The sequence below is a fragment of the Paenibacillus sp. MZ04-78.2 genome, from assembly GCF_024213375.1.
Classification (GTDB): Bacteria; Bacillota; Bacilli; order Paenibacillales; family NBRC-103111; genus Paenibacillus_G.
The window spans coordinates 115,343-170,577 of sequence record NZ_JANAVJ010000005.1; the positions used below are offsets into that span (position 1 = coordinate 115,343).

Below are 55,235 nucleotides of genomic sequence, written 5' to 3' on the forward strand. Positions count from 1 at the left end.
TCAAAAGCCGGGATGACCTGCAGCGGCTCTCGATGGCCGCCATTCTGGACGGCATGCTCCCGTGGCCGCAGCGCCAGCAGCTCGACGACTTCGTGCCGACGCACGTTGCGGTGCCGAGCGGCTCGCGGATTCCGGTCGATTACAGCGATCCGGCGTCGCCGGTGCTGGCCGTAAGGCTCCAGGAGCTGTTCGGCCTGCGGGAGACGCCGCGCATCGGGGGCGGCAAGGTGCCGCTGCTGCTGCATCTGCTTTCCCCGGCGCATCGGCCGGTACAGGTTACGCGCGATTTGGCAAGCTTTTGGCAGGACGCCTATTTTGAAGTGAAGAAGGATTTGAAGGGCCGCTACCCGAAGCACGTATGGCCGGATGATCCGCTCACGGCTTTGCCGACGAACCGCGCCAAGCCGCGCGTATAACTCGCTTTAAGAAGGACAAAACAAAAGAGGCGGTGCCATGTCCGCCCCATCCGGCTATCCTGCCGGGCGGGAGGGAGACATGGGCCGCCTCTTTCGCCGATTTATTTCCAATTCCGATACCCTTGGGACTGGCCGATTCTCACAAGAATCCAGCCGAAATAGATGACTGCTGCGGCCAATACCAGGCTGATGAACTTCGGCAGCCAAAAGATAATAAGTGCCGCGCCCGCCAGCATAACTAAGCCGCTGCACACGCGCTTGAGCGTCGTGTCCGATGTTCTCCACAGCCAGTATCCGAAGGCGATCATCGCTAGAGCAAAAATATACCCGAATAATCCGGTGATGCCGCCCCAGCCGATCAATCCGATGAGACCGATCCCCATCAGGACGAAGCCGCCTATCGTCTGTATGTTCCATTTCAACTTCATCGTTGTCACCTGACTTTCGTTCATTTAGATCTTGTCTCTATTGTATTACGAATTGCATGTCCGATAAAACCGTCCTAAGGCGGTACGGAAGCTGGACTTTAGTCGGGGAGAACGGGCGGACGGGAGCAACCCGGCTTTTGCCACAGATTCGACATGAAATGACACGCGGAACCGGGAAAATGGCGGCTTGGACAGGCGGGCGGCGAGCTTTTTTCATGGGGCTGGGTTATAATGGAGGAAAAAATGCAGCGGAAGAGGACGAAATGACGACGAATCAAGCGATACAAGAAGAAGCGGCGACGTTTGTAACGTCGTGCTATGAAGAGTTGGGCAAAAGCGGGGAGGAAACACGTCGGCGGCTCGCGGACGTTCGGGAAGAGCTCTCCCGGCGCGGAACTTACGAGCTTACCTACGAGGAGCTTGCGCATGGCGCGAGAATGGCTTGGCGAAACAGCAACCGCTGCATCGGCAGGCTGTTTTGGCCGTCGCTAAACGTGTTTGACGAGCGAGGGCTGGAGCGGGAAGATGACATTGCGGAAGCGGTATTCCGCCATATCATCTATGGGACCAACGGCGGCATGATCAGGCCGTCGATCACGGTGTTTGCCGCAGAAACGGACGAGCGGAGTATTCGCATCTGGAACCATCAGTTGATCCGCTATGCCGGATATGAAACCGGGAACGGAATCGTCGGCGATCCGGCCTCCGTCCGGTTCACGAAAGTTTGCATGAACCTAGGCTGGAGGGGCGCGGGCACGCCGTTCGACGTGCTGCCGCTCGTCGTCCAAGTGAACGGGCGGAAGCCACGTTGGTATCCGATTCCCGACAATTTGGTGCTGGAGGTGCCTATTCAACACCCGGAATATGATTCGTTCGCCGGGCTGGGACTTCAATGGTACGCCGTTCCGTTTATTTCCGACATGCTGTTGGACATTGGCGGCATCCGGTATACGGCGGCGCCGTTCAACGGCTGGTACATGGGAACGGAGATCGGCGCGCGCAATTTGGCCGATCCGGACCGTTACCATATGCTGCCGAAGGTGGCCGAGCTGCTGAAGCTGGACACGTCGACCAACGTATCCCTTTGGAAGGACAGAGCGCTGGTCGAGCTGAATGCGGCGGTTCTTCATTCCTTTAAGGCGGCAGGGGTCAGTATCATAGATCATCATACGGCGGCGGAGCAGTTCCGGCGGTTCGAGCAGCAGGAAGAGCGGAGCGGCCGCCCGCTAACCGGGGATTGGACGTGGCTGATTCCTCCGGTTTCGCCAGCGGCGACGCATATTTTCCATCGGTCCTACGACGATCGCATCGTCAAGCCGAATTATTTCCGCCAAACTTGCCCGTACGACATCATGGACGCCGACGAAGCCGGGGCTCATGCAGACCCGTCGGCTGACTCGCTGACCAGAGGCTGAGGAGCGGTCAGATGTCCATTTTTTATAGACCGCGGCTTTTCTTATTGTCCGGAATGGCGACGGCGCCGAATTTTATGGAAACGTTCGGAGAGCAGTTGTGCCGCACGTTGGAGGCAAGGGGATTCCAGCCCGAGTATCGGCTGCTGTTCCCTTATGGCGACTGGAGCCGGAGAACTGCGGCTCAGATGCTGGAAATTTACCGGGATCTGCGGTTGAGACCGCAGGCGGCCGCGCGCTCGATCGGAGGCCGCAGGGCGGTAGAAGTGATCCGCAGCGTCTGCGGGAACGGCTTCCCCGTCCTGATCGGGCACAGCGGAGGGGGAGTGGCAGGCGTGCAGGCGGCCGAGCTGCTGCGCCCGGCGCTTTCCCTGCCGGATATGCTGACGGTGCAGATCGGCTCGCCGAAATGTCCGGTAAGCCCCGCAGGCCGAGAACGGGCGCTTTACATACGCGGCACCGGCGCGAAGGGCGGCGATCCGATTGCCCGGCTTGGTTCGTGGGGCGGCTGGGTAACGGAAGGCTCCAGGCTTCGTCACCGGTTCCGGTACGACCGCTTCAAGCATGCGCCGGCGTATCGGATTAACCTGGCGCTGACGGGCGGGCATCCGGATTATTTTCGCGGCCACGAGCCGTTCGTGAATCCGGACGGACGAACCAATCTGCAAATCGTCGCCGATTATACGACGAATTGGCTGCTGGAACGATGGGATTCGGAAAATGAGGCTTGACATTTATTTTAAATATGTCATAATGACATTATTGGAAGGGTAGAGTTGCCAGTCTACATCAATACAGACGTATGGAAAGGGAAGGTGCCCTTATGAAAGCTCTCGTTGTGATCGATTATACGGTCGATTTCGTTACCGGCAAACTGCCCTGCGGGCAGCCGGCGATTGATTTGGAGCAAAGAATCGCCGAATTGACGGAACGGTTTGTCGAAGGGGGCGATCTGGTCGTTATGGCCGTCGACCTTCACGAGGAAAATGACGCGTATCATCCGGAACACAAGCTGTTTCCGCCGCATAACATCCGCGGTACGGAAGGCCGCAAGCTGTACGGTCAGCTTCACGACGTCTATTCGGCGCGCCAGGACGGCATTTATTGGATGGACAAAACGAGATACAGCGCCTTCTGCGGGACGGACCTGGAGCTGCGGCTGCGGGCCCGCGGCATCGACGAGGTGCACCTGATCGGCGTCTGTACGGACATTTGCGTACTGCATACCGCCGTGGATGCCTATAATAAGGGGTATAAAATCGTTGTTCATGAGGACGCGGTCGCGAGCTTCAATCCGGCCGGACACGAATGGGCACTGACTCATTTTCGGAACGTGCTGGGCGCCGAAGTCGTCCGCGCTGCGGATAAGAACGTCTAATGAAGCGAGAGGGGAACTACCACGATGAGCTGCGACAATTTAACGCTTCATACGGATAAATATCAAATCAACATGATGTACGCCCACTGGTTCAACGGCTCGATGGACCGCAAGGCGGTGTTCGAGGCTTACTTCCGCAAGCTGCCATTCGGTAACGGATATGCCGTGTTTGCCGGCCTGCAGCGCATCGTCGAGTATATTCAGCACCTGCGATTCGACGAAGCGTCGATCCGCTACTTGGCGGAGCAGGAGGAGAATTACGACCCGGCCTTTCTGGAGAAGCTGCGCCAGTTCCGGTTTACCGGTTCGTTATGGTCGGTGGAGGAAGGATCGCTGGTGTTTCCGAACGAGCCGCTGATCCGGGTCGAAGCGAGCGTCTTCGAAGCGCAACTGCTGGAGACGGCGATCTTGAACTTCATGAACTACCAGACGCTGGTCGCGACCAAGGCGTCGCGCATCCGGCAGGTCGCACCGGACGATGTGCTGATGGAATTTGGCACGCGGCGGGCCCAAGAGGCGGATGCGGCCGTATGGGGAGCACGAGCGACTTATATCGCCGGCTTCGACGCCACGTCGAACATGAGAGCGGGCATGATGTTCGGCATTCCGACGAAGGGTACGCACGCGCACGCTTGGGTGCAGGGCCACGATTCGGAGGAAGAGGCGTTCCGGAAATTCTCGGCCGCGCTGCCTGACCAGGTCACGCTGCTGGTCGACACGTACGATACGATCAAAAGCGGCGTGCCGCATGCGATCGAAACGGCCAAATGGCTGCAAAGTCAGGGCAAACGGATGAGGGCGATCCGGCTCGACAGCGGAGACTTGGCTTATTTGTCGAAAACGGCGCGCGCGATGCTGGACGAAGCAGGGCTGCAGGATGTCCAAATCGTCGCATCGAACGATTTGGACGAGAACATTATTTTCAACCTGAAGGCCCAAGGGGCGAGAATCGACAGCTGGGGAGTCGGCACGAAGCTGATTACGGCGGCCGACCAGCCCGCGCTGGGCGGTGTGTACAAGCTGGTCGCCCGCGAGCGGGAGGACGGTTTCATACCGGTCATCAAAATTTCGGGCAACCCGGAAAAAGTGACGACGCCGGGGATTAAGGACGTCTACCGCATCGTCAATCGCGAGACCAACAAGGCGATGGCGGACTATATCGCCCTGACGGACGAAGACGATGTACAGCAAGGCAAGCCGCTGAAGCTGTTCGACCCGGTGCACACTTATATTTCGAAAACGGTGGAGCAATACGAAGCGCAGCCGATGCTTCGGCCGATTTTTGTAAATGGCAAGCAGGTGTACGAGTTGCCTGCGCTGGAGACGATTCGCAAGCATCACCGGAAGCAGCTGACCTTATTCTGGCCGGAATATTTGCGCAAGCTGAATCCGGAAGTGTATCCTGTTAACCTGAGCCCTGAAGCTTGGTACCAGAAGATGTCGCTGATTCGGATTCGCAAGCATAAAGAATAGGACGGCGTACGCGCCGCTTTCTTATCGGAGCCTGAAATGTCGGGCTCCTTTTTGCATGCTTGCCCCTCACGTTCTCAGCAGCCGCCGGCGAGTTGGATGTATGCCTTCGTACGTCAGCTGACTCTATTCCCCGCACTTTGCTCTGATGCTGTTTTCATACATATAGATACACTTAAAAAACACATTGATCATGTAACATAGTTTTGATACAGTTTGTTGCATGGAAAGACGTCCAATTCGAGTCACATTCGCCCAAAAGACCATTCAGGAGGTGAAGAAACGAAATGAACATCACCGTCGAACAAATGCTGTCCATCTATCCGTTGTCCGAAGGAAAGCTTGTTGCCGGACAAAGCGGCGCGTCGCGCCTCGTCAAATCGGTTAAAGTCATGGATACGCCGGATATTGCTGATTGTATCAGGGAAGGGGAGATGGTATTCACGACCGCTTATTTGATGAAAGACGTCCCGTATGATGCTATTTCTCTGCTTCGCAGGCTAAACCAATGCCGCTCGGCCGGACTCGGAATTAAGACTGGCCGCTTGTGGGACAAAGTGCCCGAGCCGATCCTCGAAGAAGCCAATCGCCTCGATTTCCCTCTGATCGAATTGCCTTACGAATGTTTTTTTTCCGACCAGATGAACGAACTGCTTCATATTGAAATGCAATATCATACGCAAATTCTTCACAGCGTGCTCGACAAACAAAAGAGATTGATGCAATTCGCGCTTAGGCCGGATCGAATCGATCATTTTTTTCAGAAGCTTCTGGGTATTTTAGGATATCCGATCGCCGTTGCCGGTTCCCGCGGTCAAGTCATATTCAATGCGACTTCTTTCGGAGCTTCGCAGTTGCTGCACGGCTGGACGTGGGAGAAAGAAGCACAGTGGGCGTTTGTGGAAGAGAGCCGATGTTTTCGCGTTCCCCTGAAAGAGCATGACGAGTGTATCGGCTATATGGTCATTTTTCCGGAGAATTCCCACCGGGTTGAAGTGGAGGAAGAGTTGTTTCTGCAAACCGCCGAGATCATTTCGTATCATATGGGAGCAATCCTCAATGAATATCGAAACCATGCCGCACAAAACGATCTGGGGTTGCTGCTGAGCCGGTATTTGCGGGGGAGTGGTACGATCGAAGCGCTGACAGAAGAAGCGGCCCGGCGGGGGATTCCGCTGTTGCAAGGCGCGTATCGCGGTCTGCTCTCCATAATATCTCCGGATACGGGACATAGGGAGAAGGATACGCTGCTGCGGAATATCCGCGAGGAGATGCAGTATCACCCGGAGCTCAAGGAGATGGCCGTAATTCATTTTTCCATTCAGGAGGGCTTGTTTTCCGTCTTTCTGGTCGATGCTCCGGGGGCCGACGGGAAGCTGAACGACTTGCTGCGCACCTGTCTGCGCGGGGTGCTGCAGGAGGACGGCGGCACTCCGCTTCGGATCTGTATCAGCAATAAGAAGAACAGGCCAGACCAACTGCGGGATGCTTACAATGAATGCTTGGAGACGTCCCGGCTGGCTGACCGGCTCGACATTCGGGAAGCCGTGGTGCAGTTCGGGGCGGTCGAGCTCGCGTATTTGTTCCAGTATGTCCCCAGGGAGCATATGCAGACATACGTCAACGAGGTGCTGGAAATGCTCTTGAAGAAGGACCCGGAATATTCACAGGAAATGCTGCGTACGCTGGAAACGTTTATGGAGAACGACGGGCAAGTGAATGAGACGGCCAAGCAGCTGCTGATTCACCGCAACACAGTGGCTTACCGGCTGGAGAAGGTCGGCGAGCTGCTGGAGGTCGATTACAAAAAAGTTAACGATCTGCTTCGCTTGAAGCTGGCATTTACTTTTAGACAAATGCTTAAACCGATGTAAAACGTCTCGCCATTTCGTTGAAAGGGGGCTGCTGTAGAGCAGGTACGGGCTTCGAGGGTGTGAAGGATTTACTTGACATATTTTAGCGGGAAGGCTTACAATTTTATCAAGCGCCGCTTGCGGGGCAAGGACGCAGAAGACATCTTTACTGAGAAAGGCAAACCTGTTGAAAAGCGGGGACGCAAAGCTCCGGGTCTAAGGCATAAGTCATGCGATGACGGCCGAGCCGCCAAAGAGGGATGCAGCTTAAACGTACGCTATTTCCGTTTAAGATTGCGGGGCTATTTGTTATGCACTGCAAGAATAAGTGGAGAAATGTACGTATTTTCCCGGTTAAGGAAGAAGATAGGCATGCAAACGGTTTCCCCTCCTTGGAATTGCAGTATAATACAGTAAATTTTATATACTCTTTCCACTAAAAGTACCGGAGGCGTATCATGCGAGTTCATGAAATTGTTATTTCCGATGATCTGCGGCCCGAATATTTGCAGCAAATCGTTCAGTATGCGAACCAATACCGTTCTGACATCAAGATCCGTTTCGAGGCGGAGTGTATGCAGCTCGATGCCAAGAGCATCCTCGGGATGATGCTCATTCCGATCCGGCGCGGGACGAAATTGACAATCCAGACGAAAGGCGCTGACGAAGAGGAAGCGATCGAGATGATGAGCCATATGCTGGAGAACAAGGAGCGTCAAGTATGATCTTGGGAATGGAGGAAGCGGCCGAAGGTTTTGTATGAATTCCAATATAGTTGACGCATCCCCGTCTGTCCCGGCGGGGATTTCTTGCGTACGGGGACCCTTTGTCGTTCACATCCAGTTTATATTTTTGTTGTATTGTAAGTCCTGGTTGAAGGAAGTTGAACATCAGAAAGGCGGTTGACGAAGCAGATGAGTAGAATCATGGTTGTCGATGACGATCCGCATATCCGCGAGCTGGTTAAAGTATGCTTGCGTCAGGAAGGCTTTACGGTGCAAGAAGCTGCCCATGGGCAGGAAGCGCTCGACAAGCTGGAATCGTTCAAGGCGGATTTGGTCATTCTCGATATTATGATGCCGCATATGGACGGTTGGGAACTGTGCCGTCAGCTTCGGCAGCTTTCCGATGTGCCGCTGCTCATGCTGACGGCGATCAGTGAGACGAAGCAGAAGGTCAAGGGCTTCGAGCTCGGCACGGACGATTATCTCGTGAAACCGTTCGAACCGGCAGAGCTGATCGTCCGCGTGAAGGCGCTGCTGAAGCGGTACCGGATCGCTTCGTCGCAGACGCTGCAGGTCGGCGAACTGACGATGAACCGTCTCACGTATGAGCTTTCCGTAGGGCAGGGAGATATCACGCTTCCGCTCAAGGAATTCGAGCTGCTGTTCAAGCTGGCCAGTTACCCCGGTAAAACGTTCTCGCGCGATCAGTTGATCGAAGACATCTGGGGCTACGACTATGACGGAGGCGAGCGGACCGTCGATGTTCATGTGAACCGCCTTCGCGAACGGTTTCCCGAGGAACGGCACTCGTTCAGGATCAGCACGATCCGGGGGCTCGGCTACCGGTTGGAGTTGCGGACATAGAGAGAGGCTTGCGGAGAACGAATTCGATTTAAAAGTAGCCGAAGCCCTCTGCCGCAGGGATTTCCCGCATGGCGTATATCATATCGAGCAATTGTTCGAGCTGGGCGATATGCGCGATTGGCTGGCGAAGGAAGCGACTGTCGAGATGCGTTTGGACGGAAAAGGAACACTATCCAGAGACCAACCGCTGTGATAAAATTACCTATTATCAGAACGGCTACGGAATTTGGATACCAGAGTGGAAGGACAGGTTGGCATTGAACAGAACGTTAGTCATCAGCGATATTCACGGGAGCTACGAGAGCTTCGACGCACTGCTGCGCGCTGTGGAGTATAACGCCGGTCAGGACCGGCTTATTCTGCTTGGAGATTATGTGGATCGCGGGTCAAGAAGCAAGGACGTTGTCGAACGGGTGATGACTATGGTTCGAGAGAACGGCGTCATCGCGCTGCGGGGGAATCACGATCAACGTTTTGTCGATGTCGTAACAGGCCCGTGCGATGAGAATGAGGAAATGAAATTTTTAAAATACGGCGGCGTGGAGACGCTTTCCAGCTATTATGCCCCTTATGAATCGAACGAAGGGAGCGAACGGGAACGTACCGAAGTCGCCAAAGAATGGGTTCGGTCGGAGTATGGCCATCATTTGGCTTTTTTAGGCAGCCTGCCTTTGTTTTACGAGGACGAGCGGTTCATTTATGTCCATGCGGGCTTGAACCCGGCGTATCCCAACTGGAAGGAACAGCCTGCCCGGGATATGATCTGGATACGCGAACCGTTTTACGCCCATCCGACTGTGGTCGAGAAAACCGTCATTTTCGGGCATACGAGAACCTCGAGCCTGCACGATTCTCCCAGCGTATGGTTCGGAGGCGACAAAATCGGCATCGACGGCGGTTGCGTCTACGGACAGCAGCTGAACTGTCTGGTCATTGACGAAAATGGAGGCTTCACAACGTATTCCGTGGAAGGGACGAATTGGGAGAGATGAACGAGCCTTATGCTCTGGAATCGATGAACACCGGCGACGGCGCGCATCTGCTCGCTTTGGCCCGCAGCGTCGGCTGGAACTTTTCTGCGGCGCAGCCTGATTTGTATTTGCGTACGGGTCCGGTAGTCGGGCACCGGGACGGCGAAAAATGGATTTCGTGCGCGGGATTTTATGCGTTCGGCCAAGAGTTGGCCTCCATCGGCCATCTTATCGTCGATGCGGCACATCAAGGCCAAGGGCTGGGAAAACGTCTGATGCTCCATTGTTTGTCTGAAGCGGAAAAAACGGGCACGGCCGTTACGCTCGTTTCGACAAAGTCCGGGTTTCCGCTGTATACTTCGCTCGGTTTTCGAACGGTTGAATATATCCACCGGTTTCAGTACGAATTTCCTTTGGAAAGCCCGCGGCAGGAACGGACCTCGGGCGACGTGGATATGGTACCGTTGAGTGAAGCCGTGCTGGCTGAGGCGGTCGAGCTGGATCGGACAGCCGCAGGCGTCCGGCGAGAGCGCGTGCTTCATTCGATCGCTCATCATAAAATCAGCGGATGGGCGGTTTGCGATTCATTCGGCGCAATCCAAGGCTATGGATTCGCTTGGGCGAAGGATGACATCTTGGTCGTGGGTCCTCTCGTTTCGGCAGACGCGGACATGGCTCTCCGGCTGCTGAAGGCGCTTATAGCGGGATGGCGGGGGCGGATTCAGCTTGATGTTCCCAGCGTTCAAGCTTCATTTCGAGAGCGGCTTCGCGAGCTGGATTTTCGCGAGGTTTCCGTTTCGCCGCAAATGCTGCTTGGGACTTCGTCTTTGCCCGGACGGCGCGAGTTGCTGTTCGCGCTTGCCGACCCTGCTTTTGGGTAATGCACGGGCGGCCGCTTTCCGATGAGGACGAGTCCATTTAACCGGCGTTCAAAATCATAGTTGACAAATGGAATACTCTATACAGTATAAAAGCATCAAATGAACGAATCGCGCCAGGTTGCTGACCGTACGGACGGAAGCCCTTGTTTCATTCTGCGCAAGCAGAACGAAGAAAGGGCTTTTCCATTGTACGCTGAACTCGGCCGTTATCTTTTTCCGGGTACGCGGGCTGATCTGCAGCTTTTTATAGTTTTTGCTGAGCAAGGCGTAATTCCGTGTCAGGTCAAGTACTCGAGCAATGGAAGCTTAGTTGACGAAAGCGCTTGCGACACGAAACTTTCAAGTCCAAATACCTATGCGAGTCAGATTTAAACTGGTATACTGAATTGTGAGAATAGTATAACTTTTCAAACATGAGGGGAGTTGAACAGATGAAAGTTCTACCGAAAACGAACGATCTCGGCTTCTTTGAAATTCGGCTCGAATCCATCGGCGGTCTGGGAGCCAACCTGGCGGGAAAAATGCTTGCGGAGGCTGGCGTCGTGGGAAGCGGGTTCAACGGCGTGAGCTTTTCTTCTTACGGTTCGGAGAAAAAAGGCTCGCCGGTTAAAGCGCATATCCGTTTTTGCGACATAAATACGAATATTCGCGATACGACTCCAGTGGAACGTCCGCATGTCGTAGGCATTTTTCATGAAAACTTGTCGAAAACGGTCAACGTGATCAGCGGCATTTACGAGGACAGCCTGGTTCTGGTCAATTCGGCAAAAAGTCCGGAAGCCCTGAAAGAGAAAATGAAGCTGATCGGCGGTACTATCGCGGTGGTCGATGCAACCGGCATTGCGCTGGAGGAGAAAAACCGCGTCAACATGGCGATGCTGGGCAGTTTGTTCCGGCTGTGCGATTTTCTCGATTTCGAACACATGAAGAGTATTATCCGCAAATCGCTGGAGAAAAAATACCCCGGCGCGGTCGAGCCTGCCCTGCGCACGTTCCAGCGCGGCTATGACGAGGTGCAGTTCCAGACGTTCGCGCTGCCGGAGGGTGTAGAGATGCCGCTGCCGAAGCGGTGGGATATTCCGATGTACGGTTACGAAACCCAGCCGATCGGCGGGATGGTGGCGAATCCGGGAAACAGCATGTTGAAGGATCTCAGCATATCGCGAAGCGGAATGATGCCGCATTTTGACGACGAAAAATGCATTCACTGCGCGGCCTGTGATACCGCCTGTCCCGACTTTTGCTTCGTGTGGGACGAACAGCCGGACAAGAAAGGACGTCCGCAAATGTTCCTCCAAGGTATTGATTACCAGTACTGCAAAGGCTGTCTGAAATGCGTCGTCGCCTGTCCGACCGAGGCGCTATCCTCGAACCGCGAAACGGAAGGCTACGCGGAAGAGCATCGCGTGCCGCATCGTTTTAGCTTGGCCCAGTAAAACAAATACCTGTTAGCAGGGAGAGGTGAACCAAACTAATGGCTATTGAGATTAACAAAGAGGTCAGCGAGGGTACGGTCGAGCAGCGGATGGTTTACGAATCCGGAAACGAGATGGCGGCTTATGCAGCTCACCAGATTAATTACCATATTATGGGATATTTCCCGATTTCGCCGTCGACGGAGGTCGCGCAGTTCCTCGATCTGATGAAGGCGAACGGCCAGCATGACATCAAGCTGATTCCGGCGGACGGCGAGCACGGCTCGGCAGGGATTTGCTACGGCGCTTCCACCGCGGGCGGACGCGTGTTCAACGCGACCAGCGCGAACGGTTACTTGTATATGCTGGAGCAGATGCCGGTACAATCCGGGACGCGGTTCCCGATGGTCTTGAATCTCGTCTGCCGCTCGGTATCCGGACCTCTGAACATCCATGGCGACCATTCGGACCTGTACTACGCGCTCAATACGGGCTGGCCGATCCTGATGTGCCGCGATCCGCAAGCCGTCTACGATATGAATATTTTGGCCATCAAGCTGGCCGAAGATCCGGAGGTTCGCCTGCCGGTCATCGTCGCTTCCGACGGTTACTTCACTTCTCACCAAAAACGCCGCGTGCAAACGTTCGCCCACAAATCGGACGTGCATGCCTTTGTCGGTGAACAGCCGAAGCAGTTCCCGCACGTGCTTGACCGTAACAATCCGATTACGGTAGGACCTTACATGAACGAGCCGGATTACATTAACAACTGCTATCAGCAGTCCGTTGCGATGTACAATGCCGGGGAAGTATTCGACCGCATCCGTCAAGAATACCGGGTGTTGACGGGCCGCGACTATCCGATTCTCGACCTGTACCGGATGGAAGACGCCGAAGTGGCGGTATTCCTGATGAACTCGGCGTCCGAGATCATTAAAGATGTCGTCGACCAGCTGCGGGCCAAAGGCATCAAAGCCGGGTCGATCGCGCCGAATATGATTCGCCCGTTCCCTCAGAAGCAGATCGCCGAAGCGCTCAAAAACGTCAAAGCCGTCACGATCGGCGACCGCGCGGATTCGTACGGAGCTTACGGCGGAAACATGACGATGGAAATCAAAGCGGCGCTGTTCACGGAAGGAAACCGCGATACGATGGTCATCAGCCGGATTTACGGGCTGGGCGGCAAAGATTTTTACGCCGAGGACGGTCATCACCTGTTCGAATTGGCGATCGAAGCGGCCCAAAAAGGCCGGGTCGACGTCCCGTTCGATTATTACGGACATACGCCGGGCGATCCGGACAAGAAGCCACAGCGTGTCATCGAACCGATGAAATACGAGGATTTGAAGACCGGATTGATTACGGTCAACAAAGACGAGACGACGGGCCAATTGAAGGTGAAGGTTCCGCCGATCCGCCAGCTGACCAAGAAGCCGAAGCGCCTTGCGCCAGGGCACGGGGCCTGTCCGGGCTGCGGTATTTTCTCCGGTCTGGAGCTGTTCTTCAAAGGGATCGAAGGAGATATCGTGGCGCTGTTCCATACCGGCTGCGCGATGGTCGTAACGACGGGATATCCGTATTCTTCGCATAAAGCGACCTACATTCACAACTTGTTCCAAAGCGGCGCGGCAACGCTTTCCGGCGTCGTGGAAATGTTCTGGGAGCGCAAACGCCGCGGCGAGCTGGAGCATCTGAATCTGCCGGACGACTTTACGTTCGTCATGATCACCGGCGACGGCGGGATGGATATCGGGATGGGCCCGGCCATCGGTGCAGCGCTGCGCAATCATAAAATGATCATTCTCGAATACGATAACGAGGGCTACATGAATACCGGCGCGCAGCTGTCCTATTCGACGCCGCTCGGCCACCGGACCTCCACATCCAACGTCGGAAAGCATCAGGGCGGCAAGCTGTTCCATCATAAGGACACGCCGCAGATTATGGCCGCGACGAACATTCCTTACGTGTTCACCGGGTCCGAAGCGAACCCGCAGGATTTGCTGAAAAAAGCCGCCAAGGCGCAGTATTATGCACAGAACGAAGGGCTGGTCTACGGCAAAATCCTCATTACCTGTCCGCTCAACTGGCTGTCCGAGGAACAAATCGGGCAATCGTTGATCGATCAAGCGGTCAACTCCTGTTTCTTCCCGCTGTATGAAGTGGAGAACGGCGTAACGACGATCACGTTCAATCCGGAGGAGAAGAACAAGCGGATTCCGGTCGGCGATTGGCTGAAAAATATGGGCAAGACGAAGCACCTGACGAAGCCCGAATACGCGGAGGCGCTGCAATCGTTCGAGAACGAAGTCGAACGCCGCTGGAGCCGTCTCAAGGCTAAGCACGAAAATCCTTACTTGTAAAAAGGTAAGGCTGGCACAAACCTCAGGCGCAAACTCGTACTGTTGAGCTTGCGCCTTTTTATTTTCAGAACCGATTCGGAGGAGTTTCGATGCCTTATGTACTGAGACATGCCGATTCCGGTGAAATCGCCGCATGTATTCAAAAAAACGTATACGATTTCGATTATTTCGGCGTCAAACAGTGGGAGGACGAAGGGCAGGCCGAGGCGGATAAGCATTCTTTTCTGGAGAGCATCAGCGTTGATAACCCCCAGAATTGGCATATTTATCTGATCCAAGAGGAGCGTGTCAAGCTCTGCAACGTGAAGCTGAAGAACGATCCGTCGCGTCGGGTGCGCCTGAGCGGCGACGGCCAGATCACCGTTCATTCCGCCTCCGAACGACTATAAAACGGGGAATGGTAATTTTGATGAAAACAAACCCTTTTGCCGATTTCGAAGCGGCGGGCACTGAGCAGGAGCTGGCCGCCTTTCGGGAATCGATTCGAAGCCAGGGCTTTACCGCCTTCCGGCTGCTGCTCGAAGGCTTCCGGGATCGCCTCAAGCAATGCTCAGACGGGGATATTCCAGCCGTGAATAAGCTGCTGGAGCAGGCCCGGCGGTTGTTTCCCGAGCCCGAGACATTCAGTCCATCCTGGGTCAACATATGGGACGAATTCGAGCGGATTGCCGCCTACAAGCAAACGGTGCTGGAGACCATTCCGGCCGAAGAACGAGAAGGGGAGTGGCAGGTGCTGCTCGATAATCCGTACACGAACTCCGATCTCGTATGCTATCCCGGACTCAGCTTTATGGAGGGGGCGTATTTATACGCGTACTTCCGCAGCGACCTGAAGCAGAACGAATATATCCGGCTGCAAAAAATTCAAAATCTCGTGATGGCCTTCGGCAGCGAGCGGCAGGAAGCCATGAACCAAACTAAAGAAGGTTAAATTTAGCTGGATTGAGAAATTCGAGGATAAGCCGGGATTCGAGCGGGGAAGCCGTTTCAAATCCCGGTTTTTCGCGTGGATAAAATGCGACCTACCGTTACATTCGTTCAGCGAGCTTCAGCGCAAACAGCTCCAAATAATGCTGATCCGTCGCGTCGAAACGATTTTTCTCCGGGCTGTCGATGTCCAGCACGCCGATCAGGCGCTCGCCATGGAGGATCGGAACGACGATTTCCGATTGCGAGGCGGCGTCGCAGGCGATGTGGCCGGGAAATTGATGGACGTCTGCGACGCGGACCGTTTCCCGGAGGCTGGCAGCGCGGCCGCAGACGCCCTTGTCGAGCGGAATGCGCACGCAGGCAGGCAAGCCTTGAAAAGGCCCGAGCACCAGTTCCCCGTCGTCGAATAAATAAAACCCGACCCAGTTGACCCGCTCCAGAAACTGGTTAAGCAGCGCTGCGGCGTTGGCCAGGTTGGCCATCCGGTTCGGCTCATCTTCGATAAGCGCGGACAACTGGGAAATGAGCAGCTTGTAATTTTCCTCGCGCGTTCCCGTATAGGCAGAGGCATGAAACATAAACGACGACTCCTTTTTTTTGGCGGTAGATTACGCTGAAACTAGCATATTTTCCATAGGACGTCAAGGCGTCGGATCATGACTCTACCGCGATCGCGACAGGCTGCTGCGGTTATCTTGGAAAACGGAATACGGCCCGGCTGGAATGGTTACCCTGTAAACAAACGGCTGCAGGAGAACGTATGACGCAATCTATTCTGGTCATTGAAGACGAAGAACATATCGCCCGGGTGCTGACGCTTGAGCTCGAACACGAGGGCTACGAGGTCGAGACGGCGCATGACGGCCGGGAAGGAGCCAGACTGGCTATTTCCAAGCCTTGGAGTCTTATTTTGCTCGATGTGATGCTTCCGGAGTGGAACGGACTGGAAGTGCTTCGGCGCATCCGTCAAATCAATGCGGAGGTGCCTGTCATTTTGCTGACGGCCCGCGATGCGACACCGGATATTGTCAGCGGGTTCGACCAAGGAGCGAACGACTACATTACGAAGCCATTCGTGATCGAGGAGCTGCTGGCGCGCGTCCGCAATCTGATCGGGCTGACGAACCGTCAGAAGCCGGAGACCGACACGCTGAGCGCGGCGGACTTAGCCGTCGATCTCAAAGCGCGTAAAGTGATGCGCGGAGACAACCCGATTGAGCTAACGCCGAAGGAATTCGACTTGCTGCAATATTTAATTCAGCACAAAGGGCACGTTCTGACGAGAGAGCAGATTATTTCCGACGTGTGGGGCTATGATTTCGTAGGCGACACCAACATTGTAGACGTCTATATCCGCTATTTGCGGCAGAAGATCGACAAAGGCTATCAACCTAAGCTGATCAAGACTGCGCGAGGTGTCGGCTACGAGCTGACGGACCCCGAGCCATGAGCCTGCGGACGCGATTGATGCTGCTGTTGGCCCACCCGGCGACATACCGGTCACAGTATCACACCGTCGTGCAGAACGAGCTGGGCCTGCTTCTTTTGTTCATTCAAGTGCCGATCACCGGTAAAAACAACGTTCAGATCGGACTGCTGGAGCTTGGAAAGGGATTGAATGTCGTCGCCGCTTTTATGGAGCTCCTGGTCGCAGGACTAACGGTGACGACGGGCAGTATTGCTGTTATTTTCGCCGATCGTCGGTTTTTTCTATACTAAGGCGCTCGTACGTCCAATCCGGCAATTGCTGGAGACGATGCGAACGATCCGAAGCAAAGGGGATTTTATACTGCTTCATCCCCAGTTCACGACAAAAAAGGACGAGCTGGGCCAGCTTGGACGAACGTTTAACGAAATGATCATGCGTTTGCAGGAAAACGACCGAAGGCAGAAGCATTTTGTTGCGGACGCCTCGCATGAGCTGAAACCGCCGCTGTCCGTCATCGAAAGCTATACGTCGCTGCTGCGCTGGTGGGAAGCCGCGACCCTGCCATTCGGCAGGAAGCGCTGAATGCGATTCATTCGGAAACCGTGCGCCTCAAAGAGCTGATCGATGCCCTTCTACGGCTGGCAGAGGTGGAACGTTTCGCGGAACCGGACCTGCATCCCGTCCGGATCGCGGAGCTGATCCGCTCAACCGCTGAGCAAATGCGCCGGGCGTTCGGTAGAGATAAGCCGGGGCACCGGAGGATCGGGGCTGGGCCTTGCGATAGCGAAGCAAATTGTCGAGCTGCATCAAGGGTCGATCCGCTTGGACAGCGAGGAAGGAAAGGGCACGACGGCGACGATCAAACTGCCAAAATTATCCTTCACAGCGTTTCAATAAGAGCAAGATGAGCGTTTTCTCATGCATTTTTAATAATCAGCCTTGAAGCGCCGGGTGGCAGGCGTTTAGCGGAGTTTGGCGGAAAAACCCGCATTTTCATCTGTGCTATAGTGGGGTACAGGCAAACAGCCAAACCTGACTTCAAGGAGGACGTTACAGATGAAACAACTGTTTGGAAAACGCTGGGGGAACATGGTGCTGTCGATCGGTCTGTGCACGGCTTTTCTGTTCGGCAGCACGCTGGCCGCTCCGGCCACTAGTGCTTATGCGTATTCCGCAACCAAAGCGCAAAGCATTATTTCCACAGGGAAACGCTACCTGCACACCCCTTACAAGTTCGGTGCGCCGATCGGTACGACCAAAGTATTCGACTGCTCTTCTTTCACGGCGACGATCTTCGGCAAATACGGCGTGAAGCTGCCTCGTTCGTCAGCGGCTCAATCCAAAGCCGGCAAATTTGTGCCAAGAAGCCAATTGAAGCCGGGGGACCTGGTCTTCTTCTACTCCCCGATTCATCATGTTGCGGTTTATATAGGCAACGGGAAAATTATGCACACGTACGGCAAGCCGGGCGTTACGATCTCCGATCTGAACAGCGGCTGGTGGAGCAAGCATTATACGACGGCACGCCGCGTACTATAATCTCAGTCAAGTGTTTGAACAAAAGCCGCTGCTCCCGGGTTTCCGGGAAGCAGCGGCTTTTCGCGCGTCAGGTCATCTCTGTTCTGTCGGTCCGGGCGGCGACGGCTTCCCGGTCGTTCGAGCGGAGGAACATCCATACTCCGGACAACAGGACGAAGCCTGCGGCGGCTTGCATCCACGTGATGCTCTCGCCAAGCAGCAGGTAGGCCAATATCGTCGCGCCCAGAGGCTCGCCGAGGACGCCCATCGATACGGATTCGGGACGCATATACTTCAACAGCCAGTTGAACAGATAGTGTCCGAACAGCGTCGGAATGACGGCCAGAAGCAGGAAAATGCCCCATTCTCGCGAGTCGTAGCCGGTAAAAGGCAATCCCGCCGCCACATTATAAACGGCGAGCACCAGCGCGGCAATCACAAAAACAAAGAAACTGAAGACAAAGGCGGGAATGCGTTTCAGCATGCTTTTGGCCAGCAGGATTTGCACGGCCATCGCCGCCGTTCCGAGCAGGGACAGCAGGTCGCCAAACAGCGCTTCTCCGGTCAGCCCCCAATCGCCCCAACCGATCATAGCCGCGCCCAGAATCGCAACCGCCATGCTGAGCACGGCCAGCAGATTCGTCCGTTGGCCGAGGAACAGGCACGCGCCGATCAGGACGAAAACGGGCTCCAGCGAAAGGATCGCGGTCGAGCTGGCGACCGTCGTCAGCTTGAGCGATTCCATCCAGAACAAGAAATGGAGTCCGAGCGCAAGGCCGGACCAGAACAAGCCCGCCCAGTCGCCTAAGCGCAGCTGCGCCACCTCGCGGCGGTACCGCAGCAGCCAAGGCAGCAAAATCGCCGCGGTCAGCAGCAGCCGGTACATCGCAATGACGGAAGACGAAGCATTCGACCAGCGGACAAAAATCGCTGAAAAAGAAATCGCAACGATGCCGATTACCAGCAGAAGCGGCAAAGGAACGGGAAAACGTTTCTCAGTATTCATCAGGCTAATTCTCCATTTCATAACGGTCGGTAAACAGGCACATTGCTCTATTATAGCATCGGATTTGCGACTCTTACAGGGCCAGAATTGAAAAAACGGGCAAAGCGTGAGAACGTCTGCAAAGTTGGACTTTTATTCCCAATTGTGATATGAAAGAATGTAGGCCGGACTTAGGAACGGACGCATCACATTAGGGGGGAATTGGAAATATGTCCCGGCGTTTTGTTATCGAGGCGGTGCTTGTGGCTGTATATGGCGAACTCATGGCGCCAAGCCGCCCGGTGGAATATTTGATTCCGTATTCGACGATATTGGAATTATACGAGATGAAGGACAGCCCTGAGCCGGTCATGCCGGACACGGAGGACGACGCTCATGTCAAAGGAAAAATTGTGGAACTCATCGCCTTCTTCGACGACTCATTCAATAAGAAGAAGCTGGAGCGCGCGCTTGTCGCCCCATGGCGACCAAGTCCGCCGCTGCCGATCAACGAGAATGTAACGTTCACGGTCATCAATGCCGTGGATAATGCCCAATACGGGGAATCGTTCGATCCGATCGAAACCGAGGTCGTGCTGACCTCCCTGCGGGAGAAAGCGCCTATTTTGACGGACCAGCTTGAATTGATGGAGAAAATCATTCAGGCCGAGGTTCCCGTTCAAGTGTATGATGTGTATGATTTTGAATTTGCCGTCGAAGACGGGATCACCGCAGACGATTTGATGAAGCCGTAGCTAAATGCATGCCGGAATCCCGATCAGGGAATGCCGCCGGCGACAGGTCAACCGGATTTGCCCGGTTGGCTTTTTTTCGTTTTTTTCGCGCAGGCTGTTACAAACCGACTCCTCCGTTCGCCATAAGGGGGCAGAAGCGGCATACAGCAAAAGCTGAAATTTAAGTCAATCGATGATACAATAGAAATAGGACCATAGCGAGGTTCCCCTTCAGGTTTACGTGCTGTTGCTGCGATGCGCATCACGGCGGGCTGGAAGGGGAGTTTTTTGTGGAAGGAGAACCTTGAATGAAAGGTTATGTTGTGACCGGCGCTTCCAAAGGGTTAGGACTGGCTTTGACCCGCCGCTTGCTCGCTGCCGGGCACCGTGTCATCGGCATTTCACGGACCGCTGCGGATACGGCGGACGCCCGCGACCGTACGAACGGAGCTGTAGCCCGGAGGAAGGCCGAGCACTACGCATACGATCTGAAACGCGTGGACGGGATCGAAGCACTGATCGCGACTATCGTCCGATCGCTTGAAAAGGAGCCGCTCGACGCCCTTACGCTGATCAATAACGCGGGCATGCTGGAACCGATCATGCCGCTGGAGCAGGCCGATAGCCTCACGCTGACGGAGCAGATGAACGTCAATCTTCTGGCCCCGATGCTGCTGATGTCCGCTTTTATCCGGGCGACGAAGGATTGGCCCGCCTCGACGGTCAGGACGATCGTCAATATTTCTTCCGGCGCGGGGAAAAAGCCGTATTCCGGCTGGAGCGGCTACTGCGCCACCAAGGCCGGGCTGGATATGCTGACGCGCTGCGTCGGACTGGAGCAAGGCGACGGGCCGCAGGCGGTGAAGGTCGTCTCGATCGCGCCCGGCGTCGTGGATACGGGCATGCAGGAGCTGATCCGCGGGATGGAGCCGGACCGGTTCCCGGAGGTGGAGCGCTTTGCAGGTCTGAAGAAAACGGGCGGACTGTATACGCCGGATGAGGCGGCGGAGCGAATACTAAACGTGGTGGAGGGCGGACGGTTCGCTCAGGGAGAAGTGCTGGATATCCGCCATTTGCCGCAGGCGTAAAGCCATGCTGCGAAAGGGGAAGTTACCTTGTTTGACCCGACGATATTCGACAATTTAAAAGTAGTGCTCGAAGGACATTTGTACGATTTGGATGCGGAGCAAATGATCCGGGTCATCGGCCGGGAGGATTTCATCGATCTGGCCAGCATGAAACGGATATTCAGCATGCGCATCCGACGCGACGAAGGCTGCTGTCAAGCGGAAATTAGCATGACCAGCGTGTTGTCCGACTTCGCCGGGGAACGGTTCCGGCTCGTCGAAGCCGGTGAGCGACCCGGCGCCAAGCTGGCGCTCCGACTGGAGATGCCGCTCAGCCACTGCGAGCACGCGGCGGAGCTCCACCGAGCCATGGCGGACCGATGGGCGGAGGAAGCCCGAATCCGTCACGAAAGGTCGGCGGAATTCGTTCCGGACGACGACCCAGGATGTTCGGGAGGCGAGTTTTCGGATGAAAACGGCGCTTACCGGATACATATCGAGTTTATCCGTAAAATCGATGAAAGCCATATCGGCGATATGGAAAGCCTGCTTACCCATCTGGTCGACAGCTTGGCCGATGCGGACGAGGTTGGCGAGCGGAAGAGGAGGGGGCGCGACAGCGAATAAAAACAGCCGGAGCTCGGTATACTACAATCTGGATAAGGAGGGAAGATCATGGCGAGAATTGCAGTGGAAAACAGCTTGCAGGATGTAAAGGACGTGCTGCAGCAGAACGGGCACGAAATCGTATCCGTCGATAACGCGAATTTGCAAAATTGCGACTGCTGCGTTATTTCCGGACAGGACAAGGACGTACTGGGCATCGCGGAAACCGCAACGAAAGCTTCAGTTATCAATGCTCAAGGCATGACATCCGACCAAATTGTCGAACGAGTGAACCAAAGCTTAAGCTGATTCGCCCCGCGTTCCGCCAGCCATCGGCGGACATGCCGAAAGGACCGGATTCCATCGAAGCCGGTCTTTTCGGCATGTAAAGAATAGTTTCGTGGAGCTGCAATTGCACTATGTATGGGTGCTCGAGGTTTGCGGATATGCTGGATGTTCAGGTTGTGCGGATTCGCGAAGTAGGTGGGGCTGATCATGCATGCAGACGACAAGTGCGTGAGGCTGAAAGTATATACAGTGAAAAATAAAGGAACTGCGATGCGTTAAGCGGTACGTTGGATCGTTCGTCGGGGTTTAGAGGAAGCAGGATGATTTGTCGGGGAGTGCTGGAAGCACGTTCTCATAGCAGTGGGAGTGCTGTTCGTTCCTGCGGCCACTTAGTGGATGGGCTTCAGGACGAGGTTTCGATGCCAGTCGGGAGCGGAACACGCCGGGTGCGAGCCTGCGAGTTGCAGGCCCAACTGTGACTCCAACTCCGGCGATGCCCGGTTTACCGTCCGGACTTTTGACGCTTCGCGATTTCTTGCGTAACGACGAAAGCCAGATCTTCGTTGCCGAACATGGACAGGACACCGAGCAGCGTATCGTCCGGCACTTCCCCGGCTTCCTCCTTCGGCACGGTGAGCTCCAGCGCTTGCTGAAGCGCGGGGTTTGCTTCCTGCTGCGGGTAGGCGCACTCATACAGCGCGACGGGATCGAGGCCGTGGTTGATGCACCACTGGGCGAACGCGAGAATCATAATATTTTCGTCCCGCTGATAATTGCGGATGACTTGCTCTTCGATTTCTTTGCGGTTCATTGAAAAATCTCCTTCTAAGCGGTAAGATGGGTTCATTATATCGAAAGTTCAGGTGGGTTCACAATGATTCTTAATGAAAAAATTAAAGTGTCCGAAGTTCATTTAACTGGAGTCGACGGCGAAGATTTCGGCATCGTCCCTACGGTCGAGGCGCTGAACATGGCCCGGAAGCTCAAGGTCGACTTGGTCTGCACGTCGCTCATGAGCAGCCCGCCGCCGTGCAAGCTGGTCCGCGCTGGCGCGGCGAAACAGGAGGAGCAGCAAGCCCGCAAGCGCGAGCGGGCGCCGAAGCTGAAGGAAATTCGTCTGACGCCGCAGATCGAAGAGCACGATTACGAGACGAAGAAGCAGCAGGCGGAGCGGATTTTGAAATCCGGGGACGCCGTCCAATTTGTCGTGCGGATTCAAGGCAAGGAAGGGGCCCAAGCGAAAGCGCTGCTTGAATCGCTGCTGAACGATTTGGCCGCGAGCGGTCGCAAGAAAACGGGCATCCAGCTAAGCGGGAAGCAAGCGGCTGTTCAAGTCGATCCGTTGACCGATTAGGGCTGCGGGAAGCTGGCCGTTCACGGTCTGGAGCAGCTTCGTGCTGTATTTCCGGTCGGTGACGGCGGCGGAACGAGGTTGCCGAGGGTGAGCCGTTGCGGCAGGCGGTATGTAGCGGTTGTGATAGGAACCCTCCTTTTTCCTGGTTTCCAATAACTTGAATTTCCGCTATAATCACATTCATAGGCATTTTAAAAGATAAGGTCGATAGAAAAAGGAGCTGATCGAATGATTGCAACTTTCATTTACACGATAACCAAATTTCTTTCCATGGATTTAAACGGGACGGTTCTTCCCTTGTTAGCGGTCGTTTTCGTCTTCATTACCTTGTGTTATTTTATCGATAAAGGTATCCGCAGACAGTCCCGATAAAAACGCATCAATCATCATTCATCGGACGTGCTTGCCGGATATCCGGATGGGGAGTATAATGGATTCTTTGGTCATTCCGATGACATAGAAATAGAGAGGGAGAGAGAAACGTGAATGCTGGGATCGGTTATGGGCTGCTGGCTTACCTTGCCTGGGGCCTTTTGCCGTTGTTTTGGAAAACCTTTAATTCCGTATCGTCGGGAGAAATCTTAGGTCACCGCGTTGTGTGGTCCTTCGTATTCGTTGCGCTGCTGCTGTTGATCGGCGGCCGTTGGAAGGCGCTCAAGAGCGCTTTTTCCGAGCGCAAAAATGTGTTGCCGATGGTGGTCTGCTCCCTGCTGATCAGCCTCAACTGGCTTATCTTCATCTGGGCCGTCAACCACGACCGCGTTGTCGAAACGAGCCTGGGCTATTACATCAACCCGCTGATCAGTGTGCTGCTTGGGATCTGTTTCTTGGGCGAAAGGCTTCGCGCGGTACAATGGGCGGCCATGGCGATTGCTACGACCGGGGTAGCCATTCTGACCTTTAGCTACGGATCGGTTCCTTGGGTATCGTTGGTTCTGGCGCTGAGCTTCGGAGTGTACGGGCTCGTCAAAAAGAAAATGCAACTCGAGCCCATGATTAGCCTCGGAGGAGAAACGATCGTCGTGCTGCCTGTGGCCGCCGTTTATTTGCTGGTTGTTGGGATGACAGGCCAATCGACGACATCGTCGTTAAGCATGGGCTACCAACTGCTGCTGGCGCTGTCGGGGGTGGCGACGGCGATGCCGCTGCTGTGGTTTGCCCAAGCGGCTCAAAGGCTGTCGCTGACGACCGTCGGATTCTTGCAATATTTGGCTCCGACCATCAGTCTCATTCTGGGTGTCGCTTTATACGACGAGCCGTTTACGACCGTGCACCTGATCGGCTTCTGTCTGATCTGGAGCGCGCTGCTGCTGTTCACGCTGAGTTCGCTGAAAGGCAGGCTCGCGATGCGTGCGACGGATACCGGAGTGCAGAAGGGATGAGCTTCATGGAAGCCGGTTCGACCGTTTGGTTCGGCCGGCTTTTTGTTTTTCCTTCCGCTTGTGGCTTACAAAAGAGTAAATATTTGTTAATATAAAGTTGATCCGAAGCGAAGGGGTGACAAGTTATGGAAAGACGTCAGTTAGGAAATACGGATATGCAGGTCAGTATGCTTGGTTTCGGCGGAGCGGAGATCGGGTTTGAAGCCGCTTCCGTATCAACCGTGGAGCGGTTGCTCGATTCGGCGCTGGATGCGGGGTTGAATATTATTGATACGGCGGAATGCTATAAAGGGAGCGAGGAACTGATCGGACAAGCGGTCAGTCACCGCCGGAAGGACTATTATCTGTTCACGAAATGCGGACATGCTTCCGGCTTTGCCATTCCGGACTGGGACCCGGATCTGCTCGTGCAAAGCATTGACCGCAGCTTGAAGCGGCTGAAGACGGATTATATCGACTTGATTCAGCTCCACAGCTGTTCGGAACAATTATTGAAGCAAGGGGACGTCATTGAGGTGCTTCAGCGGGCGCGCGAGGCGGGAAAAGCGCGCTACATCGGCTACAGCGGCGACCGCGAGGCGGCGCTGTATGCGATTCGTTGCGGGGCGTTCGATACGCTGCAGACGTCGGTCAATATTGCGGATCAGGAAGCCGTAGAGCTTACGATACCGGAAGCCGTTCAGCGGGGAATGGGCGTCATTGCCAAGAGACCGCTCGCAAAGGTGGCCTGGCGGACCGGCGAGAAGCCCGTTTCGGCTTATTATGGGCCGTATTGGGAGCGGTTACAGCAGCTTCGTTACGATTTTTTGCACGGAGACTTGGAGCATTCGGTCGAAATCGCTCTGCGGTTCACCCTGAGTATTCCCGGCGTGAGTACAGCCATTGTCGGCACGGCGAAACCGGACCGCTGGGTGCGGAACGCGGAGCTGGCGAGGAAAGGCGTCCTGCCGGAAGCGCAGCTGCAATCGATTCGCAGCCGTTGGCGCGAAATCGCGTCCGGACAGGACTGGAGGGGGCAAAGGTAATACGTCAGGCATCAATGGCCCGCTCCGAGCGGGCTTGCCTGGGAAATTTCGCCAGTTATTTCAGTTCCTCTTTTGCAATCTTTATTGTTCTATTAGGGATAAAACAAGTTGAATTTTCCACATCAATATTTTTTGATACATATACTTTCCATTTTTTTGAATACCAAAATCTTTTTTTTAATTTGGTAAAAAAATTTGATACTTTTTTGGAACGCGATACCGATCGGGATTATTTTATGAATGCGCAGGAAGCCTTGGCTTACGGCTCATCGACGAAATTTTGTACCGCGACGTTTAAGGATTAAGCTCCGGTCTCCAATCCCGAACGCCGTTGTCTTCGAGAATGTCGAGCGTAACGTCGGTAATGTCCGGATCGCTGAGCAGCATCGCTTTCAAGCGGAACTTAATATCGTCGGCGTCCGCCAGCGTCAGGCCGACGCGAAGCTCTACATAGCCGTCGACGTGATACGTCCGGCCTTCCTGTAGGATGCGGAGTCGGTTAATGTCCCGAACATCCGGGTCGGCCAGCAGCAGACCCGCGACCCGGTCCTCCACAGCTTTCGGCGCCGCTACGCCGATCAGACCTACCATATTGTCATAGCCGACCTTGAACGCTACACCGACCATGAGAAATCCGATCAGGATCGTGGCGATTCCGTCCAGCATTTTGAAATCCGACAGCTGCGTGACGATGACCGCAATCAAGGCAAGAGCCGCGCCCAACGTCGCGACGATATCTTCATAGAAGACCAGCCGGGTAGGAGGGGCGGATCGACCGACATTCCGAAATGCGGCCGGGATGATCGCAAGTCCTTTGGCTTTCACTCGCGCTTCGCGGACAATTTCTTTCATTGCCTTCCACAGGATGGCGCCGTCGATCAGGATGGCGATCAGCAGGATGACAAAGTTCAGCCAGAAATTCGAAGCTTCCGCCGGGTGGGCCAGCAGACGAAAGCCTTCCAGAATTGTTTCGTAAGCCATGAAGGAAACGACCATCACTGCGACCATACAGAACAGATTGATCACACGGCCGAAGCCGGTGGGAAACCGCCGGGTCGGCTGTTTTTCCGCGAGCACGCTTCCGGCAAAAACAAACCCCTGGTTGATCGCATCCGCTACCGAGTGCATGGCCGACGCGTACATGGCGCCGCTTCCGCTAAGCGCTGCGGCGATTCCCTTGGCAAACGCGACCGCCGTATTTCCGAGCGCCGCCATTAAGGAAGAAGTGTTTCCTTTTTTAAGTAAAGCCCATAACCCCATCGTTTGCTCTCCTCGTCGTTTTCGAGTTTGATACGTTTATTTCCGGCTGCGGCTTAATCGTTCCTGGTGTGACCCGTTTGTTTCAGCAGCAGAAGCGTCATGATGAACTCTCGCTTTATAAGTTCTTATGAACCTATATTAAGACCTTTTTCGTTGAATAACAAAGTCCATTTTGAAGCGTTCCCGGCGAAATAACGTCAGAAATGAGAAAGAGAATGTCGTAGGAAGCTCAATCTTAGCGGGATGAGCTTTTTGACATTCTTACTACAAAGTCTTATGATTGGTTCAATTGAACTTGTTGTTACAAAGGGGCTCGCTTATGGAAACCTTTTATTTGACGCGAAAACAAATGGCCGGCTTGCTGATGTCTCTTGCAGGGAAGACGGATCGGACGCCGCTCGCTACGCTGCAGGAGGCCTGGGCCAAATCGCACCGGTTCGACATGGAGCACGGAAAGACGCTGGGGGCGTTCGTATCCACCTCGCTGCCGCCGATCTTCGAGAAGCTGATCAAGATGAAAAGCACGGGCGAAGGCTTTTCGTTAACCGATATCGTTGCGCTCGGCAATCAGATCGAATACGCGCAGTATTCGGTCACTTCGGTACAAAATTGGGTGAAGCGGGATTTCAAGTCGCTGATTCCTTCGCCGAGACTGGGGAAAAAATATTCGATCGACCAAACCGCCGTCCTGTTCATTATCGACGATTTGAAGGCGACGCTCGATTTCGAGTCGATCCGCAAGCTGCTGATGCTTGTCTTCAACCACCCGGACGACGATGCTTACGATGTCGTTTCCCCGCTACGGCTGTACGCCGCGTACTCCTCGATCTTTGAAGAGCTGGACCAAAACAACGACCAAGTGCTGGACCTGTCCGGGCACGACAGCGGCCTGCGCAACCATGACCATATGCTGGAGCATTTAATCAAGCAAAAGGCAGACGAATATGCCGGGGCGGTGGAGGGATTGAGCGACGGGCAGAAGAAGCTGCTGAGCCATACGATTTTTATCGCTATGGTGTCGGTGCAGACCTCGTATTTTCAATCTCTCGCTAAACGTTATTTGAACGCAACGCTGTTTTTGCAAGACTTGGTGTAATTCGGCAAGCTCGAAATATCCCAGCTAATCAAAATAGCTCCAGTGACGCCTGTGATGGAGTTCATGCAGTACACTTTGGCCTCGTGGTGAAGAGCTTGACGTCCCGGCTAGGCCGCGGAATTTGCATGTACGAAAAAATAAATGAAAAGGGATGACGCCATGAAATCCGATTTTCGGGAAGTAAAATTGTCAGAATTAAGCGATATTCAAGTTGATTATTTTATTGGGCCGTCAAAGACCGTGAAATATTGCAATATTATAATGATAAAATACTCGGGCGAGTACGGCTTCGGCTCTCAGGGGAACAGCGATGCAGTATATATGAAAGCGATGGGCCAAGCGGCACTTGAAGCTTGGAGAGTGAACGCCATTATTCTGGACTGGTCCGATCTGAAGTACGAATGGGGAGATATGCTGGAGCTGGCGCTGGATATCGATACCGGCTGCTGCGGGCCGGCCCTGCCCATGGCGGTCATCGTAGGCCCGTCTTGCAAGGAGGCCGTCAGGACGCTACTGCTTGGAATCCATAGCGATAAAGGGCTGGAAACGATCGAATGGGTGTTCAAGAATAAAGACGAGGCGATCGATTATATCGAAAAACAATTGCAGAAAGCCGATGCAACTGCAAGATGAGACACCGGATAAGCAGAAATGAAGCGTCTGGCAAGGAAGAAAATTAACTTGAACAAGCAGCAATATGTGATGTTCACGGCGATAGCCTATCAAGCCGCCCTATTCGGAGAAGAAATCTATAGGACGAATACCTATATGGCAACGGTTAAAGAAGGGTATTTTTTCACGACCAAGGCCGTAAATGAATGAAAAGCCCCGGAAAGGGGCTTTTGTATGCTTCATGCGACAGATGGGGATTAATAGTTTAGCACATTCTTGGACCATTCGGCGTATCCTTTGGAGGATTTCTCTCTTGCGCTTTTGGCGGAATCGTTGGCTTTTCCATTGTTATTTAAATATTCGTTATAATCGTTTGCTTTTTTGTCCCGAATGTATTTATCGAGATATTCCAATGCAAGCTGATAATGCCGGGCGCTCTCTTTATAATCGGTGAGGATAGACCTAATCTGGTTCGAATCGATGCCATGCGTAACGAAATCGTCATAGACACTTTCCGTTGTTTCCTTACTTAGATTTGTTAGCGTTTCATTGGCTTTGTAGTAGCTTGTCTTGGCATTGGTAATTAAGGAGGAGGCCTCCGCTTTCCCTGCATTCATGGCATCGGCAGTCAACCGGATGATTGTGCGGGCGGAATCCAACGATTCGCCGAGTGTCTGCAATTTCAAGTAAAGCTCGGCTGTAGCAGCATATTTCTGAAGCTTCTTTACATCGTTTTGCTGCTTCGTGATCTCGGATTTGTCCGCTGCTGCAGGAGGCTCGGGGAGCTTGACATCCACCTGATAAGCGTCGCCGTCCCATGTCACGGAAGCCCCAAGCTGCCGCAGCAAAGAAATCGGCACGAGCGTGTTGCCGTCATAGATCATGGCAGGCACTTCGCCCGCTTCGAGCGGCTTCCCGTTCGACGTTACTTTCACGATCGGATTTCCTTTGTAATCCCCGTTCAATCCGGAGGCGTTTACGACTCCGGCCATCAGAATCAGGGTGGCGGACAAGACCGCAATCTTCTTCTTCATGGTTTTCCCTCTCTTATTCCCCATCGGCTGGGGGACTGGCTAATAACTGGATAACCATCCTAATTATCTATATTTTCAGCGGGTTTGTTTAATGACGGGCTGCTAAGCGACGAGATAGAGCAGAGGCATTCTGCAAAAGTTGACATACATATAAACGCTAATGTAATATGTCCATCATAAGGTAAACGAGATGAGGATGTGTTTGTGTTATGCAGCTGTCTGAACAGTTTTGGAATGCATCGCTCGAAGCGTTGAAGCGGGGTTACGTCGAGGAGACGGACTGTTATATTTGCTTGCTCTGCGGCAAAACGGTGGAGAAGGGCATTATTTATCCGGACGAAGGCACGCTCTACGAGGCGGAACGTTATACACGGGTTCATATTGAAAACACCCATGGCTCCGTGTTCGAATATTTGATCGCACTGGATAAAAAGCTGACCGGGCTGACCGACCATCAAAACAGTCTGCTTCGGCATTTTTACCAAGGGATGAGCGATGCGGACATTCAGAAGGGAATGGGCATCGGCAGCGCGTCCACCATCCGCAATCACCGCTTTGCTTTGAAGGAAAAAGAACGCCAGTCCAAGGTGTATTTGGCGATGATGGAGCTGCTGAAGGAAAAGGACAAGCATGCTCCGGCCTTTGTCGAGCCTCACAGAACCGCCAAAATGGTAGATGAGCGATACAACATAACAGCGGAAGAAATCGAAGAGATTTTGCAGAAATATTTTCCCAAGGGTACGGATGGGCCATTAAAGACGTTCCATCTACAGGAAAAGCATAAGCTTGTCATACTGAGAGAGATCGCTAAACGGTTCGAAAGCGGGCATGTCTACAGCGAGAAGGAAGTCAACGAATCTTTGAAGGCCGCATACGACGACTTCGTTACCATACGGCGTTATCTCATCGAATACGGTTTTTTAGACAGAAAACCGGACGGAAGCCAGTACTGGTTGAAGTAACGGTTGGGAGAAAAAAGGAATTAGCCATGAATCGGCGAGCGGGGATACAATCGGGAAAAGCAAGTGCGCGAGCTGCACGGCTTTGGACATGTACCCCGAACGACTTGTGGGTGCATACGCCGGCGCAAGTCAATAGCGCGTCCATTTAAAAAAGAAAAGAGGCATTAACGTTATGGCTGAAAAAACAATCCTGCCGTTCGGCGACCCGGTTCTTCGCAAAAAGGCCAAGCCGGTGGAAGAGGTAAATTCAAGAATCATTAAGCTGCTTGACGATATGGTCGATACGCTATATGCCGTAGAGGGCAGGGCGGGACTTGCTGCGCCGCAGATTGGATTTTTGCGCAGGGTGGTTGTGATGGACTGCGGCGACGGACTCATTGAACTCATCAATCCGGTAATGCTGGAAATGTCCGGAGAGCAGATCGGGACGGAAGGCTGCCTGTCGCTTCCCGGGCATTCCGGTATCGTGAAGCGGGCCAATCAAGTCAAGATCAGCAGCTTGAACCGGCAAGGCGAGACGGTCGTTCTCGAAGCGGAAGGGTACCTTGCGCGCTGCATTCAACATGAAATGGACCATCTGGACGGGGTGCTTTACATCGATAAGATTGAAGGGAATGCACTCATCCACGACGAGACGGGACGCAAGGTCAATGTGTTCGACATTATCCGTCTTTCTAAGCCTGAGCATTAATGAAGCAGAAACCCAAAAAGAAACAGCCCGGACTTGTGTTCAAGTACCGGGCTGTTTCGCGTGTACTACCTTTTTATCATCTCGAAAAACTCGCACAACTCCCTGCGGTAATAAGCTACATCGCTGACCCCGGACTGAATCACGACCGTATCGTTATCGAAGCGGGTGATGATCCCGCCGGAACCGACCACATGGTCGTCTTGAAAAACCCGGATCGATGCTTCGCGTTCCATCGCTTCCTGAAAATCCGCATCGTTTACCAATCTATGATTGCGCGCCATCGTTGTTCTCCTTCGTCGTTAAGCTTTGTCCATTGTACCATATTTGCGAAGAATCATCAGAGTATGCAATGGTGAAGGAGTAAGGAGCGGCGAGCGGGAAATCATTCTCACCGCCGCCGGATTAGCTCAGTCCGATTGATCGGGGGTGCTTAAGCTGCGCTCCATCAACTGCTTCAGCTTCGATTCCGTCGAGGAATCGGGCGTAGGAGTATATATGCTGCACCGCAGGTCAGAACTCCCTTGTACCTGCAGCGAGGTAAGGTGAAACAGCATCTTGCCCGCTTTGGCATGCCTGAATTCGATTAACACCTCCGGCGCCGAGCTGACCTCGCTTTGCTCCCATAGCCGGTCGAAATCCGGGTGGACCTCCTTCATCTCCGCAAGAAAACGCTCGTACCATTCGTCCTCAACGTATTGCCCGTAATACGCCCGGAAAATAGCAAGAAAACCGCGGACAAAATGCTCCCAGTTGACGGCGAGACGTTGGAATTCTTTTTGTGTAAACAGCAGCCGGATTATATTCCGCTGTTCGACCGGGATATGTTGGAAATTGAGAAACACATGGGAAGCTGCTTCGTTCCAGCCGACAATATGGCAGCGGCGGTCAGAGATAATGGTCGGACAAAAGCGCAGCTCCTGCAAAATTCTTCTCAACGAAGGGCTGATCTCGGGCAGCTCTTCTATTAGCGTATGGGCACCCGATCCGGTTTCCAGAGCAAGCGAAAACAAATATTTCCGCTCGTCTACCGTTAATTGCAGGGCAGCGGCGACGCAGTCCAGGACCGATTTGGACACTTTGATATCCCGTCCTTGCTCAAGCCATGTGTACCATGTGGGGCTGACCCCGGCAAGTTGGGCGACTTCCTCGCGTCTTAAGCCCGGGGTGCGTCTGCGGGTTCCCACTGGAAGTCCGACCGTTTGCGGAAGCACTTTAGCCCGTTGTGCCTTCAAAAAAGCCGATAACGCCTGAAGCCTCGTTTGATGATTCATTTCGGTTCCGCCTTTTGGTTTCGTTAACATGGTAGTTATTATACTATAATAAACTGCAACTTGTAATAGGATAAAAACTGTGACAACATAGGACTTAACCGATGAACGAGAGGGAGGAAATACGATGGAACGAGTCGTGTTAACGGGGATGGGGGTTATCTCGCCGCTTGGAAATGAAGTGGAAACCTTTTGGAATCGTTTGTGCCGGGGGGAATCGGGGATAAGCCGGATCGATACGTTCGATACGTCCCGCTTTAAAACGAAAATTGCGGGGGTCGTCCGGGAATTTGACGTCGATGCCCGGTTCGGCCGCAAAGAAGTGCGGCGGATGGATCGGTTTTGTCAGTTTGCTTTGGCTGCTGCGGAACAGGCGTTGGAGGATTCAGGGTTAACGCTTGACGAAATCGATCGGGAACGACTTGGCGTATATGTAGGATCGGGCATCGGAGGCATTCAAACGCTGCTCGAACAGGACGGTATTCTCCGTAATCGGGGACCGGAACGGGTCAGTCCGACGCTGGTACCGATGATGATATCGAATATGGCCGCAGCGATGATCAGCATAAAATATGGAGCTCTGGGCCCAACGCTGTCTCCGGTAACGGCATGCTCCATAGGAAACACCGCCATCGGCGAAGCATTCCGTTTAATCCGGGCGGGCGGCGCGGACGCGATCATTGCCGGTGGTGCGGAAGCCGCCGTAACGCAAATATCGCTTGCCAGCTTCGGCAACGCGACCGCTTTGTCCGGCCGAAACGACGAGCCTGCCAGAGCAAGCCGTCCGTTCGATGCGGGACGGGACGGGTTCGTCATGGCCGAGGGGGCGGGCATTGTGGTACTTGAATCGCTCTCCCATGCACAGCGTCGGAACGCTCGAATCTACGCAGAAGTGATCGGTTACGGGGCCAGTTCCGATGCCTATCACATCGTCGCCACCCATCCGGAGGGGATCGGGGCTTATCAGGCTATGAAATCGGCGCTTCGCGAAGCGGCTGTAAACCCCGAGGAAGTGGAGGTTATCAGCGCGCACGCGACGAGTACGGAACTGGGGGACAAGTCCGAAACGATGGCGATCAAGAAGCTGTTCGGCGAACATGCCTACCGGATTCCGGTCACCGCCAACAAGTCCATGACCGGCCACATGCTGGGAGCGGCCGGCGGGGTAGAAGCCATTGCTCTGGCCAAGAGCCTGGAGCAGGGAATCATTCCTCCCACGATCAATCTGGAACAGCCGGACCCGGATTGCGACTTGGACTATGTGCCGAATGAAGCGCGTCAAGCCAGCCTGAAGATCGGGATATCGAATTCCTTCGGATTCGGCGGGCACAATGCGGTCATCGTGCTAAAAGCCTTTGCGGAATAACTTAGTACAAGCATAAGCATAAAGGTCCGTTGCGGAACGAAGGGACAACCCCGGAGAACGCGCGGACTTTTGTATTTAATCTTAGTTTTTTAGGAAGCTTCCGTAATTTTCTGATTACTAAGCTTGGCTTTAATCATTTTGATTCGCTGTTGGGCGTAAAACTCGCATGCCGCTTCACTCAGGCTGCTGAGAGGAACTTGTAGCTCGGTATGGTTGTCGATAATGATCATCGATCCGTTTTCGAAAAATTTAAAAGTAAGATCGGTCCAGAATGACTCGGACGCATCCAAAATTTTTTCGATCTGTTGCTCCGTGAGCTGTTCTCCATTTTCGGCCATGACATTCTTGTAGTAGTCCCGTTCGATAAATCTAACATTCGTCACCATCGTATCTACACTCCTCTCAGGAAATAGGAACATGCGTTCTTGAGCTCTATTATACCAAACATTTGTTCGTAGTCAATACAATTTACAGAAAATTCTCTTAAGTTTAGTATAAATGTCTCTCGACTCGTTATCTTCGGCACAACGCATGGATATTCGGATTGACGAAACAAAAATCAGATGATAGTTTAGAAAAGAGTATGGCATATTGTGGGAGGGCTATCGATGACAGAAGTCCGTTTGGAAATCAGCCACGACGAACACGAAGATGGAATACGCATGGAGCAGTTGATCGAGCAATTGGCTGCGAAGCCCGAGAGCCGGGAGGTGGTAGAGCTGACGATCGGCTCATGGGGACAGGCCTATGAAGAAGGTCCCGACACGTTCATGGATACATTGATCGGACATAAGGACGCTTTTCCGGCCTTGCGCAAGCTGTCCATCGGCGATATGGACTCGGAGGAATGCGAAGTTTCGTGGATTATGCAGACGAATCTGGCTCCGCTGCTGGAGGCGTTTCCGCAGCTTACTTCGTTCCGTATTAAAGGCAGCACGGACTTGTCCTTGAAGCCGTTGAAGCACGAACGGTTGGAAGAATTGGTAATTATCTGCGGCGGCCTAAGCAAAGAAGTGCTCGCCGATATCCGCGACGCCGAGCTGCCGGAGCTGAGAAAACTGGAGCTTTATCTCGGCGTAGACAATTACGGTTTTGACGGCGGCTTGGAGGATGTTAAACCGCTTATGGAACCGGGGTGCTTTCCCAAATTGACTTACCTCGGTCTGAAAGACAGCGAGATTCAAGACGAAATCGCAATTGAGATTGCGGATTCGCCGATCCTCGATCAATTGCATACGCTCGATTTATCGCTGGGAACCCTTAGCGACAAAGGCGCCGAAGTGCTGCTGGCGAGCGAACGCGTCCGGAAGCTTTCGTTCCTCGACCTGAATTATCACTACATGTCGGACGAGATGGTAAAACGCTGGCAAGCGTCGGGCATGTCCGTCGATGTCAGCGACCAGCAGGAGATCGACGATGACGACGACTGGCGTTACCCGGCGGTTACGGAGTAAATGGCCCGTCCGCTGATTGTTGTTGGCAATCCCGGCAACCGGAGGACGACGATGCTGCAGGAAGCGCGACGGAGGCTCGGGATGTCTCCGGCACAGATCGTGCCGTATCTCGATCTGCTGCAGGGCCGCGTTCGCTGGCGGGAAATCACAGGCGGCGAGCCTGTCCTTGTCCGGCTGGACTCGCCCGGCGAGCATTTCCCGGTGGAGCGCGAACTGATCGCGCTCGGTGCTGCTGACGGCGGGCAAGCGGACGAGCTGTTCCCATTGCCGGAGTTTCTCCCGATGCCGGTCATCTCGGCGCAAGCGGCCCGGAACTTGCCCGAACAGCCGGGACGCATCTACTATCCATCGCAATGGTTTCGCGGATTTTGCCGGATGCTGTCCGGGCTTCGCGCCGACTTGGCCGAAACGGCGCCGGAAGCGCGCTGGACGAACGATCCGCAGGAAATCGCGGTCATGTTCGACAAGCGCCGCTGCCATAGGCTGCTCAGCTCCCGAGGCGTGCCGGTGCCCCCGGCTCCGGGGGAGGCTGGCTCTATCCGGGGTTACGATCAGCTCCGCGAAGCGATGGAGCGGACCGGCATGCGGCGCGTCTTCGTCAAGCTGGCGTTCGGCTCCTCGGCCTCCGGGATACTGGCTTACCAGATGAATCCGACGACCGGAGCGGAGCTGGCCGACACGACAATCGGCTTCGAACGCCTTGGGTACGAGCGGGTATATTATAATTCGCGCCGTCTTCGCAGATACCGGGAGCGCCCAATCATCCGTGAAATTATCAATTGGCTGGGCGCTCAAGGCATGCACGTCGAGCAGTGGGTGCAGAAAGCTTCGCACGACGGCCGGGCATTCGATATCCGCCAGCTCGTCGTCGGCGGCGAAGCGTGCCACCGGGTTGCCCGGCTCAGCCGCACGCCGATCACGAACCTGCATCTGCGCAATGAGCGGGCCGGTCTGGAGGAGCTCGGGCTATCCGCAGCCACCGTTCAGGCGGTGGCTGCGGCCGGGGAGCAGGCGGCTTCGCTGTTTCCGCGTTCCGCTGTGGCAGGGATCGACGTGCTTCTCGCCAAGGGCGCTTTGCGTCCTTATATCGTCGATATTAATCCGTTCGGCGATCTGCTGCTGAACGTTCGTTACGAAGGCATGGACACCTACGAATGGCAAATGACCCGCATGTTAAAGGATGAATGAAGCATGACCATCAATATGAATGACATTGTCGGCACGCACGACATTTTGTTTGTGACGCTTGACACGCTTCGCTACGACGTGGCGAAGCTGGAGGAAGAGAATTGCCCCAATCTGTGCGGCACGGGCGGCTGGGAAAAGCGTCATACGCCAGGCAGCTTTACGTATGCCGCGCATCACGCGTTCTTCGGCGGTTTTTTGCCGACGCCTGCGAATACGGACAAAGCCAGCCATGTCCGGCTGTTCCACTCGAAAAATACGGGACTGCCGACCAATTCGAACACATGGCTGTTCGATACGCCCGACATCGTTTCCGGCCTTGCTAAGAAAGGGTACCGGACGATCTGCATCGGCGGCGTTATTTTTTTTACGAAAAAAGTGGCGTTGGCAAAAGTATTACCGTCGTATTTTCAAGAGAGCTACTGGCGTCAGACGTTCGGCGTAACGAATCCGCGCTCTACCGAGCATCAGGTGAATCATGCGCTGAAGCTAATCGGCTCGGCCAACCCGGACCAGAGGCTGTTTCTCTTCATGAACGTGAGCGCCATTCACGGTCCGAACCATTATTTTGTACCCGGAGCCAAACGCGATTCGGTGGAAACCCAGCGGGCGGCGCTGCGCTATGTGGACGGACAGCTTGGAAGGCTGTTCGAGGCGATGCGCGCGCGGGGCAAGACGTTCTGCATCGTCTGCTCCGACCACGGAACCGCTTACGGCGAGAACGGCTATCACGGCCACCGGCTGGCGCACGAGGTCGTATGGAACGTGCCGTACCGGGAATTTATTCTATAGACATAACAGCTATCAAAAGGAGGGACATCAAGTGGAATTCCGGGAATCAGAAGACATCCGGCGCTGGTCGGAGCAAATCGCCGCATCGCCATACCGGTCTTACTTGTACTCCTATCCGCATAAAACGGCCTATCGCGAACTGAATCCGCCGCTGCCGCTGCACGAGCTGTGGAAGCGCGAGAGCGGGGAGTCGTTCTTTTTATATATGCACATTCCGTTCTGCGCGGCCCGGTGCGGGTTCTGCAATCTGTTTACGCTGCCCGACCGGAGCGCTGATGCGCACGAGCAGTATGTTGCTGCATTGGAACGTCAGGCGAGGCAGTGGGCACCCATGGTTTCTCACCGGCCGTTCTCCCGCTTTGCGATCGGCGGCGGGACGCCGACACTGCTGAACGAGCGGCTGATCGAACGTTTGTTCGATATCGCAGAGCAGGTGATGGGGCTCGATCCGGACCGTGCCTCGATCTCCGTCGAGACGTCCCCGGATACCGTGACCGATGCGCGAATGAAGCTGCTGAAGGAGCGAAAGGTTGACCGGGTGAGCATGGGCATTCAAAGCTTCATCGAAGCCGAAGCCGCTGCGATTTACCGCCCGCAAAAGCCGGGTGAAGTGATGCGCGCGCTCGAAGTGCTGAAACGGCACGACTTTGCCGTGCTCAATCTCGATCTGATTTACGGGCTGCCGGGCCAGACGGTGGAGTCGTGGCTGTATTCGCTGGATCGGGCGATGGAATATGAGCCGGAGGAAATTTTCATTTATCCGCTGTATACGCGTGAGAATACGATCTTGAAGCCGGAGGAGCTGCGTCGCAAAGGGCAGGATCACCGGCTGGATATGTACCGAGCCGCTTACGAGCGCTTGAAGGAGAAAGGCTATGAGGCGTTCTCAATGCGGCGTTTCGCCAAGCCGGACGCGAAGTCCGAAAAGAACCTGCTGCCTTACGGCTGTCAGGAGGAAGGGATGGTCGGTCTCGGCTGCGGCGCACGTTCGTACACGAGGGAGGTGCATTACGCTTCCCGCTACGGCGTAAGCTACAAGGCGACGCAAAGCATTATCGCCGACTACATCTCTGCGTCAAGCTACGATACGGCCGATTACGGCTACGTCTTGAACCTGGCCGAGCAGCAGCGCCGTTTCGTTATCAAGGCGCTGCTCCACCGCGAAGGGCTGGAGCGGCGCGCTTATGAAGCGAGGTTCGCCAGCGATCCGTTCGCCGACCGTCCCGAGCTGAGCCGGCTGCTGGCCGACGGGTTCGCCGTACTGGAAGACGGTACGATGCGTCTGACGGACGAAGGCATGGCTTATTCCGATGCGATCGGCGACTGGCTGATCTCGCCGGAGGTCAGGGAGCGGATGGAGGAATTCGTATGCGTGTAGGCACGACGTTATACTACCGGGGCGCGTTATCCTCCTGCAACTACGATTGTCCGTATTGTCCGTTCAGCAAAACGACGGACAGCCGCGAGACGCTGGCGAAGGACAAGGCGCAGCTGGAGCGGTTTGTGGCATGGGTCCGGGAACAGGGGGCAGACGGCAGGCGTCTGTCCCTCTTCTTCAATCCGTACGGTGAGGCGCTCGTCCACCGGTGCTACCGCGAGGCGTTGATAGAGCTGTCTCATCTAGAGCACGTCGACAAAGTGGCGATCCAGACGAACTTGTCCGTCAAGCTGGATTGGACGAACGGGCTCAACAAGGAAAAGGCGGCGTTCTGGGTCACGTATCATCCCGGCCAAACGAGCGAAGCGTCGTTTCTGGCCCAGTGCACACAGCTTTACGACAAAGGGATATCCTTCAGCGTCGGCTCCGTCGGAATCAAAAGCTACCTTGAGCCGATCCGTTCGCTGCGCCGCGCGCTGCCTCAGGAGGTTTACTTGTGGGTGAACGCGTACAAGGACCAGCCTGCGTATTATTCGCCCGAGGAGATAGCGGCCTTTCGCGAGATCGACCCTTATTTCGATTGGAACGTGCGGGACTATGACAGTATAGGGAAGCCTTGCGCCACGGGAAGCCGCGTATTTTTCGTTACGGGCTCGGGGCTGGTCAAGCGCTGCTATAAGGACCGGGGAGTGATCGGGAACTTGTACCGCGACGGCTTGGAACGATTATCCACGGAGAGGCCGTGCCGGATGAAAACGTGCGGCTGCTATATCGGCTACGTGCATATGCCGGAGCTGTCGATGGAGTCGATTTACGGAAAAGCAATATTGGAACGGGTCCCAAGCATGGATGCGCGATATGCTGCGAAGGAGGCGTCGCCATGCGGTTTTTGAACGAAAAAGAAGGCGCGGTCCTTTGGTTTACCGGGCTGTCCGGCTCGGGGAAGACGACGACGGCGCGGGAGGCGGCCTCCGTTCTGCGCGAACAGGGACGCCGGGTCGAATGGCTGGATGGAGACGAGCTGCGCAAGACGCTGTCCAGCGATCTGGGCTTCACGCCCGCCGACCGGCTTGAGCATATCCGTCGGATTGTCGAGCTTGCGAAAACACACGCCGATAGCGGCGCAATCGTGCTCGTATCGGCCATCACGCCGTACCGCAGCATGAGAGCTTACGCGAGGTCGGTACTGCCGCGGTTCATGGAAATTTATGTAGAGTGTCCGCTGGAGGTATGCGAGCAGCGGGACGTCAAAGGGCTGTATGCCAAGGCTCGGCTCGGGCTGATTCCGAATTTTACCGGCATATCCGACGCCTACGAGCCCCCGGAGCATGCGGAGCTTACGATTCATACGAATGAGCATTCTCTGACGCATAACGTGGAGAAAATCATGCTGGCGCTGCGCTCGTTGGACGGTCATTGATTTTTCTCATAAAGGCGGATCGGTTTGCGGATTTCTGCGTAATTTTCATCGATATCCTGTTTGAGCGATTCCAGAAGATGCAGGGCTTCTTTTTGCTGCTGCTCGTCAGCGATGGATCGGAGGAGCGTCTGAAGACGGTCCAGTCTCGTTTTCGTTACGAATCTCATGTATGTCCTCGCGATCTGCCTCAAGCCGTTGTTTTCTAAAATGATTCGCAGCCGTTCACCGCTTTCAGGCCGGGCAACGCGGCGTATATCTGAATGGAGAGTTTCCGGAAGGGATAATTGACCGTGTGTAGAATAACATGAAGTGCGCAGTTTTGTGCGGTATTATCCGTCTACATATTCTCTTATCCGAAAGGGGTTCGTTGGATGAACCGACCTTTGCAGCAAACTTGGGATCTGGACGTTTTTTTCCCGGGAGGCAGCGACTCTTTCGAGTTCGCGCAATATTTGAATGCGCTTGAAGTCGACACGAACCGCTTCCGCAGCGAGCTGGACGCTTTGCCGTCGCCGCAGACCGCTGAAACTGCCGTCGTATTGCAGCGCTTCGTGGAGCGGCTGCAGGACTTGCAAAAACGGCTGCGTCAAGCAGCAGCCTTCATCATCTGCTTGTCCGCGCAAAATCAGGCGGACCGGGGGGCCGTTCGGCTAGGCGGCCGGTTGGACGGCATTCAGGCGAACTACCAGTCCGCCATGACGCGCTTCGACGTACTGCTTATGGAGATGCCGGACTCCGTATTCGCCCAGTGGGTCGGCAGCGAAGCGATGATAGCTCTCGCCTTCAATCTGGAGGAACGCCGGACGCAGGTAAAAGACAAGCTGCCGCTGGAGCAAGAAACGTTAGCGAACGACCTGGCCGTGGACGGCTACCATGGCTGGAGCGCCTTGTACAATACGATCGTGAAGCAGATCCGGCTTCCGTACGAGAAGGACGGGAATACGGTCATGCTCTCAGCCGGGCAGTTTTTCAACCGGATGCTTAAAGAGCAGGATCGTCAGAAACGGGGACGCCTGTTCCGGCAATGGGAGGAAACATGGACGGCTCAGGAAGATTTTTGCGCCGATACGTTGAACCGTATTGCAGGCTTTCGCCTCCAGTTGTACAAGCACCGGGGCTGGGATTCGGTGCTTCGAGAGCCGCTGGAAAACAATCGGATGACCGGGAAAACGCTGCTGACCATGTGGGAAGTGATCGAGAAGAACAAGCCGGTCTTTATTGCTTATCTGGAGCGGCTCGCCAAGCTGATGGGCGTGGAGCGCCTTGCCTGGTCCGATCTGAATGCGCCGCTTGAAGGCAAGAATGCGAACATCTCCTACGACGAGACTGCCATGATGATCGAGGAGCAGTTCCGCCGGTTCTCGCCGCAGCTCGCCGACTTTACCGTGCGCGCGTTCGAGGAGCGGTGGGTGGAGGCGGAGGACCGCCCGGGCAAACGGCCCGGAGGTTTCTGCGCCTCGTTCCCGGTCAGTAAGCAGAGCCGGATCTTTATGACTTACTCCGGGGCGGGGAACCTATCGACGCTGGCGCACGAGCTTGGCCATGCGTTTCACCATTATGTGATGAACGAGCTTCCGCCGATGACTGGGCGCTATGCGATGAACGTGGCGGAGACGGCTTCGACCTTTGCCGAATTGATCGTCAGCAATGCTACGCTGAGGCAGGCGGAGACGCGGGAGCAGAAGCTGTTCCTGCTGAATGATAAAATTCAGCGGGCCGTCACCTTTTTCATGGACGTCCATGCGCGGTTCCTGTTCGAGACGCGGTTCTATGAGGAGCGCAAGGCCGGACTCGTCAGCCCGGACCGGCTGAACGAGCTGATGATCGAGGCTCAAAAAGACGCGTTCTGCGACGCTCTGAGCGAGTACCACCCGCATTTCTGGGCGGCGAAGTCGCACTTTTACCGGACCTCCGTGCCGTTTTACAATTTCCCGTACACGTTCGGCTCCCTGTTTTCCTCGGGCATCTACTCGCTTGCGCGTCAGGAAGGCGAATCGTTCGAGGCGCGGTACATTGCGCTGCTTCAAGACACCGGCCGCTTGACGGTCGAGCAGCTGGCGAGCAAGCATTTGGGGGTGGACTTGGAGCAGCCGGAGTTTTGGCAGCAGGCGGTCGAACTTTCCATCGAAGATGTGAAGCAGTTCCTCGCTTTAACGGAAGAAGGCTAAGCTACGGAAGCGTGGACTTGACCGACGTAGTGAACAATCAAGAAGACGCCCGGAAGCTGGTCGAGCAGGTGAAGGACAAGCTCAGCTTGTTGCAAAAAATGTAAACGGATGATCTCCTTGTCCGGCAAGACGACCGCCGCCATGCATCAAACGAAAGACCGGAACTCCTTCCTTCGCAGGATGGGGCCCGGTCTTTCGTTATTCTTTCATCATGCAAGCTATAGCTGCGCCTGCTCCGCTCTGGCGGCGGCGAACCGATTCTGCGGCTTCGGCAGGTGAAAATGGTCTCTCAGCGTACTGCCCTCGTACTCCGTACGGAACAGCCCTCTTTGCTGCAGCAGGGGGACGACGTGTTCCACGAAATCCTCCAAGCCTTGCGGAAGCAAGGGCGCCATCAGCATAAAGCCGTCGGCGGCTCTTTCCGTAAACCAGGTTTCCAGCGTATCCGCAATTTTCTCCGGCGTGCCGACGAAGTGGTCGCTGCTGAACGAACCGGTCAGCAGGGAATAAACCTCACGCAGTGTAGGGTTTTCCCGCGCAATGACTGGGCGGTGCTTGATGTAATCGGATTTCGTCTCCGGCAGCCGATCCAGCCCGAAGTCCGCCGCTCTCGAATCGAGGGTGGCTCCCGTAAAATCGACGCTTTTGAAATAGTCGGACAAGAAGCCGATGCCCGTCTCCTCGGTAATGCAGGACTCCAACTGCTTTAGCTTCCGCTGGGCCGCTTCCTCCGTTTCGGCGATGACCGGAGAGATGCCCTGCAAAATATACACGTCATCGGCCGACCTTCCCGCAGCAGCGACCTTGCTTTTGAAGGAACGGTAAAACCGCTTCGCATCGTCGATATCGTATTTGATGGAAAACACGACCTCCGCCGTGCTTGCGGCAAAGCTTTGCCCGGATTCGGAATTGCCAGCCTGCACGAGGACAGGATGGCCCTGCGGGGAGCGGCCGATGTTGAGCGGACCTTGCACGACGAAAAACTCGCCTTGGTGGTTGATGCGGTGCAGCTTGCTCCGGTCGAAAAATTGACCGCTCTCCTTGTCGCGGACAAAAGCGTCGTCCTCCCACGAATCCCACAGTCCTTGAACGACTTCGAGGAACTCCTCCGCGCGCTTATAGCGCAGCGAGTGCTCGTAATGCTCCTTGCCTCCGAAGTTGAGTGATGTATTTCCAGACAGGTCGCGGGTCGTGACGATATTCCAGCCGACCCGGCCTTTGCTGATATGATCGGCCGACATGAAGAGACGGGCCAGATTGTACGGCTCGATATACGAGGTGGAGGCGGTGGCGACGACGCCGATCTTCGAAGTGGCGCCCGCCAGCGCGGTAATGAGCGTGACCGGTTCGTAGCGGTTCAAAATATTCGGATGAGACGCTTCGTTGATCGCGAGGCTGTCGGCGATAAAGGCGATATCGAATTTTCCGCGTTCGGCCAGCTGCGCGAGACGCTTGTAATAATCGATGTCGATACTCGCATCCGGGTGGGCTTCGGGATGCCGCCACGAAGCGACATGCATGCCGGTGCCGACCAAATAGGCGGACAGTTTGATTTGTCTTGTTCGGGTCATAAGCTATACCTCCATATATCCGAGTTAATCAATATGATTAATTTGTTATAATTTAGCATGATCTTCTCGCCCCGTCAATTCCTCCTTGCATCCCGGTCTAAAGTCCAGCAAATCCCTAGCCGTTTGTCGGAATTTATTTCCAGCCCGATGTTTTATGATCAAGAGCGAGGAAATAATTTACATGCGAGAGGAATGACGATTCCCATGAAAGGACTGCTTCGCACAACCAAGCTGCCTGTCGTACTGTCTGCGGCCTTGCTCGTCAGCTTCACCGCTTCCGCCGCCTCTGCCGTCTCCGTTTCGCCGGATGATGAATCTGCACAAGGACCGTCCGATGCGAAAGAGGTCGAAGCGTTACCGCTATGAGCTCAGCACCTCGAAAAAGCTGAACGTGCCGAAGCCTTTCTCCGACGTGCGCAAAGAGGACGGGCCCCCCACATCGAAGCCTTGCAGCTGCTTAATCTCGTCAAAGGCAAGGCGGACGGCACGTTCGGCCCGGCGGAGCCGATCACGCGCGGGGAATTTGCGGCGCAGACGGCAGGCTTGCTGTTTATGACACTGTCCAAGAGGCCTGTGGCCTTTGCGGATACGCAGAATCATCCGGCGGCGGCCGCGATTCAAACGCTGTATGAGCTAGGGGTGATCCAAGGCTCATCCCAGTCCGCTTTCGAGCCGGATAAGCCGATCACCCGTCAGGAGGCGGCAGTCATCGTGGCGCGGACGATTCAGCTCGGCGTCGCTTCGCCGATGGATGCGAAGCTGAGCAGCCATACCGAGCTTTGGGCACTCGACGGCGTCAAGCAGATCGTCGCGCTTGGCCTGTACGGGCCTGAAGTGAAGGAAGCAGCGGACGGCTCCGTCGATTACAAGTCACAGCAGCCGATGCTTCGTTCGGAGACGGCGGCGTTGTTCGCAAAAGCATTGTCCAATTAAGTCAAGCAAGCAGCCGGAGGGAAGCAGGGCATCCGCGGAGCACGCCAGCATAGGTGTGATCCCCGGATGCTCGGAGAAGCTCCGGCTGCTTTTTCCCGCGGTAAGTTCCGTGCTAAAAGTTCTTGACAGCACCCAGTCCATCCTTTAAATTAAATAAATATAATCGGTATAGTCGGAATTAAAAACGACAACATGTACGATGAGTTGACCAGTCCACTGGAAACTAAGCTTTCCCCGAGCTATGGCAGCGGGGCGACGCTTGGTTTTTTTATTTTCTGGAAAAGCAGGTGAAGGCATGATCGTCATTCGCAATCTCAGCAAATCGTACAAAACGTCGTCAGGCGCATTTCCTGCACTTCAGAACGTCAGCTTGCAGATCGAAAAGGGGGATATTTTCGGCATTATCGGCTTCAGCGGTGCGGGCAAGTCGACGTTGATCCGCTGCCTCAACCGGCTGGAGGAGCCGGACTCCGGCAGCGTCGAGATCGAGGGCACGGTCATTACGGACTTGAACGGGAAGGATCTGCGGCTGGCTCGGCAAAAAATCGGCATGATTTTTCAGCAGTTTCATCTGCTGGACGCCAAGACCGTGTACCAGAACGTCGCGTTTCCTCTGCACGTCGCCGGGCATCCGAAAGCGCACATACGCGGGCGTGTCCGGGAAATTCTCGACCTTGTCGGTCTGGGCGATAAAGAGAACGCCTATCCGTCGCAGCTCAGCGGCGGCCAGAAGCAGCGGGTCGGCATCGCAAGAGCGCTCGTTAATGAGCCTGACGTGCTGCTCAGCGACGAAGCGACGTCGGCGCTCGATCCGCAGACGACCTACTCCATTCTGGAGCTGCTGAGGGACATTAACCGCCAGCTAAAACTGACCGTCGTTCTGATCACGCATGAACTCGACGTACTGCAGCATATTTGCCGCAGCATGGCGGTGATCGAGAGCGGCAAAATCGTCGAGACAGGGCCGGTTGACAAGCTGTTCCTGAATCCCGAGAGCGATACGGCGCGCCGATTCGTCCGCATTCTGGAGCATTACCGCGACAGCCGGTATGTGATGGAAGGAGTGGGAGCGGGAATATGAGAGACGATCTGATCGAGCTGCTGCTGCAAGGTCTTGGCGAAACAGTCTACATGGTGCTCTGGTCTTCCGTCTTCGCGCTCGTGCTCGGCATTGCACTGGGCATTACGCTTGTCGTAACGGAGAAGGGCGGCATCCTGGGAGCGCCGCTGCTGCACAAAATCTTCGGGACGGTCATCAACAGCGTTCGTTCGCTGCCTTTTATTATTCTGATCATTCTGCTGCTGCCGCTTTCCAGGCTGATCGTCGGCACCTCGCTCGGTCCGACGGCCGCCATCGTGTCGCTTTCGATCGGTGCTGCGCCCTTTCTGGGCCGGGTGATCGAAAATTCGCTCAAGGAAGTGGGTGCGGGCAAGATCGAGGCCGCCAAAGCGGTCGGCGCCTCGCCGCTCACGATCATTTTCAGGGTGCTGATTCCCGAAGCGCTGCCGGCGCTTGTCCGTGCGATGACGATTGCGGTCATTGCGATTACGGAATTCACCGCCGTGGCCGGCGCGATCGGAGCGGGCGGTCTGGGCAGCCTGGCCATACGCTTCGGGTACCAACGGTTCCGTGAGGACGTTCTGATCGCAACCGTTCTGCTCATCATCGTCTTGGTTCAGCTCATCCAATGGTCGGGCGACTACATTGCCAAATCGATCGACAAGAAGCGTTACAAGCTGGATTGAGCGCAGACATCGCGTTAGTGAAGTCACTTTAATTATAGAAAGTAGGCGTAGGTATGGGGAAAAAAGGTCTTTTCTCTCTCGCATCCATCTTGGTTGTTATCGGTGCCATCGTTTCGGGCTGCGCCTCGGGCGGCACCGCGCAGGCCCCGGACACGAAGTCTGTGGCGCAAGGCAGTGCAGCCAGCACGGTCAAGCCAATGAAAGAAACGACGCTGAAAATCGGCGCGGCCGCCGTGCCGCATGCGGAAATTTTGAACTTCGTCAAGCCGAAGCTGAAGGAGCAAGGGGTCAACCTCGAAGTGGTCGTCTATGACGACGAAGGGCAGTTGAATCCTGCGCTGAAAGACAAGCAGATCGATGCGAACTACTTCCAGCACGTTCCTTATCTGGATTCGGTCAAAGGCGAGAAGGGCTATGATTTTGCCGTCACGACCAAGGTTCACGTGGAGCCGATCGCCTTCTATTCGAGCAAGCTGAAATCGAAGGACGAGATCAAGGAAGGGGCGCGGATCGGCATTCCGAACAACCCGTCCAACGAATACCGCGCGCTGGCGCTGCTGCAGCAGCAAGGGCTGATCAAGCTCAAGGATGGCCTGACGACATATGAAGCGACGCCCAAGGACATCGCGGACAATCCGAAAAAGCTGAAATTCGTCGAAGCCGATTCCGCAACCTTGCCTCGGTCGCTTCCCGATCTGGAAGGCGCGATAATTAATACGAACCTCGTGCTGGAAGCCAAACTTGATCCGAAATCGGCCTTGTTCCGGGAAGATGCGAAATCGCCTTACGCCAATGTCATCGTCGTTCGCAAGGGAGACGAGACGCGGGACGAGGTGAAAAAGCTCGACGCCGCTTTGACGACGCCGGAAGTGAAGAAGTTTATCGAAGACAAGTATGGCGTTGCGGTCGTTCCGGCATTTTAGAAAAATTTACGCTGGCTGTTGATTTCTATCGGTCCGCAGGTTATTCTTGTACTGACAACTTCATATGTGCGGGAGCTTGGTGAAGCCAGGCTGAGAGGATAACCGGATGTTATCGACCGTTAAACCTGATCTGGGTAATGCCAGCGGAGGAAATACGTAGCCTTTGTATGCACAAAGACCGCTTCTTTGCCGTTGCGGTCTTTTTTGTATGCATGACGTTCCCCGCTTGCTCACATTCATTCGAGGAGGAATTGAACATGACAAGCGAAAACAAACCAAACCAACAACATGCTGTGCCGGACGTATCGGGATTTCCCGGGAGCCGAAAAGTGTATATCCAAGGCTCCCGCAGCGACATTCGGGTCCCGATGCGGGAAATTGCTTTGAGCCCGACGGTGGGCTCGGAAGGGGAAACGGCCAATCTGCCCGTGCGCGTCTACGATAGCAGCGGTCCGTACACGGACGGCGATGTCCGGACGGACATCCGGCAGGGGCTTCCGGCCAATCGGCGGGGATGGATTATGGAACGGGGCGACGTCGAAGCGTACGACGGAAGGGCGGTAAAGCCGGAGGACAACGGCTTCAAAGAGGAAGAGGGGGCCCGGCGGCAGGAATGGTTTCCCGGAGCAGCGCGCCGTCCGCTGCGGGCCAAGCCGGGTGCGAATGTTACGCAGATGCACTACGCCAAAAAAGGAATTATCACGCCCGAGATGGAATATATAGCTATCCGCGAAAAGGTGACTCCCGAATTCGTGCGCAGCGAGGTGGCGAGCGGTCGGGCGATCATTCCGTCGAACATTAACCACCCGGAAAGCGAGCCGATGATTATCGGCCGGAATTTCCTTGTGAAGATCAATGCGAACATCGGCAATTCCGCCGTCGCTTCGTCGATCGACGAGGAAGTGGAGAAGATGCGGTGGGCGACGCGCTGGGGAGCGGATACGGTCATGGACCTATCGACCGGCAAGCACATTCATACGACGCGCGAATGGATCGTCCGCAACTCTCCGGTGCCGATCGGGACGGTGCCGCTGTATCAGGCGCTTGAGAAGGTCGGAGGGAAAGCGGAGGAGTTGTCCTGGGAAATTTACCGGGATACGCTGATCGAGCAGGCGGAGCAGGGCGTCGATTATTTTACAATCCATGCCGGAGTGCTGCTGCGGTACATTCCGCTGACTGCGAATCGCGTGACCGGGATCGTATCCCGGGGCGGATCGATCATGGCTTCGTGGTGCCTGGCGCATCATCAGGAAAATTTCTTGTACACGCACTTTGAAGAAATTTGCGAAATTATGAAAACGTACGACGTCGCTTTTTCGCTTGGGGATGGCCTGCGTCCGGGTTCCATTGCTGATGCAAACGACGAGGCGCAGTTCGCGGAGCTGGATACGCTGGGCGAGCTGACGCAAATCGCCTGGAAGCACGACGTACAGGTGATGATCGAAGGCCCGGGCCACGTGCCGATGCATTTGATCAAGGAGAACGTGGACCGGCAGCTTGAGGTGTGCCAGGAGGCGCCGTTCTATACGCTCGGACCGCTCACGACCGACATTGCGCCCGGTTACGATCACATTACTTCGGCCATCGGCGCAGCGATGATCGGCTGGTTCGGGACAGCAATGCTGTGCTATGTCACCCCGAAGGAGCATTTGGGGCTTCCCAACAAGAACGATGTGCGGGAAGGCGTCATCGCCTACAAAATCGCGGCCCATGCGGCCGACTTGGCCAAAGGCCATCCGGGCGCACAAGAGCGGGACGATGCGCTGTCGAAGGCGCGGTTCGAATTCCGCTGGCGGGATCAGTTTCATTTGTCGCTCGATCCCGAAAAAGCACTGGAGTATCACGATGAGACGCTTCCGGCGGAAGGCGCGAAGACGGCGCATTTTTGCTCGATGTGCGGCCCCAAGTTTTGCAGCATGCGTATCACGCAGGATATACGGGAATATGCTAAACAACACGATTTGGAGGACCGCGCCGCGATCGAGAAAGGCTTGGAGGATAAGTCCAGGGAGTTCAAGAAAGCGGGTGGTTTGATTTACAATTAATCACCTTGGGAGGGATCGTATGTTTACGGAGCAGGAAAAGGAAGCGTTATACAAGGTCATCTATACGAGAAGGGATGTCCGATCCTTCCTGCCGGACCCGATTCCGGAGGAAGCGGTGACGAACGTGCTTCACGCCGGCCACCATGCGCCGTCCGTCGGCTTCATGCAGCCTTGGAACTTTATCCTGGTGACTTCGGAGCAGCTAAAAGAGAGGCTGGCCTGGGCCGCGGACAAGGAAAGAAGGGCGCTGGCGATCCATTACGAAGGCCAGCGTCAAGACCAATTCTTAAGCCTCAAGGTGGAAGGGCTGAAGCAAGCGCCGCTGACGATCTGCATTACATGCGATTCGACCCGGGGAGGCGCCCATGTGCTCGGCCGGAATTCAATACCCGAAACCGACATGCTGTCCGTCGCCTGCGCGATCCAAAATATGTGGCTGGCCGCCTGTGTGGAAGGGCTTGCTATGGGATGGGTCAGCTTCTATAAGAAAAACGACGTGCGCGAAATTCTGGGCATTCCGCCGCATATCGAGCCGGTCGCGCTGCTGTCGGTCGGGTATACGGAGAATTATCCGGAGAAGCCGATTCTGGAGACGGCCCAATGGGAGAAGCGCCGCTCCTTGCAGGACCTCATCTATCACGAGACATGGGGAAATCGGCAGGAGGAATGATCGAACTTTTCTATTTTCAACTACGCGATCCATCTATGGGAACATAGGTGGATTTTTTGTTGTGCAACAGAGGTCAAACAGCCGAAGCGCCGCGGATAAAAAGTATAGGCTCGTTAGATCGCCCGGGTGACATAAGTCGTCCGGGTTATTCGCTGTTATCCGATACGAAAACCTACTTTTAACCATTATTGAAAAATGATTGGGAATTAAGCTTGGCACCCCGTAACACATGCGGATCGAAATTCATAAAAATGTTGTATGTTCTGTCGAGAGCAGAGAAAGCGCGATCACCCGGCGCATACTCCTTGCCCGGGCACTTCCTTTCTATCTCTTGCCAGTCTCCGGCTCCAGCCGGCACTACTTTATTATGACGGAGGGAATGTTCAACATGAGTGAATTTCAGAATGAGCTTCAACAATTGCAAGTTGGGGCATACAATGCGGGTCAGGTGACGCCTTTACAGCATCAAGGCCATTATGAAGCCGATTCTCGGCTATGTGGCGGTGGCTGCGGCTGTTTCCGTTGTCCATGCGGCTGCGGTTGCTTCCGCTGCTTCTGCAGCTGTTTCTGCGGCGGGGGTTGCGGCTGCGGAGGAGGCTGCGGCTGCGGAGGCGGAGGCTGCGCTTGCGGAGGACGTTGCGGACATCGTTGCGGACATCGTTGCGGTTAAGTCATTAACGGGACTCCCCCGGTAGTATCAGCCCCTGCACATGCGGCTTTTGATCCAAACCGCAGGGGCTGGAACGGCCCCTTGAAAATAATTGACAAGAAGGACAAACGACAGTACATAAGATAGCAGTGAACATCCGGCCGGATTGACCAAAAGTACGGATAAGGAGGAGTGAGATGACCACATTCGATGCTTCTGTGCGTCCGAAAATCAACGGTGACACCTTTTTTATCACCGATCGGAACGGCGCGGTCTATTTTAGGAACAACATGGGCTCGTTCAAGCTGGAAGGCGAGTTGATTGACCGATGGATCGAAAAGCTGATTCCGGTATTTAACGGGAAGTATACGCTTATGGAATTGACGGACGGGTTGTCGGAGCCGCACAAAGGCCGCGTGTTCGATATCGCCGCTTTATTGATCCAAAATGGCTTCGCCCGGGATGTAAGCGGAGAGCATTCCCACCGGCTATCGGAAAGGATTCTTGAGAAGTTCGGCTCGCAAATTGAATTTCTGAGCAATTTCGGAGGCTCCGGCGCGCACCGCTTCGAGCAATATCGCCAAGAGAAGGTGTTGGCGATTGGTTCCGGTCCGTTCCTGGTTTCATTGGTGGCGGCTTTGCTGGAATCCGGTTTACCCCGAATCGGAGTGGCCATTGGCGATTCATTGCCAACCAACCGTGAGCGGCTGAAGGAACTGGGGGAGCATGCCCGGAAATCCGATCCGGAGATACATATTCAGGAAGTCCCTTACCCCAGACGGGACGTTTCCGCTTGGCAGGAGGTCCTGAAACCGTTCGATTCGATCATGTACGTATCGCAGGAGGGGGATGTTGAAGAGCTTCGGATCGTCCAAGCGGCCTGCAAAGCGGAGAGAAAACTCTTCCTTCCCGCGATTTGCTTGCAGCAAGCCGGTTTGGCAGGGCCTCTTGAGCGGCCGGAAGACGGGAATGGTTGGGAGTCGGCGCTGCGGCGCATTCATCAGCCCGTTCTACGCCAAGATCCGCAGCAGCATGGGTTTTCTGTCCACGCCGGGGCTTTGCTGTCGAATGTGATCGTGTTCGAACTGTTCAAAACGGTGACGGGAGCTGCCGATCCGCTGCGAAATCAGGCGGTATATCTGCTGAACCTGGAAACGCTGGAAGGGGACTGGTATTCGTTCGTGGCTCACCCGATGGTGATCGGCTGCAACCGGATTGAACGCATTCCGGATATTGAGCCGCGGCTGATGCAGCAGCCGGGCCCGGCGCCGCAGAGCGGAAGGCACAGCCCGTTACTGGATTATTGTGAACGGATAACCTCGCCGGATACGGGCATTTTTTACGAATGGGACGAAGGCGATTTAAAGCAGTTGCCGCTTGCGCAATGCCGGGTTCAGGTGGCGGACCCGCTCTCGGACGGGCCGGTTGAGCTGCTTCCTTCCATAGTCGGCACAGGATTGACGCATGAGGAAGCGAGACGGGATTCGGCGCTTGCCGGATTGGAAGCTTATACGTCCCGATTGGCTGAACGTATGGGGCAGCCGTCTTCTCCGTTGGAAACGGGCGCAACGGGTTTGCGTGCATCCGAATATGTCGGCATCGGGGCGGGTGAGACGCTGACGGAAGCCGTATGCCGGGGCTTGCGAAAGTGTCTGGCGGAAGAGCTGGATATTCGACGAACCGGTCGAAAGCCGCTTGTCACTCCGTTGCAGTTGAGTATGGTGGATGACGAGCGGGTCCGTTATTATTTGAAATCCTTGTCTACGCTGCAGGGGGTGCCGGACCTTCTTCTGGAGGAAGAGCTGTTCGGTTTCCCGGTGGTTCGTGTGGATATCGGCGGAAGATGGTACTCGGGCGTCGATTTGAATATCACCCTTGCGCTTCGGAGGGCTCTGCTTCAAGCGCTGTCGGAGGTTCAAAGTCAAGCGCCCCGGCTTCAAGTCCGGATTGCTTCGGTTCCAAGCCGGGCTCCGAAAAAGGCACGGCCGCACAGCCTGACCATCCCGGCCTGCGAAGAAACACCGCGAGCGGGCGTACTGGCCTCCGCCATGCAACAGCTGAAGCAGCACGGCAGACGGCTGCATGTATTGGATTACAGGCTCGATCCTTTCTTGAATAAAGGGCCCATTCACGTCCTGGGCGTTGCGCTGGGAGAGGAGGTTTCGACATGAGCAGTGTTGTAGCCGTAATCGGCAAAGGCGTGCTGGCGGATTTGATATGCGCTGAACTGAATTCTGCCTTTTGGGTGATCCGTACGGGCGAGCTGGAGGAAGAGGAATTCCGTTCGGCTGATCTGGTTATCCTTGCGCAGGATGGCTGGCTCCCTGCCGTGCAGGACAGGGCGGAGGAGGTTCTTCAGGCTGCCAAGGTGCCCTGGCTGAGGGGCTTCGTGTCTTTTGGGGAGGCGTTAATCGGACCGCTGGTCCGGCCGGGCGTTCAGGGATGCTCCAGATGCGCGGACATGCGGCGGCTTATGGCCACCGTCGACCGTAAGGAGCTTCGTGTGCTGCAGCAGCAGCTTGCCGAACGCGGAGGAATCCCGCAGGACGCCTGGGCTTCCCGCACGGGACTGACACAGGTGGCGACGCTCTTGGCCACGGAAGCCCGGCGCGTGCTTCTCGGCGGACAGCCTCAATTGGAAGGACGTATCCTGCTCGTGAATCTGAAAACCTTGAAGACTTCACGCCACCTTTTTTTACACGATCCAATGTGCCCGGTTTGCGGCGAATTGCCGGAAGATTCGGAGGAACTGGCCAATTTTTCGCTCCGGTCAAGTCCGAAGATCCACCCGAACAGCTTCCGCTGCCGTTCCATCGATGAACTGAAGCAGGTGCTTACCCGCGATTATTTGGATTTCCGGACCGGGCTCATCAATGGCAAAATGAAGGAGGGCTTGTCGCCGTTCGCCGATATTACCGTAAATCTTCCGTTTTTCGCCGGCGACGAACCGAGCTCGGGGCGGACGCTCTCCTATGCGGATAGCGAGCTGACGGCGATACTGGAAGGCTTGGAGCGTCATTGCGGCGTGGTTCCGAGAGGCAAATGGACGAAGATTTGCAAAAGCTACCGCGAGATCGCCGATCATGCGTTAAATCCGCTCGAAGTAGGAGTCCACGCGGAAGAGCAGTATGCGCGGCCTGATTTCCCGTTCCGGCGTTTTGATCCCGACTGCGAAATGGACTGGGTCTGGGGCCGCTCTATCATACACAATCGTCCCATTCTGGTACCGGAGCTGCTCGCTTATTACAGCCTCGGCTGCGGAAACGGCGTTGTCTATGAAACGTCCAACGGATGCGCTTTGGGCGGCAGCATGGAGGAGGCGATTTTCCACGGGATTATGGAGGTGCTGGAGCGCGACTCGTTCCTGTTGACCTGGTACGCACAGCTTCCGCTTTCCCGTGTCGACCCCTATTCCGCCGGCGATCGCGAATTAAATATGATGATCGACCGGATGAGGGCGGTGGCCGGTTATGAGCTGCACGTATTCGATGCGACGATGGAGCATGGCATTCCGTGCATCTGGACCTACGCGAAAAACCTGAAATCGCGCGGGATGAACCTCATCTGTGCGGCGGGAGCCCATCTCGACCCGATACGGGCGCTGAAAAGCGCGATCTTTGAACTGGCCGGCATGATGCTCTCGCTGGATGACCGATTCGAAGCCAACCGGCAGGAAAGCGAACGGATGGCAGAGGACCCTTTCCAAGTGAGAGAGATGGAACATCACTCCATGCTGTACGGCTTGCCGGAGACGGAGAAGCGTTTGGATTTCTTGTGGAAGAAGCCCGGCCCCCCGCTGACGTTTCGGGAGGCGTTCCCGCCGCAAAGCTTGCATACGGATCTTGCCGACGACTTGAAGATGATCCTGGAAAAATTCCGCTCCTTGAATCTGGATGTCATCGTGGTCGATCAGACCTCGCCCGAACTGAAGCGAAACGGGTTAACCTGCGTCAAAGTGCTGATTCCGGGGATGCTGCCGATGACGTTCGGTCATCATTTGACGCGTGTTACAGGGCTGGAGCGGGTACTGAAGGTTCCGGCGCAGCTCGGCTATACGAAGCAGCCGCTCACGGTCGAACAGCTCAATCCGCATCCCCATCCGTTTCCGTAAGGGACGACGAGAGGGGAGAGTGCCGTGAGCCTTAAGTCTTTTTTGTATAAGCTGCATTATGATCCTGATCATTCCAGGCCGCCGGACTTCGAACCCGATTGGTACAATGCTCCGCTCGCTTATAAGCTGTACCGCGGCTTACCGACCTTTGCGCTCTCTTCGGAAGTGCCGCTGACCCTTGAAGGAAGACCTGTGCCGGATCAAGCGGAAATTCGCGATATCGGTCATTTTCTCTGGTATGCCTACGGGCTTGCACAGCTGAGCCAGTCCGTTTTTTACATGGATGACGGCGGGCTGGAGGGAGGAGCAAACGTATTCCACTCGCTCCGGCGGTTCGCGCCTTCCGGCGGCTCCCTGTATCCGAGCGAAATGTATGTGTACTTGAAAACGGACGATTTGCCTGTCGG

The 55,235-nt window shown here is 55.1% G+C and carries 60 protein-coding genes, 1 pseudogene and 2 riboswitches (2 of these 63 running past the window's edge); of the genes and pseudogenes, 50 read left to right on the forward strand and 11 right to left on the reverse strand.

Annotated features, from left to right (window positions below):
* Positions 1–416: the 3' portion of an ATP-dependent helicase HrpB gene (hrpB, locus tag NLX71_RS06100; protein WP_254362598.1), read on the forward strand. It extends 2,071 nt beyond the left edge of the window; the window shows 416 of its 2,487 coding nt (coding positions 2,072–2,487); its start codon lies off the left edge, out of view; the stop codon is at positions 414–416.
* Between the two features lie 101 nt (positions 417–517).
* On the opposite strand, the gene NLX71_RS06105 is transcribed toward hrpB, so the two are convergent.
* Positions 518–868, reverse strand: coding sequence for a hypothetical protein (locus tag NLX71_RS06105; protein WP_254362599.1), 351 nt, complete (start codon positions 866–868; stop codon positions 518–520).
* Positions 869–1,107: 239 nt separating this feature from the next.
* Here NLX71_RS06105 and NLX71_RS06110 point away from each other — a divergent pair, with 239 nt between their 5' ends.
* The 13 genes from NLX71_RS06110 (at position 1,108) to NLX71_RS06170 (ending at position 15,107) form a co-directional block, all read left to right on the forward strand.
* The gene (locus NLX71_RS06110; protein ID WP_254362699.1) at positions 1,108–2,259 is read left to right on the forward strand and encodes a nitric oxide synthase oxygenase; all 1,152 of its coding nucleotides are present in this window, start codon (positions 1,108–1,110) and stop codon (positions 2,257–2,259) included.
* An 11-nt stretch (positions 2,260–2,270) separates the two neighbouring features.
* Positions 2,271–2,987, forward strand: coding sequence for a hypothetical protein (locus tag NLX71_RS06115; protein ID WP_254362600.1), 717 nt, complete (start codon positions 2,271–2,273; stop codon positions 2,985–2,987).
* Between the two features lie 92 nt (positions 2,988–3,079).
* Complete coding sequence (locus NLX71_RS06120; RefSeq protein WP_254362601.1) at positions 3,080–3,634, forward strand: cysteine hydrolase family protein; 555 nt, start codon at positions 3,080–3,082, stop codon at positions 3,632–3,634.
* A 24-nt stretch (positions 3,635–3,658) separates the two neighbouring features.
* Positions 3,659–5,107, forward strand: coding sequence for a nicotinate phosphoribosyltransferase (locus NLX71_RS06125; protein WP_254362602.1), 1,449 nt, complete (start codon positions 3,659–3,661; stop codon positions 5,105–5,107).
* Between the two features lie 284 nt (positions 5,108–5,391).
* Entirely contained in the window at positions 5,392–6,978 is a 1,587-nt protein-coding gene (locus tag NLX71_RS06130; protein ID WP_254362603.1) for a PucR family transcriptional regulator, read from the forward strand.
* Between the two features lie 146 nt (positions 6,979–7,124).
* Positions 7,125–7,212: riboswitch (cyclic di-GMP riboswitch) on the forward strand.
* A 203-nt stretch (positions 7,213–7,415) separates the two neighbouring features.
* Complete coding sequence (locus tag NLX71_RS06135) at positions 7,416–7,682, forward strand: HPr family phosphocarrier protein (RefSeq protein ID WP_254362604.1); 267 nt, start codon at positions 7,416–7,418, stop codon at positions 7,680–7,682.
* 189 nt (positions 7,683–7,871) lie between these two features.
* The gene (locus NLX71_RS06140; RefSeq protein ID WP_254362605.1) at positions 7,872–8,546 is read left to right on the forward strand and encodes a response regulator transcription factor; all 675 of its coding nucleotides are present in this window, start codon (positions 7,872–7,874) and stop codon (positions 8,544–8,546) included.
* Between the two features lie 257 nt (positions 8,547–8,803).
* On the forward strand, positions 8,804–9,538 hold the full coding sequence (locus NLX71_RS06145; protein WP_254362606.1) for a metallophosphoesterase family protein: 735 nt from the start codon (positions 8,804–8,806) through the stop codon (positions 9,536–9,538).
* On the forward strand, positions 9,535–10,398 hold the full coding sequence (locus NLX71_RS06150; protein WP_254362607.1) for a GNAT family N-acetyltransferase: 864 nt from the start codon (positions 9,535–9,537) through the stop codon (positions 10,396–10,398). The genes NLX71_RS06145 and NLX71_RS06150 overlap by 4 nt, the downstream gene beginning before the upstream one ends.
* A gap of 431 nt (positions 10,399–10,829) precedes the next feature.
* On the forward strand, positions 10,830–11,834 hold the full coding sequence (locus NLX71_RS06155) for a 2-oxoacid:acceptor oxidoreductase family protein (RefSeq protein ID WP_254362608.1): 1,005 nt from the start codon (positions 10,830–10,832) through the stop codon (positions 11,832–11,834).
* 38 nt (positions 11,835–11,872) lie between these two features.
* A complete protein-coding gene (locus NLX71_RS06160) occupies positions 11,873–14,176 on the forward strand; it encodes a thiamine pyrophosphate-dependent enzyme (protein ID WP_254362609.1) in 2,304 nt (767 codons plus the stop codon).
* Between the two features lie 89 nt (positions 14,177–14,265).
* Complete coding sequence (locus NLX71_RS06165; protein ID WP_254362610.1) at positions 14,266–14,565, forward strand: hypothetical protein; 300 nt, start codon at positions 14,266–14,268, stop codon at positions 14,563–14,565.
* 20 nt (positions 14,566–14,585) lie between these two features.
* Positions 14,586–15,107 (forward strand): hypothetical protein, encoded by a 522-nt coding sequence (locus tag NLX71_RS06170; protein ID WP_254362700.1) that lies wholly within the window; start codon positions 14,586–14,588, stop codon positions 15,105–15,107.
* A gap of 97 nt (positions 15,108–15,204) precedes the next feature.
* Here the strand turns inward: NLX71_RS06170 and NLX71_RS06175 are convergent, their stop codons facing one another.
* The gene (locus NLX71_RS06175) at positions 15,205–15,684 is read right to left on the reverse strand and encodes a GAF domain-containing protein (protein ID WP_254362611.1); all 480 of its coding nucleotides are present in this window, start codon (positions 15,682–15,684) and stop codon (positions 15,205–15,207) included.
* Between the two features lie 182 nt (positions 15,685–15,866).
* On the opposite strand from NLX71_RS06175, the gene NLX71_RS06180 reads away from it, so the two are divergent.
* From NLX71_RS06180 to NLX71_RS06200, 5 genes and pseudogenes are all read left to right on the forward strand, one after another.
* Positions 15,867–16,556: a response regulator transcription factor gene (locus tag NLX71_RS06180; RefSeq protein WP_254362612.1), complete on the forward strand. Its 690-nt coding sequence runs from the start codon at positions 15,867–15,869 to the stop codon at positions 16,554–16,556.
* Positions 16,553–16,825, forward strand: coding sequence for a hypothetical protein (locus tag NLX71_RS06185; protein WP_254362613.1), 273 nt, complete (start codon positions 16,553–16,555; stop codon positions 16,823–16,825). The genes NLX71_RS06180 and NLX71_RS06185 overlap by 4 nt, the downstream gene beginning before the upstream one ends.
* Positions 16,785–17,117, forward strand: coding sequence for a HAMP domain-containing protein (locus NLX71_RS06190; RefSeq protein WP_254362614.1), 333 nt, complete (start codon positions 16,785–16,787; stop codon positions 17,115–17,117). Before NLX71_RS06185 ends, NLX71_RS06190 begins: the two co-directional genes overlap by 41 nt.
* Before the next feature lie 162 nt (positions 17,118–17,279).
* Positions 17,280–17,432 (forward strand): annotated as a pseudogene (locus tag NLX71_RS06195) (ATP-binding protein); the annotation flags it as partial.
* 159 nt (positions 17,433–17,591) lie between these two features.
* Complete coding sequence (locus NLX71_RS06200) at positions 17,592–18,074, forward strand: C40 family peptidase (protein ID WP_375377891.1); 483 nt, start codon at positions 17,592–17,594, stop codon at positions 18,072–18,074.
* A gap of 67 nt (positions 18,075–18,141) precedes the next feature.
* Here NLX71_RS06200 and NLX71_RS06205 read toward each other — a convergent pair whose 3' ends face one another.
* On the reverse strand, positions 18,142–19,059 hold the full coding sequence (locus NLX71_RS06205) for a DMT family transporter (protein ID WP_254362615.1): 918 nt from the start codon (positions 19,057–19,059) through the stop codon (positions 18,142–18,144).
* A 209-nt stretch (positions 19,060–19,268) separates the two neighbouring features.
* On the opposite strand from NLX71_RS06205, the gene NLX71_RS06210 reads away from it, so the two are divergent.
* The 4 genes from NLX71_RS06210 to NLX71_RS06225 all read left to right on the forward strand — a co-directional run bounded on the left by NLX71_RS06210 (position 19,269) and on the right by NLX71_RS06225 (position 21,754).
* Positions 19,269–19,793 carry an ADP-heptose synthase gene (locus NLX71_RS06210; protein ID WP_254362616.1) on the forward strand — a complete coding sequence of 175 codons (525 nt, stop codon included), beginning with the start codon at positions 19,269–19,271 and terminating at the stop codon, positions 19,791–19,793.
* Between the two features lie 287 nt (positions 19,794–20,080).
* Positions 20,081–20,860 carry a (S)-benzoin forming benzil reductase gene (locus NLX71_RS06215; RefSeq protein ID WP_254362617.1) on the forward strand — a complete coding sequence of 260 codons (780 nt, stop codon included), beginning with the start codon at positions 20,081–20,083 and terminating at the stop codon, positions 20,858–20,860.
* A 27-nt stretch (positions 20,861–20,887) separates the two neighbouring features.
* The gene (locus tag NLX71_RS06220) at positions 20,888–21,466 is read left to right on the forward strand and encodes a hypothetical protein (RefSeq protein ID WP_254362618.1); all 579 of its coding nucleotides are present in this window, start codon (positions 20,888–20,890) and stop codon (positions 21,464–21,466) included.
* A gap of 48 nt (positions 21,467–21,514) precedes the next feature.
* On the forward strand, positions 21,515–21,754 hold the full coding sequence (locus tag NLX71_RS06225; RefSeq protein WP_254362619.1) for a YkuS family protein: 240 nt from the start codon (positions 21,515–21,517) through the stop codon (positions 21,752–21,754).
* Between the two features lie 481 nt (positions 21,755–22,235).
* Here the strand turns inward: NLX71_RS06225 and NLX71_RS06230 are convergent, their stop codons facing one another.
* Positions 22,236–22,544 carry a hypothetical protein gene (locus tag NLX71_RS06230; RefSeq protein ID WP_254362620.1) on the reverse strand — a complete coding sequence of 103 codons (309 nt, stop codon included), beginning with the start codon at positions 22,542–22,544 and terminating at the stop codon, positions 22,236–22,238.
* Between the two features lie 63 nt (positions 22,545–22,607).
* Between NLX71_RS06230 and infC the strand changes: the two genes are divergently transcribed.
* The 3 genes from infC (at position 22,608) to NLX71_RS06245 (ending at position 25,494) form a co-directional block, all read left to right on the forward strand.
* Positions 22,608–23,087 carry a translation initiation factor IF-3 gene (infC, locus tag NLX71_RS06235; RefSeq protein WP_254362621.1) on the forward strand — a complete coding sequence of 160 codons (480 nt, stop codon included), beginning with the start codon at positions 22,608–22,610 and terminating at the stop codon, positions 23,085–23,087.
* Positions 23,088–23,569: 482 nt separating this feature from the next.
* Positions 23,570–24,469, forward strand: a complete 900-nt coding sequence (rarD, locus tag NLX71_RS06240) for an EamA family transporter RarD (RefSeq protein WP_254362622.1) — start codon at positions 23,570–23,572, stop codon at positions 24,467–24,469.
* 125 nt (positions 24,470–24,594) lie between these two features.
* Entirely contained in the window at positions 24,595–25,494 is a 900-nt protein-coding gene (locus tag NLX71_RS06245) for an aldo/keto reductase (protein ID WP_254362623.1), read from the forward strand.
* Between the two features lie 294 nt (positions 25,495–25,788).
* On the opposite strand, the gene NLX71_RS06250 is transcribed toward NLX71_RS06245, so the two are convergent.
* Positions 25,789–26,754 carry a cation diffusion facilitator family transporter gene (locus NLX71_RS06250; RefSeq protein WP_254362624.1) on the reverse strand — a complete coding sequence of 322 codons (966 nt, stop codon included), beginning with the start codon at positions 26,752–26,754 and terminating at the stop codon, positions 25,789–25,791.
* A 319-nt stretch (positions 26,755–27,073) separates the two neighbouring features.
* Between NLX71_RS06250 and NLX71_RS06255 the strand changes: the two genes are divergently transcribed.
* The 3 genes from NLX71_RS06255 (at position 27,074) to NLX71_RS06265 (ending at position 28,672) form a co-directional block, all read left to right on the forward strand.
* Positions 27,074–27,850: a DUF1836 domain-containing protein gene (locus NLX71_RS06255; RefSeq protein WP_254362625.1), complete on the forward strand. Its 777-nt coding sequence runs from the start codon at positions 27,074–27,076 to the stop codon at positions 27,848–27,850.
* 321 nt (positions 27,851–28,171) lie between these two features.
* The gene (locus NLX71_RS06260; protein ID WP_254362626.1) at positions 28,172–28,483 is read left to right on the forward strand and encodes a hypothetical protein; all 312 of its coding nucleotides are present in this window, start codon (positions 28,172–28,174) and stop codon (positions 28,481–28,483) included.
* A 48-nt stretch (positions 28,484–28,531) separates the two neighbouring features.
* Entirely contained in the window at positions 28,532–28,672 is a 141-nt protein-coding gene (locus tag NLX71_RS06265; protein WP_254362627.1) for a hypothetical protein, read from the forward strand.
* Between the two features lie 47 nt (positions 28,673–28,719).
* On the opposite strand, the gene NLX71_RS06270 is transcribed toward NLX71_RS06265, so the two are convergent.
* Positions 28,720–29,496 (reverse strand): stalk domain-containing protein, encoded by a 777-nt coding sequence (locus NLX71_RS06270; protein WP_254362628.1) that lies wholly within the window; start codon positions 29,494–29,496, stop codon positions 28,720–28,722.
* A gap of 209 nt (positions 29,497–29,705) precedes the next feature.
* On the opposite strand from NLX71_RS06270, the gene NLX71_RS06275 reads away from it, so the two are divergent.
* Together NLX71_RS06275 and def are read left to right on the forward strand one after the other, a co-directional pair.
* Positions 29,706–30,458 carry a DUF2087 domain-containing protein gene (locus NLX71_RS06275; RefSeq protein WP_254362629.1) on the forward strand — a complete coding sequence of 251 codons (753 nt, stop codon included), beginning with the start codon at positions 29,706–29,708 and terminating at the stop codon, positions 30,456–30,458.
* 172 nt (positions 30,459–30,630) lie between these two features.
* Positions 30,631–31,149 (forward strand): peptide deformylase, encoded by a 519-nt coding sequence (def, locus tag NLX71_RS06280; protein WP_254362630.1) that lies wholly within the window; start codon positions 30,631–30,633, stop codon positions 31,147–31,149.
* Positions 31,150–31,214: 65 nt separating this feature from the next.
* Here the strand turns inward: def and NLX71_RS06285 are convergent, their stop codons facing one another.
* Entirely contained in the window at positions 31,215–31,430 is a 216-nt protein-coding gene (locus NLX71_RS06285) for a hypothetical protein (RefSeq protein ID WP_254362631.1), read from the reverse strand.
* Positions 31,431–31,556: 126 nt separating this feature from the next.
* Complete coding sequence (locus tag NLX71_RS06290; RefSeq protein ID WP_254362632.1) at positions 31,557–32,420, reverse strand: helix-turn-helix transcriptional regulator; 864 nt, start codon at positions 32,418–32,420, stop codon at positions 31,557–31,559.
* A 124-nt stretch (positions 32,421–32,544) separates the two neighbouring features.
* On the opposite strand from NLX71_RS06290, the gene fabF reads away from it, so the two are divergent.
* On the forward strand, positions 32,545–33,783 hold the full coding sequence (gene fabF / locus NLX71_RS06295; RefSeq protein ID WP_254362633.1) for a beta-ketoacyl-ACP synthase II: 1,239 nt from the start codon (positions 32,545–32,547) through the stop codon (positions 33,781–33,783).
* Between the two features lie 89 nt (positions 33,784–33,872).
* Here the strand turns inward: fabF and NLX71_RS06300 are convergent, their stop codons facing one another.
* The gene (locus NLX71_RS06300; RefSeq protein WP_254362634.1) at positions 33,873–34,169 is read right to left on the reverse strand and encodes a hypothetical protein; all 297 of its coding nucleotides are present in this window, start codon (positions 34,167–34,169) and stop codon (positions 33,873–33,875) included.
* Positions 34,170–34,391: 222 nt separating this feature from the next.
* On the opposite strand from NLX71_RS06300, the gene NLX71_RS06305 reads away from it, so the two are divergent.
* From NLX71_RS06305 to cysC, 6 genes are read left to right on the forward strand one after another with little or no spacing between them, the layout of a single operon-like run.
* Positions 34,392–35,237 (forward strand): STM4015 family protein, encoded by an 846-nt coding sequence (locus tag NLX71_RS06305; protein WP_254362635.1) that lies wholly within the window; start codon positions 34,392–34,394, stop codon positions 35,235–35,237.
* Entirely contained in the window at positions 35,238–36,425 is a 1,188-nt protein-coding gene (locus NLX71_RS06310; RefSeq protein WP_254362636.1) for an STM4014 family protein, read from the forward strand.
* A 3-nt stretch (positions 36,426–36,428) separates the two neighbouring features.
* The gene (locus NLX71_RS06315) at positions 36,429–37,214 is read left to right on the forward strand and encodes an STM4013/SEN3800 family hydrolase (protein ID WP_254362637.1); all 786 of its coding nucleotides are present in this window, start codon (positions 36,429–36,431) and stop codon (positions 37,212–37,214) included.
* Between the two features lie 31 nt (positions 37,215–37,245).
* A complete protein-coding gene (locus tag NLX71_RS06320; RefSeq protein WP_254362638.1) occupies positions 37,246–38,592 on the forward strand; it encodes an STM4012 family radical SAM protein in 1,347 nt (448 codons plus the stop codon).
* Positions 38,583–39,485, forward strand: coding sequence for an STM4011 family radical SAM protein (locus NLX71_RS06325; RefSeq protein WP_254362639.1), 903 nt, complete (start codon positions 38,583–38,585; stop codon positions 39,483–39,485). The genes NLX71_RS06320 and NLX71_RS06325 overlap by 10 nt, the downstream gene beginning before the upstream one ends.
* Positions 39,473–40,012, forward strand: a complete 540-nt coding sequence (cysC, locus tag NLX71_RS06330; RefSeq protein WP_254362640.1) for an adenylyl-sulfate kinase — start codon at positions 39,473–39,475, stop codon at positions 40,010–40,012. Before NLX71_RS06325 ends, cysC begins: the two co-directional genes overlap by 13 nt.
* Here the strand turns inward: cysC and NLX71_RS06335 are convergent.
* Positions 40,006–40,179 (reverse strand): hypothetical protein, encoded by a 174-nt coding sequence (locus tag NLX71_RS06335; protein WP_254362641.1) that lies wholly within the window; start codon positions 40,177–40,179, stop codon positions 40,006–40,008. The genes cysC and NLX71_RS06335 overlap by 7 nt on opposite strands.
* A gap of 204 nt (positions 40,180–40,383) precedes the next feature.
* Here NLX71_RS06335 and NLX71_RS06340 point away from each other — a divergent pair, with 204 nt between their 5' ends.
* Positions 40,384–42,180, forward strand: a complete 1,797-nt coding sequence (locus tag NLX71_RS06340) for a M3 family oligoendopeptidase (protein WP_254362642.1) — start codon at positions 40,384–40,386, stop codon at positions 42,178–42,180.
* Positions 42,181–42,398: 218 nt separating this feature from the next.
* Here the strand turns inward: NLX71_RS06340 and NLX71_RS06345 are convergent, their stop codons facing one another.
* The gene (locus NLX71_RS06345) at positions 42,399–43,751 is read right to left on the reverse strand and encodes an LLM class flavin-dependent oxidoreductase (RefSeq protein ID WP_254362643.1); all 1,353 of its coding nucleotides are present in this window, start codon (positions 43,749–43,751) and stop codon (positions 42,399–42,401) included.
* Positions 43,752–43,955: 204 nt separating this feature from the next.
* Between NLX71_RS06345 and NLX71_RS06350 the strand changes: the two genes are divergently transcribed.
* The 11 genes from NLX71_RS06350 to NLX71_RS06400 form a co-directional block, all read left to right on the forward strand.
* The gene (locus tag NLX71_RS06350) at positions 43,956–44,117 is read left to right on the forward strand and encodes a hypothetical protein (protein WP_254362644.1); all 162 of its coding nucleotides are present in this window, start codon (positions 43,956–43,958) and stop codon (positions 44,115–44,117) included.
* A gap of 72 nt (positions 44,118–44,189) precedes the next feature.
* Positions 44,190–44,684, forward strand: coding sequence for an S-layer homology domain-containing protein (locus tag NLX71_RS06355; protein ID WP_309248920.1), 495 nt, complete (start codon positions 44,190–44,192; stop codon positions 44,682–44,684).
* 295 nt (positions 44,685–44,979) lie between these two features.
* Positions 44,980–45,765: a methionine ABC transporter ATP-binding protein gene (locus NLX71_RS06360; protein WP_254362646.1), complete on the forward strand. Its 786-nt coding sequence runs from the start codon at positions 44,980–44,982 to the stop codon at positions 45,763–45,765.
* On the forward strand, positions 45,762–46,430 hold the full coding sequence (locus NLX71_RS06365; RefSeq protein WP_254362647.1) for a methionine ABC transporter permease: 669 nt from the start codon (positions 45,762–45,764) through the stop codon (positions 46,428–46,430). Before NLX71_RS06360 ends, NLX71_RS06365 begins: the two co-directional genes overlap by 4 nt.
* Positions 46,431–46,483: 53 nt before the next feature.
* A complete protein-coding gene (locus NLX71_RS06370; protein ID WP_254362648.1) occupies positions 46,484–47,353 on the forward strand; it encodes a MetQ/NlpA family ABC transporter substrate-binding protein in 870 nt (289 codons plus the stop codon).
* A gap of 58 nt (positions 47,354–47,411) precedes the next feature.
* Positions 47,412–47,522: riboswitch (TPP riboswitch) on the forward strand.
* An 88-nt stretch (positions 47,523–47,610) separates the two neighbouring features.
* The gene (thiC, locus tag NLX71_RS06375; protein WP_254362649.1) at positions 47,611–49,398 is read left to right on the forward strand and encodes a phosphomethylpyrimidine synthase ThiC; all 1,788 of its coding nucleotides are present in this window, start codon (positions 47,611–47,613) and stop codon (positions 49,396–49,398) included.
* Between the two features lie 19 nt (positions 49,399–49,417).
* Positions 49,418–50,068, forward strand: a complete 651-nt coding sequence (gene bluB, locus NLX71_RS06380; protein WP_254362650.1) for a 5,6-dimethylbenzimidazole synthase — start codon at positions 49,418–49,420, stop codon at positions 50,066–50,068.
* Between the two features lie 476 nt (positions 50,069–50,544).
* A complete protein-coding gene (locus NLX71_RS06385; protein ID WP_254362651.1) occupies positions 50,545–50,763 on the forward strand; it encodes a hypothetical protein in 219 nt (72 codons plus the stop codon).
* Positions 50,764–50,914: 151 nt separating this feature from the next.
* A complete protein-coding gene (locus tag NLX71_RS06390) occupies positions 50,915–52,888 on the forward strand; it encodes a putative thiazole-containing bacteriocin maturation protein (protein ID WP_254362652.1) in 1,974 nt (657 codons plus the stop codon).
* Positions 52,885–54,828 carry a TOMM precursor leader peptide-binding protein gene (locus NLX71_RS06395; RefSeq protein WP_254362653.1) on the forward strand — a complete coding sequence of 648 codons (1,944 nt, stop codon included), beginning with the start codon at positions 52,885–52,887 and terminating at the stop codon, positions 54,826–54,828. Before NLX71_RS06390 ends, NLX71_RS06395 begins: the two co-directional genes overlap by 4 nt.
* 24 nt (positions 54,829–54,852) lie before the next feature.
* Positions 54,853–55,235: the start of a SagB family peptide dehydrogenase gene (locus NLX71_RS06400; RefSeq protein ID WP_254362654.1), read on the forward strand. It continues 1,213 nt past the right edge of the window; 383 of the gene's 1,596 nt are visible here — the first part of the coding sequence; its start codon is at positions 54,853–54,855; its stop codon lies beyond the right edge, outside the window.

What these genes read in the sequence shown, in the direction of transcription:
- NLX71_RS06105 (WP_254362599.1), bottom strand. Translation starts at nt 868, where the DNA reads ATGAACGAAAGTCAGGTGACAACGATGAAGTTGAAATGGAACATACAG.
- NLX71_RS06110 (WP_254362699.1), top strand. Translation starts at nt 1,108, where the DNA reads ATGACGACGAATCAAGCGATACAAGAAGAAGCGGCGACGTTTGTAACG.
- NLX71_RS06115 (WP_254362600.1), top strand. Translation starts at nt 2,271, where the DNA reads ATGTCCATTTTTTATAGACCGCGGCTTTTCTTATTGTCCGGAATGGCG.
- NLX71_RS06120 (WP_254362601.1), top strand. Translation starts at nt 3,080, where the DNA reads ATGAAAGCTCTCGTTGTGATCGATTATACGGTCGATTTCGTTACCGGC.
- NLX71_RS06125 (WP_254362602.1), top strand. Translation starts at nt 3,659, where the DNA reads ATGAGCTGCGACAATTTAACGCTTCATACGGATAAATATCAAATCAAC.
- NLX71_RS06130 (WP_254362603.1), top strand. Translation starts at nt 5,392, where the DNA reads ATGAACATCACCGTCGAACAAATGCTGTCCATCTATCCGTTGTCCGAA.
- NLX71_RS06135 (WP_254362604.1), top strand. Translation starts at nt 7,416, where the DNA reads ATGCGAGTTCATGAAATTGTTATTTCCGATGATCTGCGGCCCGAATAT.
- NLX71_RS06140 (WP_254362605.1), top strand. Translation starts at nt 7,872, where the DNA reads ATGAGTAGAATCATGGTTGTCGATGACGATCCGCATATCCGCGAGCTG.
- NLX71_RS06150 (WP_254362607.1), top strand. Translation starts at nt 9,535, where the DNA reads ATGAACGAGCCTTATGCTCTGGAATCGATGAACACCGGCGACGGCGCG.
- NLX71_RS06155 (WP_254362608.1), top strand. Translation starts at nt 10,830, where the DNA reads ATGAAAGTTCTACCGAAAACGAACGATCTCGGCTTCTTTGAAATTCGG.
- NLX71_RS06160 (WP_254362609.1), top strand. Translation starts at nt 11,873, where the DNA reads ATGGCTATTGAGATTAACAAAGAGGTCAGCGAGGGTACGGTCGAGCAG.
- NLX71_RS06165 (WP_254362610.1), top strand. Translation starts at nt 14,266, where the DNA reads ATGCCTTATGTACTGAGACATGCCGATTCCGGTGAAATCGCCGCATGT.
- NLX71_RS06170 (WP_254362700.1), top strand. Translation starts at nt 14,586, where the DNA reads ATGAAAACAAACCCTTTTGCCGATTTCGAAGCGGCGGGCACTGAGCAG.
- NLX71_RS06175 (WP_254362611.1), bottom strand. Translation starts at nt 15,684, where the DNA reads ATGTTTCATGCCTCTGCCTATACGGGAACGCGCGAGGAAAATTACAAG.
- NLX71_RS06180 (WP_254362612.1), top strand. Translation starts at nt 15,867, where the DNA reads ATGACGCAATCTATTCTGGTCATTGAAGACGAAGAACATATCGCCCGG.
- NLX71_RS06185 (WP_254362613.1), top strand. Translation starts at nt 16,553, where the DNA reads ATGAGCCTGCGGACGCGATTGATGCTGCTGTTGGCCCACCCGGCGACA.
- NLX71_RS06200 (WP_375377891.1), top strand. Translation starts at nt 17,592, where the DNA reads ATGAAACAACTGTTTGGAAAACGCTGGGGGAACATGGTGCTGTCGATC.
- NLX71_RS06205 (WP_254362615.1), bottom strand. Translation starts at nt 19,059, where the DNA reads ATGAATACTGAGAAACGTTTTCCCGTTCCTTTGCCGCTTCTGCTGGTA.
- NLX71_RS06210 (WP_254362616.1), top strand. Translation starts at nt 19,269, where the DNA reads ATGTCCCGGCGTTTTGTTATCGAGGCGGTGCTTGTGGCTGTATATGGC.
- NLX71_RS06215 (WP_254362617.1), top strand. Translation starts at nt 20,081, where the DNA reads ATGAAAGGTTATGTTGTGACCGGCGCTTCCAAAGGGTTAGGACTGGCT.
- NLX71_RS06225 (WP_254362619.1), top strand. Translation starts at nt 21,515, where the DNA reads ATGGCGAGAATTGCAGTGGAAAACAGCTTGCAGGATGTAAAGGACGTG.
- NLX71_RS06230 (WP_254362620.1), bottom strand. Translation starts at nt 22,544, where the DNA reads ATGAACCGCAAAGAAATCGAAGAGCAAGTCATCCGCAATTATCAGCGG.
- infC (WP_254362621.1), top strand. Translation starts at nt 22,608, where the DNA reads ATGATTCTTAATGAAAAAATTAAAGTGTCCGAAGTTCATTTAACTGGA.
- NLX71_RS06245 (WP_254362623.1), top strand. Translation starts at nt 24,595, where the DNA reads ATGGAAAGACGTCAGTTAGGAAATACGGATATGCAGGTCAGTATGCTT.
- NLX71_RS06250 (WP_254362624.1), bottom strand. Translation starts at nt 26,754, where the DNA reads ATGGGGTTATGGGCTTTACTTAAAAAAGGAAACACTTCTTCCTTAATG.
- NLX71_RS06255 (WP_254362625.1), top strand. Translation starts at nt 27,074, where the DNA reads ATGGAAACCTTTTATTTGACGCGAAAACAAATGGCCGGCTTGCTGATG.
- NLX71_RS06260 (WP_254362626.1), top strand. Translation starts at nt 28,172, where the DNA reads ATGAAAGCGATGGGCCAAGCGGCACTTGAAGCTTGGAGAGTGAACGCC.
- NLX71_RS06270 (WP_254362628.1), bottom strand. Translation starts at nt 29,496, where the DNA reads ATGAAGAAGAAGATTGCGGTCTTGTCCGCCACCCTGATTCTGATGGCC.
- NLX71_RS06275 (WP_254362629.1), top strand. Translation starts at nt 29,706, where the DNA reads ATGCAGCTGTCTGAACAGTTTTGGAATGCATCGCTCGAAGCGTTGAAG.
- def (WP_254362630.1), top strand. Translation starts at nt 30,631, where the DNA reads ATGGCTGAAAAAACAATCCTGCCGTTCGGCGACCCGGTTCTTCGCAAA.
- NLX71_RS06285 (WP_254362631.1), bottom strand. Translation starts at nt 31,430, where the DNA reads ATGGCGCGCAATCATAGATTGGTAAACGATGCGGATTTTCAGGAAGCG.
- NLX71_RS06290 (WP_254362632.1), bottom strand. Translation starts at nt 32,420, where the DNA reads ATGAATCATCAAACGAGGCTTCAGGCGTTATCGGCTTTTTTGAAGGCA.
- fabF (WP_254362633.1), top strand. Translation starts at nt 32,545, where the DNA reads ATGGAACGAGTCGTGTTAACGGGGATGGGGGTTATCTCGCCGCTTGGA.
- NLX71_RS06300 (WP_254362634.1), bottom strand. Translation starts at nt 34,169, where the DNA reads ATGGTGACGAATGTTAGATTTATCGAACGGGACTACTACAAGAATGTC.
- NLX71_RS06305 (WP_254362635.1), top strand. Translation starts at nt 34,392, where the DNA reads ATGACAGAAGTCCGTTTGGAAATCAGCCACGACGAACACGAAGATGGA.
- NLX71_RS06310 (WP_254362636.1), top strand. Translation starts at nt 35,238, where the DNA reads ATGGCCCGTCCGCTGATTGTTGTTGGCAATCCCGGCAACCGGAGGACG.
- NLX71_RS06315 (WP_254362637.1), top strand. Translation starts at nt 36,429, where the DNA reads ATGACCATCAATATGAATGACATTGTCGGCACGCACGACATTTTGTTT.
- NLX71_RS06325 (WP_254362639.1), top strand. Translation starts at nt 38,583, where the DNA reads ATGCGTGTAGGCACGACGTTATACTACCGGGGCGCGTTATCCTCCTGC.
- cysC (WP_254362640.1), top strand. Translation starts at nt 39,473, where the DNA reads ATGCGGTTTTTGAACGAAAAAGAAGGCGCGGTCCTTTGGTTTACCGGG.
- NLX71_RS06335 (WP_254362641.1), bottom strand. Translation starts at nt 40,179, where the DNA reads ATGAGATTCGTAACGAAAACGAGACTGGACCGTCTTCAGACGCTCCTC.
- NLX71_RS06340 (WP_254362642.1), top strand. Translation starts at nt 40,384, where the DNA reads ATGAACCGACCTTTGCAGCAAACTTGGGATCTGGACGTTTTTTTCCCG.
- NLX71_RS06345 (WP_254362643.1), bottom strand. Translation starts at nt 43,751, where the DNA reads ATGACCCGAACAAGACAAATCAAACTGTCCGCCTATTTGGTCGGCACC.
- NLX71_RS06350 (WP_254362644.1), top strand. Translation starts at nt 43,956, where the DNA reads ATGAAAGGACTGCTTCGCACAACCAAGCTGCCTGTCGTACTGTCTGCG.
- NLX71_RS06360 (WP_254362646.1), top strand. Translation starts at nt 44,980, where the DNA reads ATGATCGTCATTCGCAATCTCAGCAAATCGTACAAAACGTCGTCAGGC.
- NLX71_RS06365 (WP_254362647.1), top strand. Translation starts at nt 45,762, where the DNA reads ATGAGAGACGATCTGATCGAGCTGCTGCTGCAAGGTCTTGGCGAAACA.
- NLX71_RS06370 (WP_254362648.1), top strand. Translation starts at nt 46,484, where the DNA reads ATGGGGAAAAAAGGTCTTTTCTCTCTCGCATCCATCTTGGTTGTTATC.
- thiC (WP_254362649.1), top strand. Translation starts at nt 47,611, where the DNA reads ATGACAAGCGAAAACAAACCAAACCAACAACATGCTGTGCCGGACGTA.
- bluB (WP_254362650.1), top strand. Translation starts at nt 49,418, where the DNA reads ATGTTTACGGAGCAGGAAAAGGAAGCGTTATACAAGGTCATCTATACG.
- NLX71_RS06385 (WP_254362651.1), top strand. Translation starts at nt 50,545, where the DNA reads ATGAAGCCGATTCTCGGCTATGTGGCGGTGGCTGCGGCTGTTTCCGTT.
- NLX71_RS06390 (WP_254362652.1), top strand. Translation starts at nt 50,915, where the DNA reads ATGACCACATTCGATGCTTCTGTGCGTCCGAAAATCAACGGTGACACC.
- NLX71_RS06395 (WP_254362653.1), top strand. Translation starts at nt 52,885, where the DNA reads ATGAGCAGTGTTGTAGCCGTAATCGGCAAAGGCGTGCTGGCGGATTTG.